The sequence below is a fragment of the Enterobacter cloacae complex sp. SHL009 genome (assembly GCF_049237205.1).
Classification (GTDB): domain Bacteria; phylum Pseudomonadota; class Gammaproteobacteria; order Enterobacterales; family Enterobacteriaceae; genus Enterobacter; species Enterobacter cloacae_M.
In genome coordinates this window covers 115344-171993 of sequence record NZ_JBMKIW010000009.1, presented here as the reverse complement: position 1 = coordinate 171993, position 56650 = coordinate 115344, and the positions used below count along the sequence as shown (strand labels likewise).

Sequence of the window (56650 nt, the reverse complement as noted above, 5' to 3'; positions counted from 1 at the left end):
GTAAAATCCAGCATTTTACGCTTCCTTCCTTTCGCGCATTCCCTATACTCGACCAGGCAAACATTTACTTACATCCGGACATAAATGTGACTAAGAGCACATCCGGGATGGAACGCAATTTCACTCAGGAAATACGTATGAGCACACAATCAAGCGGACTGTTCGCGCGCCTGGCGCAGGGCAGCCTCGTTAAACAAATTCTGGTCGGGCTGGTGCTGGGTATTCTGCTGGCGATGGTGTCAAAACCTGCGGCGGAGGCCACGGGGCTGCTCGGGACCCTTTTCGTTGGCGCGCTGAAGGCCGTAGCACCGGTACTGGTTCTGATGCTGGTCATGGCGTCGATTGCCAACCACCAGCACGGACAAAAAACCAACATTCGCCCTATTTTGTTCCTGTATCTGCTGGGAACCTTCTCGGCGGCCTTAACGGCCGTGGTGTTCAGCTTCCTGTTCCCGTCCACGCTGCACCTGACCAGCGCGGCCGGTGACATCACGCCGCCATCCGGCATTGTCGAAGTGCTGCGCGGACTGCTGATGAGCATGGTTTCTAACCCCATCACCGCGCTGATGAGCGGAAACTACATTGGCATCCTGGTCTGGGCGATTGGTCTGGGCTTCGCGCTGCGTCATGGTAACGACACCACGAAAAACCTGGTCAACGATCTGTCCAACGCCGTGACCTTTATGGTGAAGCTGGTGATTCGCTTTGCGCCAATCGGTATTTTCGGGCTGGTCTCCTCTACGCTTGCAACCACCGGTTTCGACGCGCTGTGGGGCTACGCGCAGCTGCTGGTTGTGCTGGTCGGTTGTATGCTGCTGGTGGCGCTGGTGATCAACCCGCTGCTGGTGTTCTGGCAGATCCGCCGCAACCCGTATCCGCTGGTGCTGACCTGCCTGCGCGAGAGCGGCGTGTATGCCTTCTTCACCCGCAGCTCTGCGGCGAACATTCCGGTTAACATGGCGCTGGCGGAGAAGCTGAACCTGGACCGCGATACCTACTCCGTGTCGATCCCGCTGGGCGCAACCGTGAACATGGCGGGCGCGGCAATCACCATTACCGTGCTGACCCTGGCGGCGGTGCATACGCTGGGCATTCCGGTGGATCTGCCAACCGCGCTGCTGCTGAGCGTGGTGGCATCACTGTGTGCCTGTGGCGCATCCGGCGTGGCGGGCGGTTCGCTGCTGCTGATCCCGCTGGCGTGTAATATGTTCGGCATCCCGAACGAGATTGCGATGCAGGTTGTGGCCGTCGGCTTTATCATCGGCGTGCTGCAGGACTCCTGCGAAACCGCGCTGAACTCCTCTACCGACGTGCTGTTTACCGCAGCGGCCTGCCAGGCGGAAGACGCGCGTTTAGCGAAGAATGCCCTGCGCAGTTAAAAACAAAAGCCCGGTGGCGGCTACGCCTTACCGGGCCTACAGGGTAAATGCAAAACGGCAACCAACGGTTGCCGTTTTTAGTGTTTGTACCCTCTCCCCGTGGGAGAGGGTCAGGGTGAGGGCATCAGGCCGCACCGATTAAAGCGTCACACCACTCTTAAAGATCGCCAGCTCGCGGAAGTCGTTCTTTTCGTTACAGGTCTGCTTGCCGTTAGCAAATTCCACGATAGTATCCACGAACTCCGTCAGCAGGTGCGGCATGGCTTTGCCGTGAATCAGCTGGCCCGCATCAAAGTCGATCCAGTGCTTTTTCTTTGCCGCCAGCTCGCTGTTGGTGGCGATTTTCACCGTTGGCACAAAACCGCCGTACGGCGTGCCGCGACCGGTACTGAACAGCACCATATGGCAGCCGGCACCCGCCAGCGCGCTGGTGGCGACCGCATCGTTGCCCGGCGCGCTCAGCAGATTCAGACCGTGGGTTTTCAGGCGCTCGCCGTAGCGCAGCACGTCAACCACCTGGCTCGCGCCCGCTTTCTGGGTGCAGCCGAGGGATTTCTCTTCCAGCGTGGTGATCCCACCCGCTTTGTTGCCCGGCGACGGATTCTCGTAAATAGGCTGATTGTGGGCGATGAAATACTGTTTGAAGTCGTTCACCATGGTGACGGTCTTCTCAAAGGTCTCTTCGTCGCGGCAGTGACTCATCAGAATACGCTCCGCGCCGAACATTTCCGGCACTTCGGTCAATACCGTCGTGCCGCCGTTGGCAATCACGTAATCCGAGAAGCGGCCCAGCATCGGATTGGCAGTAATACCGGAAAGGCCATCAGACCCGCCGCACTCAAGCCCAAACTTCAGCTCGCTCAGCTTGCCCGGCTCGCGCCTGTCGTGGCGCATCACCTCATAAAGCTGGTGAAGCTGCTCAACGCCCGCTTCAACTTCGTCGTCCTGATGCTGGCACACCATAAAATGCACGCGCTCAGGATCGAACTCGCCCAGCGTGTCGCGGAAGGCGTCCACCTGATTGTTCTCGCAGCCCAGGCCAATCACCAGCACCGCGCCCGCATTCGGGTGGCGCACCATGTTTTGCAGCATAGTGCGGGTATTGATGTGGTCGTCGCCGAGCTGCGAGCAGCCGTAAGTGTGGCTGAACAGATGCACGCCGTCAGTGCCTTCGGCATCGTTGGTCTCTTTCAGGAAGCGAGTCTGGATCTGACGCGCAATTCCGTTGACGCAGCCGACGGTCGGGAGGATCCACAGCTCGTTGCGGATCCCCACGTCGCCGCTGGCGCGACGGTAGATCTGCACCTCACGATCCGCCGCCTGACGTTCTTCTGCGGGTAAATCAGGTTGATAGCTGTACTCGTCCAGATCGCTCAGATTGGTGCGGGTATTGTGTGAGTGAATGTATTCACCCGGCGCAATATCCGCCAGCGCATGGCCGATGGGCAAACCGTACTTCACCACGTTCTCCCCTTTCGCAATGGGGATCAGGGCAAACTTATGTCCACGAACGATCGCCTGACGCAGGGTGACGCTCTGGTTATCCATGGTCACCACGTCGCCTTCACCGAGATCCGTCAGCGCGACGGCCACGTTATCCAGCGAATGGATTTTGATGTATTGCATATCAACCTCAAACGGCCTTAGTTCAGATCAATGGCGAAGTAGTCACGCGCATTGTTAAAGCAGATGTTTCTCACCATTTCGCCCAGCAGCTGGATATCCGCTGGCGCTTCGCCTGCGTGCACCCAGCGGCCAATCATCTGGCACAGAATGCGGCGGAAATATTCATGACGGGTATAGGACAGGAAGCTGCGGCTGTCGGTCAGCATGCCGACAAAGCGGCTCAGCAGGCCCAGCTGCGCGAGCTGCGTCATCTGACGCTCCATGCCGTCTTTCTGATCGTTGAACCACCAGCCGGAACCGAACTGCATCTTGCCCGGCATCCCTTCGCCCTGGAAGTTGCCGACCATGGTACCCAGCACTTCGTTATCGCGCGGGTTCAGGCAGTACAGGATGGTTTTTGGCAGCAGGTTTTGTTCGTTCTGTTTGCTCAGCAGTTTTGACAGCTCTTCCGCCAGCGGACGATCGTTGATGGAGTCGAAGCCCACGTCAGCGCCGATCAGTTTGAACTGGCGCTGGTTGTTATTGCGCAGCGCGCCGATGTGGTACTGCTGTACCCATCCGCGACGCGCGTATTCCGCACCGAGGAATACCAGCACCGCCGTTTTAAACTGCGCCACTTCGTGCTCGCTTAAGCCTTCGCCGGAGAGACGACGCGCCAGAATGCTGTCCAGCTCGGCTTCGTTTGATTCCGCAAACAGCACCACGTCCAGCGCGTGGTCAGACACTTTGCAGCCGTGCGCGGCGAAGTGATCCAGACGTTTGGTCAGCGCGGTTTGCAGGTCAGCGAAACGACGGATGTCGGTATCCGACACTTCCGCCAGCTTCGCCATGTAGTCGGTGAAGGTGGCCTGCTCAATGTTGAAGGCTTTGTCCGGACGCCAGCTTGGCAGCACTTTGATATCGAAAGAGGTGTCTTTGGCGACAACGGCATGATGCTCCAGAGAGTCGATCGGATCGTCGGTAGTGCCCACCATCTTCACGTTCATCTGCTTCATGATGCCGCGCGCGGAGAAGTTATCCTGCGCCAGCAGCGCGTTGCAGCGATCCCAAATTTCATCCGCGGTCGTTGGGGAAAGCAACTTGCCGGTGATGCCAAACGGACGGCGGAGCTCAAGATGGGTCCAGTGGTAAAGCGGGTTGCCGATGGTGTGCGGAACGGTCGCCGCCCAGGCGTCAAACTTCTCGCGGTCGGTCGCATCGCCGGTACACAGGCGCTCAGCCACGCCGTTGGTGCGCATGGCACGCCATTTGTAGTGGTCACCCTTCAGCCAGATGTCATACAGGTTTTTGAAGCGATAATTTTCGGCAACCTGCTGCGGCGGTAAATGGCAGTGGTAGTCGAAAATCGGCTGGTCTTTTGCGTAGTCGTGGTACAGGCGGCGGGCAAATTCGGTATCTAACAGAAAGTCTTCGGTCATAAACGGCGTCATTATCGTCTTCCTCATTACGGGAGCGCAGAAAGCGTATGTTCATATGCTGCAAAGTTATCACACCAATTTCCACCAACCGAAGCTTTTTTCGTGAGTGAGATCAATAAACGCCAACAAATAAATTACCCTCAATGAAGTAAACCCTTCTGCAACCCCCGCCAGTACTGGCTTTGCGCGCGACGATTAATGTCCCCACAAAGAATCATACATTTGTGATGTCACTCACCTTTTAAAGCTGTATGACAAGTTATCTTTTCGCCGTCGCAAACTATAAGCCGACGGAATGCATTACCGGTGTGAGAGACATCGGGTTTAACGGTACGGATACCGACTTATGCACGCTTACTTATGGCAAGGTTCGGGCCGTTCCGGGACATGCTCCTGGTTACGCCCCTCCCGTTACACAACTGCTCCCGGAAACGGTTGAGAGGTTGCCGTGCTCTGGCGCGGAAATAACATAACGATGAGGTTTTAGATGCGTAAAATTAAAGGGTTACGTTGGTATATGATCGCACTGGTGACGTTAGGCACCGTGCTGGGCTACCTGACGCGTAACACGGTGGCAGCAGCAGCGCCAACGTTGATGGAAGAGCTGCATATCTCCACGCAGCAATACTCCTACATCATTGCTGCCTATTCCGCGGCTTATACCATCATGCAGCCTGTTGCGGGCTATGTGCTGGACATTCTCGGTACCAAAATCGGTTATGCCTTCTTCGCCATCGCCTGGGCGGTGTTCTGCGGCGCAACCGCGCTGGCAGGCAGCTGGGGTGGACTGGCGCTGGCGCGCGGTGCGGTCGGTGCGGCGGAAGCCGCGATGATCCCAGCGGGTCTGAAGGCCAGCTCCGAGTGGTTCCCGGCGAAAGAGCGTTCCATTGCCGTCGGCTACTTCAACGTGGGCTCGTCCATCGGGGCGATGATAGCGCCGCCGCTGGTGGTGTGGGCGATCGTGATGCACAGCTGGCAGATGGCGTTCATTATCTCTGGCGTGCTGAGCTTTGCCTGGGCGATGGCGTGGTTGGTTTTCTATAAACACCCGCGCGATCAGAAAAAACTGTCTGAAGAAGAACGTGAATACATCATTGGCGGTCAGGAAGCGCAGCATCAGACCAACAACGGTAAAAAAATGACCGTCTGGCAGATCCTGGGCACCCGTCAGTTCTGGGGTATCGCCCTGCCGCGCTTCCTGGCTGAACCGGCCTGGGGTACCTTTAACGCGTGGATCCCCCTGTTCATGTTTAAAGTCTACGGCTTTAACCTGAAAGAGATCGCAATGTTCGCCTGGATGCCAATGCTGTTCGCTGACCTGGGCTGTATCGTGGGCGGCTACCTGCCACCGCTGTTCCAGCGCTGGTTTGGCGTGAACCTGATCGTTTCCCGTAAGATGGTGGTGACCATGGGCGCGCTGCTGATGATTGGCCCGGGTATGATCGGCCTGTTCACCAGCCCGTACGTCGCCATTGCCCTGCTGTGCATCGGTGGCTTTGCTCACCAGTCCCTGTCCGGCGCGCTGATTACGCTCTCGTCTGACGTCTTTGGTCGTAACGAAGTGGCAACCGCCAACGGCCTGACCGGGATGGCCGCCTGGACCGCGAGCACCATGTTTGCACTGGTGGTCGGCGCGCTGGCGGATACCATCGGCTTCAGCCCGCTGTTCGCGGTGCTGGCGATCTTTGACCTGATGGGTGCAGTGGTTATCTGGACGGTGCTGAAAAGCAAATCGGCAGAGGAGCTGGCGAAAGAGTCCATTGGCAAACCGGCTACGCAGAGTTAGCGAAAATACGTTTCAACTAAGCCGCCTCCGGGCGGCTTTTTTAATGGCAAAATCTGGAGAGTGGCACGCAAAAGTGGTATAACAAATCATCTGCCGTACCCTGCCTGGAGCGCATATGGAAATCACCGAACCACGTCGTTTATATCAACAACTTGCTGCGGAGCTGAAAGATCGCATCGAGCAAGGGGTCTATCTTGTCGGTGATAAACTTCCCGCCGAGCGCTTTATCGCGGATGAAAAAAGCGTCAGCCGCACCGTGGTGCGTGAAGCGATTATCATGCTGGAAGTGGAAGGCTACGTTGAGGTACGTAAAGGCTCCGGCATTCACGTGATTTCTAATCTGCCGAAACACTCTCCCATCGCGGACGAAAGTCTGGAATTCGCCAGCTATGGCCCCTTCGAGCTGCTCCAGGCTCGCCAGCTGATCGAAAGCAATATTGCTGAGTTTGCGGCGACGCAGGTGACCAAGCAGGACATCATGAAGCTGATGGAGATCCAGGAGAATGCCCGTAAGGAAAAATGTTTCCGCGATTCAGAGTGGGATCTGCAGTTCCACGTTCAGGTCGCCCTGGCAACCCAAAATACGGCGCTGGCAGCTATTGTAGAAAAAATGTGGACTCAGCGCGTTCACAACCCGTACTGGAAAAAACTGCACGACCATATCGATTCCCGTACCGTTGACAACTGATGCGACGATCACGACCAAATCCTTAAGGCGCTGATTCGTAAAGATCCGCATGCCGCTAAGCTGGCGATGTGGCAGCACCTGGAAAACACCAAGCAGATGCTGTTCAACGAAACCAGCGATGACTTCGAATTTAACGCTGACCGCTATCTTTTTGCCGATAATCCGGTTGTTCATCTCGATACGGCTTCCAGTGCCGCAAAATAGATGACCTTTCTGCTGGCAGGCGCTACGTTGCGCCTTCCGGCTTACAGGAGTAAGCAAAACATATATAGTGTCAGCCTTTGTAAATCCCCTCGCTCACTTCCTGGGCTTACGCCAAAATCAACTCACCCCTGCAAATTCTGTGACGCAGAACGTTGGGCTTTGTTACAATTGGATTCAATTCCTTATTTTGTAAGTTAGTGCTTGCTAACCAGCCAATTAACAGGGAACAGTGTTGGCCACACCGCAATGTGTCCGCGAGCGACCATAATGAAATCACAACAACGTCGCCGTGCTGTTTGTCCCGGATAACAGGCGTGACGTTAACCGATTTCCAGGAACACTGAATGGAACTTTTGACCCAACTGCTGCATGCCCTCTGGGCGCAGGATTTTGAAACGCTGGCCAACCCTTCCATGATTGGCATGCTCTATTTCGTCTTGTTTATGATCCTGTTCCTTGAGAACGGTTTGCTGCCTGCTGCCTTCCTGCCCGGTGACAGTTTGCTGGTGCTTGTCGGCGTGCTGTGTGCCAAAGGGGCGATGGCGTTTCCACACACCATTTTATTACTGACCGTGGCGGCCAGCCTCGGCTGCTGGGTGAGCTATATCCAGGGAAGATGGCTGGGCAATACCCGGATCGTCCAGAACTGGCTCTCTCATCTTCCCGCGCATTATCACCAGCGGGCGCACCACCTTTTCCACAAGCACGGGCTTTCCGCGCTGCTGATTGGCCGCTTTATCGCCTTTGTTCGCACCCTGCTGCCGACCATTGCCGGTCTGTCGGGGTTGAGCAGCGCGCGCTTCCAGTTCTTTAACTGGATGAGCGGCCTGCTATGGGTGCTTATTCTGACGACGCTGGGCTATGCACTGGGTAAAACGCCGGTCTTTATGAAATATGAAGACCAGCTGATGTCCTGCCTGATGCTGCTTCCTGTGGTTCTGCTGGTCTTCGGCCTGATTGGCTCACTGGTTGTCCTGTGGAAGAAGAAATACGGAGCCAGAGGCTAACGATGGTTATCTCACCGCTCGCCCTGCGCCGTTTTGCCGTTGCCGTGATTACGCTGATCGTCCTCAGCGCCATGCTGCTGGCATGGAGCGCGCTTTCGCATCAGGAATCGACGCTGGCCATCCGCCCGGTAAACCAGGGCGCCAGCGTGCCTGACGGTTTTTCTGTCTGGCATCATCTGGACGCGAACGGGATCCGCTTTAAGAGCATTACCCCGCAGGACGACGTTTTACTGATCAAGTTTGATTCCCGTGCGCAAAGTGCCGCCGCGAAAGTGGTTCTCGATCGTACGCTGCCGCACGGGTATATCATTGCCCAGCAGGAAGATGACAGCCAACCTGCAGCCTGGCTGTCATTGATTCGTGATACGTCGCATCGGTTTGGATAACTTCCAGGATTCCGAATCTTTTCACTCACTTTGGTGAATCCCCCGTTTACTTACTATGCTTAAGTACGCGGAGCACCCCTCAATGTACTCCGCATAACTTTGGATAGCGGCAAACGCCGCAACACAATGGAAGGTTTCGATAATGAAATTCCCCATGACTCTGGCTCTGGCCCTTTTTTCTTTAAGCACAGCATCCTTCGCAAACTCTCTCTGTCAGGAGAAAGAACAGGATATTCAGCGTGAGATCGGTTATGCCGAAAAGCATAACAATCAGCACCGTGTTGATGGTCTTAAAAAAGCGCTGAGCGAAGTGAAAGCGAACTGTTCAGACAGCAAGCTTCGTGCCGACCACAAGAAGAAAATCGCTGAACAGAAGGACGAGATAGCCGAGCGCCGTCGCGACCTGCAGGAAGCGAAAGAGAAAGGAGATGCGGAAAAAATTGCCAAGCGCGAGAAGAAGTTGAAAGAAGCGCAGGATGACCTGAAAGCGCTGGAAGCTCGCGATTATTGAGTTAACGGAAATCTCAACAGGAGAGAGAATCATGTCAAAAGATACGACGTCTGAACATCTGCGCGCTGAACTGAAATCCCTGGCCGATACCCTTGAAGAGGTGCTGAACTCCTCTGCTGACAAGTCAAAAGAAGAGGTCAGCAAGCTGCGCAGCAAGGCGGAGCAGGCGCTGAAAGAGAGCCGCTATCGCCTGGGTGAAACCGGTGATGCGCTGGCGAAACAGACCCGCGAAGCGGCTGCCCGCGCGGACGAATATGTGCGTGATAATCCATGGACGGGTGTAGGGATTGGTGCCGCAGTGGGTGTGGTACTGGGTGTCCTTCTGACGCGTCGTTGATATGGAAGATCCTCGTCACGCACAAGGGCCTGCTAACAACGTCCTCGGCATCGGCCAGCGTATTTTAACGACGCTGGTCGGGATTGCCGAAACGCGCGTCCGGCTGGCAGTGGTCGAGCTGGAAGAGGAGAAAGCGAACCTCTTCCAGATGCTGCTGATGCTCGGGCTGACCATGCTCTTCGCCGCATTTGGTCTGATGAGCCTGATGGTGTTAATCATCTGGGCCATCGATCCGCAGTATCGTCTTAACGCGATGATTGCCACCACCGTCGTTCTGCTGGTCGCCGCGTTGATAGGCGGTATCTGGACGCTGCGTAAAGCGCGCAAGTCCACTTTCCTGCGCCATACGCGTCAGGAGCTGGCGAACGATCGCGCTCTGCTGGAGGATGACAAGCCGTGAGCGATAAAGCGGAACGTCAGAAGCGAAAAGCGTACCTGTTAAGTCAGATCCAGCAGCAACGGCTGGATCTGTCTGCCAGCCGCCGCGACTGGATTGACGCGACGCGACGGTTTGACCGCGGCTGGAACACCTTCCTGAGCCTGCGCTCATGGGCGCTGGTCGGCAGCAGCGTGATGGCTATCTGGACGGTTCGTCATCCAAATATGCTCATCCGCTGGGCACGTCGTGGATTCGGCGCCTGGAGCGCCTGGCGTCTGGTGAAAGCCACTTTGCGGCAGCAGCAGCTGCGGTGATACAAAACGGTAACTCAGGTTACCGTTTTTTGTTTTTGCGCCTTCTCCCCGTGGGAGAGGGTTGGGGTGAGACACCAGCGCGCACGTCCCCTTACTCAATATCTTTGAAGAAGATTGACAGTTTTCCTTGCTAACAATTACCACCCGCCCCGTTTATTATCCTCTCCATCGACAGCAACGCCGCGGTATCTACCCGGAATTGCAGACAAATAATGTTCAGCCGCTCATGTGGTTTCCTGGAGAGTAAAATGAAAAAATTAGAAGATGTTGGTGTACTGGTAGCACGTATTCTGATGCCAATTCTGTTCATCGTGGCAGGTTGGGGAAAAATCACCGGTTATGCGGGTACCCAGCAGTATATGGAAGCCATGGGCGTTCCGGGGTTCCTGTTGCCGCTGACCATTCTTCTTGAGTTCGGCGGCGGCCTGGCGGTACTGTTCGGCTTCCTGACCCGTACCACCGCGCTGTTTACCGCAGGCTTCACCGTGCTGACAGCGTTCATCTTCCACAGCAACTTTGCGGAAGGCGTGAACTCTCTGATGTTCATGAAAAACCTGACCATCGCGGGTGGCTTCCTGCTGCTGGCCGTCACCGGCCCGGGTGCATACAGCATCGACCGCGTTCTGAATAAGAAGTGGTAAGCACGCTATACTGAATAAACACAAAGCGAGGAGACATCTCCTCGCTTTTGCTATCTGACGGAGGAGAAAAAATGGGACAACTCGTAGACGGCGTATGGCAGGATGTCTGGTATGACACCAAATCCACCGGAGGTCGCTTCAAGCGCTCAGTTTCGGCCTTCCGTAACTGGCTGACCGCCGACGGCGCGCCAGGCCCGAGCGGCGAAGGCGGCTTCGCGGCTGAGAAAGACCGTTATCATCTTTATGTTTCCCTTGCCTGCCCGTGGGCACACCGCACGCTGATTGTGCGCAAGCTTAAGGGTCTCGAATCCTTAATTCCGGTTTCGGTCGTGAACCCGCTGATGCTGGAAAACGGCTGGACGTTTGACAGTGATTTCCCCGCGGCGACCGGCGACGATCTTTACCACCACGATTTCCTTTACCAGCTCTATCTGCGCGCCGATCCTCACTACACCGGGCGCGTTACCGTGCCGGTGCTGTGGGACAAGAAAAACCAGACGATTGTCAGCAATGAGTCTGCGGAAATCATCCGCATGTTCAATACCGCGTTTGACGCGCACGGCGCCCGTGCCGGAGATTACTATCCGGCTGAGCTGCGTGAGAAAATTGACGAGCTGAACAGCTGGATTTACGACAACGTCAACAACGGTGTCTACAAGGCCGGTTTCGCCACCAGCCAGGAAGCGTATGACGAAGCGGTCGGAAAGGTGTTTGAATCACTTGAGCGTCTGGAGCAGATCCTGGGCCAGCATCGCTACCTGACGGGCGATCGCCTGACGGAAGCGGACATTCGCCTGTGGACCACGCTGGTTCGCTTCGATCCGGTCTATGTCACCCACTTTAAGTGCGACAAGCACCGCATCAGCGACTACCTGAACCTGCATGGTTTTCTGCGCGACATCTACCAGATGCCGGGTATTGCCGACACGGTCGACTTCGACCATATTCGCACCCACTATTTCCGCAGCCACAAGACCATCAACCCGACGGGTATTATCTCCATCGGCCCGTGGCAGAACCTGGAAGAACCGCACGGGCGCGACGTGCGTTTTGGATAAATATTAAGGGCATCGATGGATGCCCTTTTTTAATTCACAATCTCCATCTATCCTTACCTCGATCGCTTAGAAAACAAGTGATTGACTGACTAATGAGGCAAGGAAAAATGGACTGGTATTTAAAAGTACTGCGTAACTACATTGGATTTGGTGGCCGCGCCCGCCGCAAAGAGTACTGGATGTTCGTTCTGGTGAACTTCGTCCTGATTATGGTGCTGGGCATCGTGGATAAAATTCTTGGCTGGGAGCGGGCTGGCGGTGAAGGCGTACTGACCACCATTTATGGCCTGTTAGTCCTGCTACCATCGTGGGCGGTACTGTTCCGTCGGCTGCACGACACCGATCGTTCAGCGTGGTGGTTACTGCTGCTGCTGATCCCGCTTGTTGGCTGGATCGTGATTTTGATTTTCAACTGCCAGAGCGGCACGCCGGGCGAGAACCGCTTTGGTCCGGATCCGAAGCTCGACGCATAAATAATGGCCCGGTGGCGCACAGCGATCCGGGCCTATATCCTTATTTATTGTGGTGGGCAAAAAGCTTCGGAATTTCGCGTAGACACCAGGATTTGGCTTCGCCCATGCTGTCGCGGCGCCACGCCATAATGATATCCACTTCGCTGGTGTATTCCGGGCTGACAACGCGCAGTCGCCCTTCCGCAATATCTTTCTCCACAAACGGGTACGGCATCGTCGCCACGCCCAGACCGGCCAGCAGCGCCTGCCGTTTGTCTTCCAGCGAGGTCACCGTCAGGCGTGGCTGCTTATCCAGCAGCTGCACCGTCAGCACCGGACGCTCGCGCGCGGTATCCGCTACCGCCACGCCGCGATACTTCACGCGCGTCACTTCAGAGAGCGGCTCCGGCTCCTGGTGAATCGGGTGATTGGGTGCGGCAACATAGACGTTCATCACGCTGTAGAGCTTGCGCGAGTTGATTTCCGATGAGGAACGGAAGTGCATGTCCGGCGCAATCACAATATCCGCCCTGCCCGTCTCCAGACGTTCCCACGCGCCTGCCAGCACCTCGGTGATGATTGACAGCTGCGTATTGGCCTTCGCCGCCAGGCGGTCCACCAGCGGGAACAGCGCTTCAGTCGGCACCAGCGCTTCGGTAACTAACGTCAGATGGGTTTCCCAGCCGCGCGCCAGCGCTTCGGCGTCCGTCGTGAGCTTGTCCGCCGCTTCCAGCAGCACGCGGCCGCGCTCCAGCAGCATTCGCCCCACGTTGGTGAACTTTGTTCGATGACCGGAGCGGTCAAACAGCACCACGTCCAGCTCTTCCTCCAGCTTCTGCATGGTGTAGCTTAGCGCAGACGGAACGCGCCCCAGCTCATCTGCCGCCGCCGCAAAACTGCCGCGCCGGTCAATCGCGTCCATGACGCGAAGCGCCTCAAGCGTCAATGCTCTCTCTTTAGCCATCTCGTTCTCATTCAGGAAATTTGAACATACCGGGCAGAATATCTGGCTAACAATGCAGCGTCCATACCTTTACCATTGTTTTAGTGTAAAGAGAGGTCAAGTTTATGATTACGACAAGAACAGCTAAACAGTGCGGACAAGCCGATTTCGGTTGGCTGCAGGCCCGCTACACCTTTTCCTTTGGACACTACTTTGACCCTAAACTCCTCGGTTACGCTTCACTGCGCGTGTTGAATCAGGAAGTGCTCGCCCCTGGCGCCTCCTTCCAGCCGCGTACGTACCCGAAAGTCGATATCCTGAACCTGATCCTGGAAGGCGAGGCAGAATACCGCGATAGCGAGGGCAATCATGTCCAGGCAAAGGCTGGCGAAGCGTTGTTAATTTCCACGCAGCCGGGCATCAGCTACAGCGAGCATAACCTCAGCAAAGATAAAACGCTGACCCGTATGCAGCTGTGGCTGGACGCCTGCCCCGAGCGGGAAAATCCGCTGGTACAGAAGTTAGATTTAACGGGCGATAAGCAGCAGCTGATTGCATCGCCGGACGGCAGTAAAGGTAGCCTGCAGCTGCGCCAGCAGGTGTGGCTGCACCATATCGAAATGAAGAAAGGTGAACAGGCGAGCTTCCAGCTTCATGGTCCGCGCGCCTATTTACAGTCTATTCACGGTACGGTACATGCGGTGACGCACACGGAAGAGAAAGAAGCGCTCACCTGCGGCGACGGGGCGTTTATTCGTGATGAAGCGAATATCACCCTGGTGGCGGATACGCCGCTTCGCGCGCTGCTGATTGATTTGCCGGTTTAAAGAATGCCCCCACCCTAACCCTCTCCCAATGGGAGAGGGAACCGATCGAGCCACGGCAGAATCATCCGGCGCCGTATGCAACGTACGAAATCACTCTGCCAGCGCGTTAGCCATATCGGTTCTAATCTGCTTACGCTGTTCCGGCGTCAACACCTGGCTGACGTCGAAGTAATATTTCACGCGGTAATAGCGGGTCTGCTCTTCAATTTTGCTAAAGGCAGCAAGCTGGCTTTTCACCGTGCTTTCGTCCCATTTACCCGCCTGGAACATGTCGATCAGCGCGCCGTCCTTCACTCCCGTCATCGGGATCTTGCTGACATTTTGTTCCAGCTGCTTATGCAGATCTTCAATCTTCTTAACCTGCTCATTGCTGAGCTTCAGGTGCTGTACCAGCGGATCCTGCGAGGGAGACGGGGCAGCCTCAACGTTCGCGGCCTGTACCGTAAAACTGCACACTGCCAGCGAGGCGGCGACCAGCGCAATACGGGTCATTTTCATCATCTTACTGTCCTTACATGCTGTGATAGGGAAAAGCAGGCGTATTGTTTTTCAAGAGCGGATGAATATGTGTGAGTAATTATATAAACAATTTTGTATGTTTAGCGGGCAAAAAAATGCCCCCAGGGTTGAGGGGGCATGAGACCTAAATGTCGTCAGATTGATTGCGTAAACGTCCTCGAAATCACATCCTGCTGCTGCTCGCGCGTCAGCGCATTAAAACGCACCGCATAGCCTGAAACGCGGATCGTCAGGTTCGGGTAATTCTCGGGATGCGCAATGGCATCGAGGAGCATTTCCCGGTTCATGACGTTGACGTTCAGATGCTGCCCGCCCTCAATGGACGCTTCGTGATGGAAGTACCCGTCCAGCAGCCCCACCAGGTTGGTTTTGCGCACCAGCTCGTCCTTGCCCAGCGCCTGCGGCACGATGGAGAAGGTGTAGGAGATCCCGTCTTTCGCATAGGTGAACGGCAGCTTGGCCACCGACGTTAGCGAGGCTACCGCCCCTTTTCTGTCGCGGCCGTGCATCGGATTCGCGCCTGGCGCAAACGGCGTGCCGCCGCGGCGTCCGTCCGGCGTGTTCCCGGTCTTCTGGCCGTATACCACGTTGGAGGTGATAGTCAGGATCGACTGGGTTGGCACCGCGTTGCGGTAGGTTGGCAACGCCTGAATTTTCTTCATAAAGCGCTCCACCAGGTCGCAGGCGATGCTGTCCACGCGGTCGTCGTTGTTGCCGTACTGCGGATAGTCCCCTTCAATCACAAAATCGACCGCCAGACCGGTGTGGTCGCGCACCGGCTTCACCGTGGCGTATTTAATGGCCGACAGGGAATCCGCCGCCACCGACAGCCCGGCAATTCCGCAGGCCATGGTGCGATAGACGTCGCGGTCATGCAGCGCCATCAGCGAGGCTTCGTAGCTGTACTTATCATGCATGTAGTGAATGAGGTTCAGGGCGCTGATGTACTGCACCGCCAGCCAGTCCATAAAGTGATCGAGGCTCGCCATCACGGTGTCGTAATCCAGCACGTCGTCCAGCAGCGGCTCGGTTTTCGGGCCGACCTGGATCTTCAGCTTCTCGTCCACCCCGCCGTTGATCGCGTACAGCAGCGTTTTGGCGAGGTTGGCGCGCGCGCCAAAGAACTGCATCTGCTTGCCGATCACCATCGGGCTGACGCAGCAGGCAATGGCGTAGTCGTCGCTGTTGAAGTCCGCACGCATCAAATCGTCGTTCTCATACTGCAGCGAAGAGGTGACGATCGACACCTGAGCGGCGTATTTCTTGAACGCGATCGGCAGTTGTTCAGACCAGAGGATCGTCAGGTTCGGCTCCGGCGCAGGCCCCATGGTGTGCAGGGTATGCAGATAGCGGAAGCTGTTTTTGGTCACCAGCGTGCGCCCGTCCAGCCCCATGCCGCCGATCACTTCCGTCGCCCAGATTGGATCGCCGGAGAAGAGCGTGTCGAACTCCGGCGTGCGCAGGAAGCGCACCATGCGGATCTTCATGATGAAGTGGTCGATCAGCTCCTGCGCCTGGACTTCATTCAGGCGCCCCGCCTGCATGTCGCGTTCAATGTAGATATCGAGGAACGAGGCCGTGCGCCCCAGCGACATCGCCCCGCCGTTCTGGGATTTCACCGCTGCAAGGTAGGCAAAATAGACCCACTGCACCGCTTCCTGGGCGTTCATCGCCGGACGTGAGATATCAAAGCCGTAGTTCGCCGCCATCTGCTGGATCTGCAGCAGCGCGCGCCTGTGCTCCGCCAGCTCTTCACGCAGGCGGATCGTCGCCTCCAGATCTTCACCGCGCTCCAGCCTGCCCTGCAGATCGGCAAACTGAAGTTCGCGCTCGCGCACCAGATAAGCGATCCCGTACAGCGCCACGCGGCGATAGTCACCGATGATGCGTCCGCGCCCGTAGCCGTCCGGCAGACCGGTCAGCACGCCGGATTTACGGCAGCGCATCATCTCCGGGGAGTAGACGTCAAACACTCCCTGGTTGTGGGTTTTGCGCAGGTCGGTAAACAGGTATTCAAACTGCGGATCCATCTCCCGGCCATAGGCTTCGAACGAGCTGCGGATCATGTTGATCCCGCCATACGGATGCAGCGCGCGCTTGAGCGGCTTATCGGTTTGCAGGCCGACGATCGTCTCCAGATCCTGGTCGATATAGCCCGGCCCGTGGGCCGTAATGGTGGTGGCAATGTTGGTGTCAAAATCCACCGGGGCGTGGGTGGCATTCTCCTGGCGAATGCCGACCATTACCTTCTGCCACAGCGCCGTCGTTGCTGGCGTCGCCTGCGCGAGGAAAGCTTCATCGCCTTCATAAGGGGTGTAGTTATGCTGAATAAAATCGCGGACGTTGACGGCGTTTTTCCATTCTTCACCGCGAAACCCGGCCCATGCGTCGCTGTAGGGCGCGACGCCCGTATCGATTGTTACTTTCATGTGTTTCTCGCTTTATCAGGCGTAAGCCGCGGCCGGGGTAACCTTCCCAAGACGGAGGGCGTCCAGCGCGATCATTTTTTCTTCGTTGGTAGGGATAACCGCGCAGGCCACGCGGGACGATTCGGTGGAGATCACGCGCTCACCCGCGCTGCCCGGCAGGGCATTTTTGTCGTCGTCGAGGATGATGCCGAAGACTTTCAGATGTTCCGCCACCAGCGCGCGGACAAGCTTCGAGTTTTCGCCAATACCGCCGGTAAAGACCACCCCATCCAGGCGGTGCAGCGACGCCGCGTGCCCGGCGATATGCCGCGCAATGCGGTGAACGAAGGTATGGATAGCCAGCTGCGCCCGCTCGTTGCCTTCGTGCCAGGCTTTCTCCAGCGTACGTAAATCGGAGGAGATGCCGGAGATCCCCAGCAGCCCGGACTCTTTATTGACCACGCGCTCCAGATCCTCGAACGACTGGCCGGTCTGCTGGGCAATCCACGCCATCGCGCCGAAGTCCACGTCGCCGCAGCGCGTCCCCATTACCAGCCCTTCCAGCGGCGTCATCCCCATCGAGGTGTCGACGCTTTCGCCGTTGCGCACCGCGCAGATGGAGGCTCCGTTGCCGAGATGGGCAATCACCAGGCCGCTGTCATCGGGGGACAGCCCGAGAAGCGTATGCGCCTGCGCGGCCACGTAGCGGTGAGAGGTGCCGTGGAAGCCGTAGCGGCGCACGCCCAGCTCTTCAAAATAGCGGTACGGCAATCCGTACAGATACGCCTGCGGCGGCAGCGTCTGGTGGAAGCTGGTATCAAATACCGCCACCTGCTGCACGCCCGGGAACAGACGCTCTGCGGCTTCCACGCCGCTCAGGTTGGCGTAGTTATGCAGTGGCGCCAGCGGGGAAACCTGTCGGATCTGCGCGATCGCCTCTTCCGTGATCAGGGTCGACTCGCTGAAGAGATTTCCCCCGTGCGCAATGCGGTGGCCAATTAAGGCCACGCTGCTCATCAGGTTACGCTTCTCCAGCTCCAGGGCGATGGCAGCCAGCGCCCCTTCGTAGTCCTGGTGAGCCAGTCTGGCTGGCTCACCCCCGTTCACGGAAATAAAGGCCTTCTCGGTGTTGATCCCATCTGCAATGCCCGTCATCAGGGCATCGCAGCTGCTGGCGTCGAGCACCGAAAACTTAACAGAGGACGATCCGCAGTTAATTACCAGTACAACCGGAAACTCAATCATCATGTGACTCCGCTCTTCCTGAGCAATGGGTTAGAACAGTTTGTAAACGATATTCAGAATGGTCAGCAGCCCGACCGCGGTAACGAAAATGTTCTCGGTACGCCCTTTGTACTTCGCCAGCGCCGGTGCTTTGCGGATGGCATACATCGGCAGCAGGCACAGCAGAGAGGCGATGATTGGTGCGCCCATGGCTTCAATAAGGTCCAGAATGTTCGGGTTGGCGTAGGCCACAACCCAGGTGGAGCCCATGATGAACACCATGCTGATGGTGTTCAGCTTGCCAACGGAGACTTTCTTCTTATCGCCCTTGTAGCCGAACTTGAGGATCAGGCCGTTCAGCCCTTCCAGCGTGCCCAGGTAATGACCGAAGAAGGATTTGAAGATAGCGACCAGCGCGATGATGGAGGCACCGTATTCCAGTACCGTCGCGAACGTCGATTTGGTGCCAGACATTGACGCAAAGTGGTTCGCCAGGTAAGAGAGCACCGGAATGTTCTGCGCCTTAGCGTCCGCCATGTTCTGCGGAGAGAGCGTAAACAGGCAGCTAAAGGCGAAGAACATCACCACGGCCACCATCAGCAGGCTGGCGCGACCGATGATTTTGGAACATTTCTGCTCGGTGAACGCTTTCCCGAACTCCGGCTCGTACTCTTCGCGCTTGGAGACCACAAACGAGGAGACGATAGGCGAGAAGTTGAAGGAGAAGACCATGATGGAGATACCCAGCCACACCGTGACCAGAATGCCGTCATGACCGGTGAAGGCGATATCGCTCAGGTTGACCTGGTCAATCACCGCCGAGTTCCAGTAAGGGATCAGCGACAGGGAAATCAGCACCAGGCTGGCGATAAACGGGAACACCAGGAAGCTCATGACCTTCACCATCAGGTCTTTACCAAACCAGATAACAAAGGCCATCAGCAGCAGCAGGAACAGCGCCACCACGCCGCGGTTCAGCGCAGGTAGCTGGAGCTGGTTTTCCCAGAAGGTCATAAAGGTGTTGGTAATGGTGACGCCGTAAATCCACAGCAGCGGGCAAATAGCGAAGAAGTAGAGGAAGGTGATCACCACCCCGCCGGTTTTTCCAAAGTGCTCTTCCACCGTTTCGGTGATGTTGCCCGAGACGTTGCTGCCGGAGAGGCACAAACGCGCCAGCGCGCGGTGGCAGTAAAACGCAATCGGGAACGCGAGAACCAGCATCAGCAGGATAGGGATCAATCCACCAAAACCTGCGCGAATGGGGAAGAACAGCACGCCTGCGCCAATGGCGGTACCAAACAGGCCAAGCGTCCAGGTGGTATCAGACTTACGCCAGGAGGACGTTTTTGTCTGGCCAACGATAATGCTTTCTGTGTTGCTCATAGGTCACCTTTATGCGTCAACGAAGCCGGTAATTTGGGAAACACGGGAGAGATCGATATTGCCGCCGGAAATAATGCAGACGGTTTTACGACCCTGAATATAGCGATCGAGCTTGCCGCTTAATAACGCGGCACAGGCCAGCGCGCCGGCACCTTCCGTCACCACTTTATTACGCTGAATAAGCGCGATCATGCTGTCGCGAATGTTGTCTTCGCTGACCAGCACAATGTCATCAACCAGCTCGCGAACAATTTCGAACGGTAAATTACCGGGGCGAGAAACATCACAGCCGTCGGCCAGCGTGCCGGTAACGCGATGGCTCATTATTTCTCCGGCCTGATACGATGCCGCCATGCCGTGAACATTTTCTGACTGCACGCCGATGATATTAATGGTGGGGTTGATGGATTTAATTGCCGTCGCAATCCCGGCAATTAAACCGCCGCCGCCGATAGGCACAATAATGTTATCCACGTCGTATAAATCTTCGAGAATTTCCAGACCGATGGTGCCCTGCCCGGCGATCACTTTGGCATCATCGTATGGCGGAATAAAAATACGCCCTTCCATCTCGACGATTTCGCTGACTTTGGCAATGGTGTCGTTGAAGTTCTCGCCGTGCAGCACAACTTCCGCCGAGTAGTCGCGCGTCGCGGCCACTTTAGACTTCGGCGCGCCCATCGGCATCACCACTTTGCCGTCGATGCCGAGCATCGCGCAGGAGAGGGACACACCCTGCGCGTGGTTCCCTGCGGAGCAGGCGACAACGCCTTTGCGTTTTTCAGCGTCGGTCAGCGAGCTTAATTTGTTAAACGCGCCGCGGATCTTAAACGAGCCGGTACGCTGCATGTTCTCAAACTTCAGGAATATTTCGCCCTTGCAGCGTTCGCTAAGATAATTCGAGCGCGGCATACCGGTTTTATATATTTTTCCTGCCAGTCGTTTTCTGGCGTCCTGAATATCTTCAATCGTTACCGGGAGATCGTAGGTAATATGCATAATATCCTCGTTATAATAATTCATTCTTTTCAGGCAAAGTCAGGGTATCAGAGCGTTACAGAGATAAGCTCTGGGTGTTTTTAAAATGATTACTCATTATTCATCGTCGTCTTTCGATATTCATCGACGAATACTGTTTTGCCAGCTCAACTAATACTGACGCCGATTTTTTAATCCTGTAATTTTTTGACCACACGGCGGCATAACGCGCCACGGGTAATTCATCTTCCACGGGCAGCACAATAAACTGGTCGGAACCGAACGGGGCAATCATGTCGCGGGGAATGACCGTCAGATAATCGGCATTCAGCACGAGGTTATAAATGGTGACGACGGAATCGGTCTGGACGATGTTTTCGATGCTGATGTGGTTGTCTTGCAGAGTAGTCAGAAGTTCTTTGTAGTAGCCCATATCGGTTTGCGGCATCACCCACTGCTCGTGCGTGAGCGATGCCAGTGTCGTCGGGCCGGTGCACGTTCGCGTTTTGCTGGCGACCAGCACAAACTCGGACTCAAACAGCGGTTCGACGTGCAGATCCTGCAGCAGCATTTCATCGCTTAGCGTGCCAATAGCGAAATCCAGACGACCGTCGCGAATGGCCGGAAGGAAAGATGAGAGCTGGGCTTCATACATCGAGACGCGTGCTTTCGGGAACACTTCCTTGAATTTTTTGATCATCTCGGACAGGAAGGTAAAGCCGATCAGCGACGGGTAGCCAAAGGAGACGTCCATGACGGTGCTGAAACTCAGGCTGTTAATCTCACTCACCATGTTTTTCATTTCGCGGGTGATCGACTCTGAGTACGAGAGCAGGACCTGGCCCGCGGCAGTGAGTTTTACGCCGGTGTTTTTACGCACCATCACTTCCACGCCGAAGTAGGACTCAATATCGCTGATGATTTTGCTGACGGCGGGTTGCGTCAGGCCAAGCTGTCTTGCTGCAGAACCTATGGAGCCACTCTTAATGACTTCCTGAAATACCACGAGGTGCTGTGTTTTCGGTAGAATAATAGTGTTCATAATATTCTGCGCTTATTTCCCTATGACGGAGCGGATTCTACCTAATAGTGTTTAAGGGGGTATGTGCTGTCACTCACAATTTGCTTTTCCGCACGCTTCACAGGATCAACGAAAACCAAAAAACTCATTTATTATCAATAATATGAATAAATACGACCACGCCATTACGCTGATATCGATCAATAAAAGCAGTAGTAATAAATTTATTTTATGGCGATAACCTTGATAAATTTCTCAGCGTTAAAAAAATCAATAAAGACGATCTTTCAGGCAATTAAAGACCAATAAATAACCGCTATTTGTTTGAAACATTCTTTCAATTTATTAAATTTTTCCGATGCAAATTTTCAGGTTTGCGGAAAAGAGTGGAATTCGTCACATATTCACGGGAGAAATGTATTTGATTTCAATATATGCATATCAAACGAGAAAAGATTCGCGATCATAAAAGTAACAAACATAACAAATTATCAATACTAAAAATCGTGTGTTTTTTAGCGCGAAATTTTGTGATGGCGATCGTATACAGGTACAGTATCGATACGAAAGGCACAAAAGCAGTGAAATGTGCTTAATGTCGCAAATATGAGAATTGATGTCGTTTGTCCGGCGCTGCGCTTACCCATCCAGCATCACCTGGAAAGCAAAAACCCCGCCGAAGCGGGGTTTTTTAAGAAGTTGAAGCTGACCGATAAGCCGGGTTCTGTCGTGGACAGTCATTCATCTAGGCCAGCAATCGCTCACTGGCTCAAGCAGCCTACCCGGGTTCAGTACGGGCCGTACCATGTGAACCCCTATTTGGCCTTGCTCCGGGTGGAGTTTACCGTGCCACGGACTGTTACCAGCCGCGCGGTGCGCTCTTACCGCACCCTTTCACCCTTACCTGATCCCGCTTGCACGGGCCATCGGCGGTTTGCTCTCTGTTGCACTGGTCGTGGGTTTCCCCCCCAGGCGTTACCTGGCACCCTGCCCTATGGAGCCCGGACTTTCCTCCCCTCCGCCCGTCTCCCCCGAAAGGGACGACGACGAAGCGGCGACTGTCTGGTCAGCTTCGGCGCGCAGTATAGAGGGTTTGCGCGCCGCTGTCACCCTAAGGTGTAGGCAAGGCGTGATTAACGCGCCACTTCCACCTTCGCCAGTTTTTCGTAGTAGCACGCAATCGCGCTGTGATCGGCCGTGCCCAGGCCATCGGCACGCAGCGCCTGCATCATCTCCATGACCGCCGCGGTCAGCGGCAGCTGTGCGCCCACGCCGTGTGACGTATCCAGCGCGTTCGCCAGATCTTTGATATGCAGGTCGATGCGGAAACCGGGTTTGAAATTACGATCCATGACCATCGGCGCTTTGGCATCCAGCACGGTACTGCCCGCCAGACCACCGCGAATGGCCTGATAGACCAGATCCGGGTTGACGCCCGCTTTGGTTGCCAGCGTCAGCGCTTCGGACATGGCGGCAATGTTCAGCGCTACAATCACCTGGTTTGCCAGCTTGGTCACATTACCCGCCCCGATGTCCCCGGTATGCACCACGGAGCCCGCCATGGCTTTCATCAGGTCGTAGTATCTATCGAAAATGGCTTTATCGCCGCCGACCATCACCGACAGCGTGCCGTCGATCGCTTTCGGCTCACCGCCGCTGACCGGTGCATCCAGCATATCGACGCCCTTCGCTTTTAACGCCTCGCTGATTTCACGGCTCGCGAGCGGTGCGATAGAGCTCATATCGATCAGCACCAGGCCCGGCTTCGCACCGTCGATAATGCCGTTCTCACCCAGCGCAACTTCTTTAACATGCGGTGAGTTTGGCAGCATGGTGATGATGACATCGCACTGCTCGGCAATGGCCTTCGCGGTGGTGGCCGTTTCAGCGCCAGCCGCTATCACCTCTGCCACGGCCTGCGGATTGTGATCGGATACCACCAGCGAGTAACCCGCTTTGATGAGGTTCTTACTCATTGGTTTACCCATAATGCCCAGGCCAATAAAACCCACTTTCAGCGTCATAATCTGTTTCCTCAATGATGGTTATTTTTTAAAAGCGTCGGCTAATTTCTGCGTGGCCGAGCGGAATACGCCGAGGTCGCTGCCGACGGCTACAAACGTGGCTCCCCACTCCAGATAGCGGCGTGCGTCAGCCTCAACCGGCGCCAGAATGCCGCACGGTTTGCCGTGAGCTTTAGCGCGGGCAAAGATGTGCTGGATCGCGCGCTGCACGTCAGGGTGGCCGGCGTTACCCAGATGACCAAAGGCGGCAGCCAGATCGCTTGGACCGACGAAGATCCCGTCCACGCCGTTTGTGGCGGCAATCGCGTCGACGTTATCAACGCCCTGCTGGCTCTCGATCTGAACCAGAATGGTGATGTTGCTATTAGACTGCGCGAAATAGTCCGGCACGGTGCCAAACATATTGGCGCGATGCGAAACGGAAACGCCGCGGATCCCTTCTGGCGGATAGCGCGTTGAGGCTACGGCCAGGGCCGCTTGTTCTTCCGTCTCCACAAACGGGATCAGGAAGTTGTAGAAACCGATATCCAGCAGGCGCTTGATAATCACCGGCTCGTTGGTGGGCACGCGCACTACCGGGGCGCTGGGGCTGCCTTTCAACGCCATCAGCTGTGGAATAAAGGTGCTGATATCGTTCGGCGCATGTTCGCCGTCCAGCACCAGCCAGTCAAAACCGGCCAGGCCCAGCACTTCGGTGCTGATAGGGTTTGCCAGCGCGGACCAGCAGCCAATCTGAATCTGGTGTGCCGCGAGGGCCGCTTTAAATTTATTCGGGAAGATATCGTTATTCATCGTATTTACCTTTTTAATTCGCAGCCTATATCAGCATCATTTTATTTATTCAGACACCGCACCAGCATTATATTTATTATTCTGACGTATTTTGGCGTTATAAAACCGTCATTCAGTATAAGACGCAATCCACAACCGCACATTGTTTTAATGCTCAATTATTGCGTTATACTTCGATAAATTTTTTTGCATATGCACAAGGCGCTGGGCGCTAATGCACAGAATCAGGCATTACTGGTTCTGGAGCGATCGAGATCACATTTTCATATCCCCTATGCTGACATGCTTTATTTCTGAAAGCCGCGTATTTATTTCTACCATTTGAAAATTGGCTGAATTTATTATCAGACACTTTGCTGGAGAATACTGAACAATGGCCGACATTGAAATTCGACAGGCATCGCCGACGGCGTTTTATATAAAAGTCCACGACACCGATAATGTGGCGATTATTGTCAACGACAATGGCTTAAAAGCGGGCACCCGCTTCCCGGACGGGCTGGAACTGATTGAGCATATTCCGCAGGGACATAAAGTCGCCCTGGCGGATATCCCTGCTAACAGCGAAATCGTACGTTACGGTGAAGTCATCGGCTATGCCGTTCGCTCTATACCACAGGGGAGCTGGGTTGAGGAGTCGCTGGTGGCGCTGCCGGAAGCGCCGCCGCTAAACACGCTTCCGCTGGCGACTCGCGTACCGGAACCGCTTCCTCCGCTGGAGGGCTATACCTTCGAAGGCTACCGCAACGCGGACGGCAGCGTCGGCACCAAGAATCTGCTCGGCATTACCACCAGCGTGCACTGCGTGGCGGGCGTAGTGGATTACGTGGTGAAAATCATCGAACGCGATCTGCTGCCGAAATACCCGAACGTCGACGGCGTGGTTGGCCTGAACCACCTCTACGGCTGCGGCGTGGCGATTAACGCCCCCGCTGCCGTAGTGCATATCCGTACCATCCACAATATCGCCCTGAACCCAAACTTTGGCGGCGAGGTGATGGTCATCGGTCTGGGGTGTGAAAAATTGCAGCCAGAGCGCCTGCTGCAGGGTACCGAAGATGTGAAAGCCATTCCGGCAGACGAGGCCAGCATCGTGCGCCTGCAGGATGAACGCCACGTGGGTTTCCGCTCAATGGTCGACGATATCCTGCAGGTGGCTGAACGCCATCTGGACAAGCTCAACAAGCGCCAGCGCGAAACCTGCCCGGCGTCTGATTTGGTAGTGGGAACACAGTGCGGCGGCAGCGATGCCTTCTCCGGCGTGACGGCCAACCCGGCGGTGGGCTATGCGTCCGATCTGCTTGTGCGCTGCGGCGCCACGGTGATGTTCTCCGAGGTGACCGAAGTGCGTGACGCCATCCATCTGCTCACGCCACGCGCCGTTAATGAAGAGGTCGGCAAGCGCCTGCTCGAGGAAATGGCCTGGTACGATAGCTATCTCGATATGGGCAAAACCGACCGCAGCGCCAATCCCTCACCGGGGAACAAAAAAGGCGGCCTGGCCAACGTAGTGGAAAAAGCCCTCGGGTCGATTGCCAAATCCGGCCAGAGCGCGATTGTGGAAGTGCTCTCTCCGGGCCAGCGCCCGACGAAACGCGGCCTGATCTACGCGGCAACGCCGGCCAGCGATTTCGTCTGCGGCACGCAGCAAGTGGCATCCGGCATTACGGTGCAGGTCTTTACCACCGGGCGCGGCACGCCGTACGGCCTGATGGCGGTACCGGTGATCAAGATGGCGACCCGCACCGAGCTGGCAAACCGCTGGTACGACTTAATGGATATCAACGCGGGCACTATCGCCACCGGGGAAGAGAGCATTGAGGACGTGGGCTGGAAACTGTTCCACTTCATTCTGGATGTCGCCAGCGGGCGGAAGAAAACCTTCTCGGATCAATGGGGATTACATAATCAGCTGGCGGTGTTCAACCCGGCACCGGTGACGTGATTCATATTCCCAACCGCACCGAACGGTCCCCTCTCCCCTATGGGGAGAGGGTTAGGAAGAGGGAAAGCCCCCTTAAACCAGCACCACCTCAATCCCGCTTTTTCGCAGCCCGTCCAGGCTCTCCGCCGGAATGCCTTCATCGACAATAATCATATCAATCCTTTGCGTATCAATGATTTTATGCAGGCTTGAGCGGTTAAATTTGCTGGAGTCCGTGACAACGATAATACGCTCCGCCACCTCGCACATTTTGCGGTTAAGGCGGGCTTCGTCTTCGTTATGCGTACTTACGCCGCGGTCGAGATCGATGGCGTCAACGCCGAGGAACAGCAGGTCAAAATGGTAATTCTGTAGCGACTGTTCTGCCTGGTCACCGTAGAAGGATTGCGACTGACGGCGCAGGTGCCCGCCGGTCATCAGCAATTCCACCCCGTCCGCTTCCAGCAGCGCATTCGCCACGTTCATCCCGTTGGTCATCGCAATCACGTCCGTGTGCTGGCGCAGCATGCGGGCGATTTCATACGTCGTGGTGCCGGAGTCCAGAATAATACGGTGCCCGGGTTTAACCAGCGCGGCAGCGGCCTGCGCGATACTGCGCTTCACCGCCGTATTCAGCGAGCTTTTATCCTCCACGGAAGGCTCAGCGCCCGGCATGTTGCCTTCGCAAATCAATGCCCCGCCGTAGGCGCGAACGGCGATGCCCTGCTTCTCCAGGAACGCCAGATCGTTGCGGATCGTCACCGTCGATACGCCGTACAGATGAGACAGATCGTTAACCTGCACGCTTCCCTGCGCCCGCAACCGCTGAATGATCTGCTCTCGCCTTTCACTGGTGCCGGTGATGCGCTTTTCCGCGGATGAATCGGTGCTGCTCATACGAGCTCCTTAATAAATAGTCTTTCGTTTCATTTCGTTTTGCCTATTAAGGCCTTTCTTTTTCGGGAATGCAAGTCCCGCCTTACGTACAGACGCAAGCCAACACTGCGCTGAAACCTTTCATTATGTTTCTTTTGTGAAACAGATCGGAAAACTATTATCTTTCGTTTTATTTTTATATCACCATGATGCAGGATTAAATGAAACAAAACGAAAGACAAGTGTCATTACCATCCGAAATGGAGAGGAAAGTGAAACATCTGACAGAAATGGTGGAACAACATAAACGAGGGAATTCGAACGGGATCTATGCCGTCTGCTCCGCACATCCGCTGGTACTTGAAGCTGCCATTCGTTACGCGCATTCGCATCAGACGCCGCTGCTGATCGAGGCGACCTCCAACCAGGTGGATCAATTTGGCGGCTATACCGGCATGACGCCTGCGGATTTTCACGCGTTTGTCTGCCGGCTGGCCGAGTCGCTCGGTTTTCCGACGTCACAGCTGATCCTCGGCGGCGATCATCTGGGCCCTAACCGCTGGCAAAATCTCCCTGCGGAACAGGCGATGGCAAATGCTGACGATCTGATCAAAAGCTATGTTTCCGCCGGATTCAAAAAGATCCACCTGGACTGCAGCATGTCCTGCGAGGACGACCCGGTTCCCCTGACCGACGAGCTCGTCGCCGGACGCGCCGCACGCCTGGCGAAGATTGCCGAAGCGACCTGTCGCGAGCAGTTTGGTGAATCCGATCTGGTCTACGTTATCGGCACGGAAGTGCCGGTTCCCGGCGGCGCGCACGAGACGCTCACCGAACTTGCCGTCACCACGCCGGACGCGGCCCGCGCCACGCTTGAAGCGCACCGCCACGCGTTCGAAAAGGAAGGCTTAAGCGACATCTGGCCACGCATTATTGGCCTGGTGGTCCAGCCTGGCGTGGAGTTCGACCACGCGCACGTCTGCGACTATCAGCCGCAGAAAGCCGTGGCCCTGAGCAAAATGGTTGAAGCCTACGATACGCTGGTGTTTGAAGCGCACTCCACCGACTACCAGACGCCGCAGGCGCTGCGCCAGCTGGTTAACGATCACTTTGCCATTCTGAAAGTTGGCCCCGCCCTGACCTTCGCCCTGCGCGAGGCGCTGTTCTCGCTGGCCGCCATTGAAGAGGAGCTGCTGCCGGCAAAAGCCAGCTCCGGCCTGCGTCACGTGCTGGAAAACGTCATGCTCGACCGCCCGGAATACTGGCAAAGCCATTACCACGGTGACGGCAACGCGCGTCGCCTGGCGCGCGGCTACAGCTACTCTGACCGCGTGCGCTACTACTGGCCGGACAGCCAGATCGACGACGCCTTTGCACGGCTGGTGCGTAACCTGGCAGACGAGCCTGTTCCCCTGCCGCTGATCAGCCAGTACCTGCCGCTGCAGTACAGCAAAGTTCGCGAGGGCGCTCTCAAGTCAACGCCACGGGAACTCATCATCGACCACATTCAGGACATACTCCAGCAGTATCACGCCGCCTGCGAAGGCGTAACGACTCAAGACGCATAATTAAAAAAGAGGAAAACGCTATGCCAAACATTGTCTTATGCCGCATCGACGAACGCCTGATCCACGGTCAGGTGGGCGTGCAGTGGGTGGGGTTTGCGGGGGCAAACCTGGTGCTGGTCGCTAATGACGAGGTCGCTGAGGATCCGGTTCAACAGAACCTGATGGAAATGGTGCTCGCGGAAGGGATCGCCGTGCGCTTCTGGTCGCTGCAAAAGGTCATCGACAACATTCACCGCGCCGCTGACCGCCAGAAAATCCTGCTGGTCTGCAAATCACCTGCCGATTTTCTGAAGCTGGTCGAGGGTGGCGTACCCATCACCCGTATTAACGTCGGAAATATGCACTACGCCAGTGGCAAACAACAAATTGCCAAAACGGTCTCTGTCGACGCGAACGATATTGACGCGTTCAACGGCCTGAAAGCGGCCGGTGTGGAATGCTTCGTTCAGGGCGTTCCAACAGAAACTGCTTTGGATCTCTTTAAACTGCTCTGAGGGATTCACAATGGAAATCAGTCTGTTGCAGGCGCTGGGGTTGGGCATACTCGCCTTTATCGCCGGTCTGGATATGTTTAACGGGTTAACGCACATGCACCGCCCGGTGGTGCTCGGGCCGCTGGTCGGCCTGATTCTGGGCGATCTGCACACCGGCATTTTGACCGGCGGTACGTTAGAGCTGGTCTGGATGGGGCTGGCCCCGCTCGCCGGTGCCCAGCCGCCTAACGTCATTATCGGCACCATCGTGGGGACCGCGTTTGCCATCAGCACCGGCGTGAAGCCAGAAGTCGCGGTTGGCGTCGCCGTGCCGTTTGCCGTTGCGGTGCAGATGGGGATTACGTTCCTCTTCTCGGTGATGTCCGGCGTCATGTCGCGCTGCGATCGCATGGCGGCCAATGCAGACACCAACGGAATTGAACGGGTTAACTATCTTGCGCTGCTGGCGCTCGGCATCTTCTATTTTCTGTGCGCGTTCCTGCCAATCTACTTCGGTGCGGAACATGCGAAAACCGCCATTGACGTTCTGCCAGCGCGTCTGATTGACGGCCTCGGCGTCGCGGGCGGCATCATGCCAGCCATCGGCTTCGCCGTGCTGCTGAAGATCATGATGAAAAACGTCTACATCCCTTACTTCATTATCGGTTTTGTCGCCGCCGCCTGGCTCAAGCTTCCGGTGCTGGCGATTGCGGCGGCCGCGCTGGCCATGGCGCTGATCGACCTGATGCGTAAATCACCTGAACCGACGGTTCCCGCCGCTCAGAAAGAGGAATTCGAAGATGGCATCTAACCACACCACCCTGCCGGGCGTGACTGAAAGCGAAGAGACGCTGCTGACCGGCGTGAATGAAAACGTCTACGAAGACCAGAACATCGGTGCCGAGCTGACGAAAAAGGATATCAACCGCGTGGCCTGGCGTTCCATGCTGCTGCAGGCCTCGTTTAACTACGAACGTATGCAGGCCTCCGGCTGGCTGTACGGGCTGCTGCCCGCGTTGAAAAAGATCCACACCAACAAGCGGGACCTGGCGCGGGCGATGAAAGGGCATATGGGCTTCTTTAACACCCACCCGTTCCTGGTGACCTTTGTTATCGGCATCATTCTGGCGATGGAGCGATCCAAGCAGGATGTGAACAGCATCCAGAGCACCAAAATTGCCGTCGGCGCGCCGCTTGGCGGTATTGGCGACGCCATGTTCTGGCTGACCCTGCTGCCCATCTGCGGCGGTATTGGTGCCAGCCTGGCGCTGCAGGGTTCGATTCTGGGCGCGGTGGTCTTTATCGTGCTGTTTAACGTGGTACACCTCGGCCTGCGCTTTGGCCTGGCGCACTACGCTTACCGGATGGGCGTCGCGGCCATTCCGCTGATTAAAGCCAACACCAAAAAGGTCGGCCACGCGGCGTCTATCGTCGGGATGACGGTGATTGGCGCGCTGGTGGCAACCTACGTCCGCCTCAATACCACGCTCGAAATCAAGGCGGGTGATGCGGTCGTCAAACTGCAGGCCGACGTCATCGACAAGCTGATGCCCGCGTTCCTGCCGCTGGTCTACACCCTGACCATGTTCTGGCTGGTACGCCGCGGCTGGAGCCCGCTGCGGCTGATCGGTATCACCGTGCTGCTGGGCGTTGTCGGTAAATTCTGTCACTTCCTGTAAAAGCAAAGAGGTCGCGATGTTAGGCATTATTTTGACGGGTCACGGCGGTTTTGCCAGCGGACTTGAGCAGGCGATGAAGCAGATCCTGGGCGAACAGCCGCAGTTTATTGCCATCGATTTTCCGGAAACCTCCACCACCGCGCGGCTGACCGCTCAGCTTGAGCAGGCAGTGAGTGAACTCGATGCAGAGCACGATATTGTGTTTCTCACCGACCTGCTCGGCGGCACGCCGTTTCGCGTGGCATCGACGCTCGCCATGCAATGGCCGGGCAGTGAAGTCATCACCGGCACCAACCTGCAGCTGCTGCTGGAGATGGTGCTGGAGCGCGACGGATTAAGCAGCGAGGCGTTTCGTCTGCAGGCGCTGGAGTGCGGGCACCGCGGCCTGACGAGCCTGGTCGACGAGCTGGGGCGCTGTCGCGAGGAAGCTCCGGCTGAGGAAGGGATATGAGCCAGCTGCTGCGCGCGCGACGGATCCTTACCGAACAGGGCTGGCTGGACGACCACCAGCTACGCATTGAAAGCGGCGCGGTTGCGGCGATTGAACCCATCCCGGCGGGCGTTACGGCGCGCGATGCGGAGCTGCTTTGCCCGGCGTATATCGATACGCACGTCCACGGCGGCGCGGGCGTGGACGTCATGGATGATGCGCCTGACGTGCTGGACACTCTGGCGATGCATAAAGCGCGTGAAGGCGTGGGCGCATTTCTGCCCACCACCGTGACCGCGCCGATGGAAGCCATCCACAGCGCACTGATGCGTATCGCCCGGCGCAGTCAGTCCGGCGGCCCCGGCGCGCAGATCCTGGGCAGTTATCTGGAAGGACCGTACTTTACGCCCCAGAACAAAGGGGCGCATCCGCCCGAGCTGTTCCGGGAGCTGGATATCGCCGAGCTGGACAGGCTGATTGACGTTTCACAGGGCACGCTACGGGTGGTGGCGCTCGCGCCGGAAAAACCCGGCGCGCTGCAGGCGATTCATCATCTTAAACAGCGCGGTATCCGCGTCATGCTGGGCCACAGCGCTGCTACGTACCGGCAAACTCTCGCCGCGTTTGATGCGGGTGCCGACGGGCTGGTGCACTGCTACAACGGTATGACGGGTTTGCACCACAGAGAGCCCGGCATGGTCGGCGCAGGGCTGACGGACAAACGGGCGTGGCTGGAGCTGATTGCCGACGGCCACCACGTCCATCCGGGAGCGATGCGTTTATGCTGCTGCTGCGCTCAGGATCGCGTGGTGCTGATTACCGATGCCATGCAGGCGGCAGGTATGCCGGACGGTCGGTATACCCTGTGCGGTGAAGAGGTCACGATGCAAAACGGCGTGGTTCGAACCGGCTCCGGCGGGCTGGCGGGCAGTACGCTGTCGCTGGATGCCGCGGTCAGGAATATGGTGGTGTATGCGGGCGTAACAGCCGAAGAGGCGATCCATATGGCCTCGCTGCACCCTGCCCGGCTGCTGGACGTTGACGATCAGCTTGGATCCTTAGCCCCGGGCAAACGCGCCAATATTATTGCGCTGGACGGGGGTTTACACCTCCAGCGGATCTGGATTCAGGGCCAGGCTCTCCCCCTTTAGCCCTTTCATTGTGTCTCCTTTTGGCTTTACGGCCTGAAACCGTAAGGCCTTTCTTTTCCTTTCCTTAAATTTTCCCTTTCCTTTCACGATCACACTTTTCGTTTTATTTCTTTTCTTTCATTGAAGTTTCGATTTCTTTTCTATAGATTTTATTTAACTGCTTAAGTGAACAAGTGAAACGAAACGAAAGATAGCGACACGATTGCCAGCGTCTGATGTGGAATTCACACGACTAAGGACTGAGTTATGCAACAAACCACTACCGCCACCGCAACCGGCACCTGGACCGAGGAAGAGATCCGCCAGCAGCCTGCCAGCTGGATCCGCTCGCTCAACAACATCGATAACCTGCGTGCTTCGATCGACAGTTTCCTGACGCCGCTGCTGCGCAAGCGCGATCTGCGGATCGTCCTGACCGGCGCGGGTACGTCCGCCTTTATCGGCGATATCATTGCGCCATGGCTTTCAAGCCACACCGGGAAAAACTTCACCGCCGTCCCGACAACCGATCTGGTCACGAACCCGATGGACTACTTCAGCCCTGGGCACCCGCTGCTGCTGGTTTCGTTTGCCCGCTCCGGCAACAGTCCGGAAAGCGTCGCGGCCGTTGAGCTGGCAAACCAGTTCGTGCCGGAGTGCTACCACCTGTCCATTACCTGCAACGAGGCGGGGAGCCTGTACCAGAACGCCGTCGACAGCGATAACGCCTTTGCCCTGCTGATGCCTGCCGAAACGCACGATCGCGGGTTCGCGATGACCAGCAGCATCACCACCATGATGGCGAGCTGTCTGGCCGTGTTCGCCCCGGAAACGATCAATAGCCACACCTTCCGCGACGTCGCCGATCGCTGTCAGGCGATCCTCGCCTCGCTCGGGGATTTCAGCCACGGCGTCTTTGGCAGCGAACCGTGGAAACGGATCGTGTATCTGGGAAGCGGCGGCCTGCAGGGCGCGGCGCGCGAATCGGCGCTGAAGGTGCTGGAGCTGACGGCGGGCAAGCTGGCTGCATTTTACGACTCTCCTACGGGCTTCCGTCACGGGCCGAAGTCGCTGGTCGACAATGAAACGCTGGTGGTGGTGTTCATCTCCAGCCATCCATATACGCGTCAGTACGATCTGGATCTGCTGGCCGAACTGCGCCGCGATCGCCAGGCCCTGCGCGTCGTCGCCATCGCCGCTGAAAACGATCCGGTCATTGAAGCGGGTCCGCACATTCTGCTGCCGCCTTCACGTCCGTTTATCGATATGGAACAGGCGTTCTGCTTCCTGATGTATGCCCAGGTCTTTGCGCTCACCCAGTCGCTTAGCACAGGCATTACGCCCGATACGCCATCGGCCAGCGGGACGGTCAACCGCGTGGTGCAGGGCGTCGTTATTCATCCGTGGCAGGCTTAAGAGGATCTGATTATGAGTATTATCTCGACGAAATATCTTCTGCAGGACGCGCAGGCAAAAGGCTACGCCGTTCCGGCGTTCAACATCCACAACGCGGAGACGATCCAGGCGATCCTCGAAGCGTGCAGCGAAATGCGATCGCCGGTGATCCTCGCGGGCACGCCGGGCACCTTTAAGCATATTGCGCTGGAAGAGATCTACGCCCTGTGCAGCGCCTACTCCCACACCTACGACATGCCGCTGGCGCTGCACCTCGATCACCACGAATCGCTGGACGATATTCGCCGCAAGGTCAACGCGGGCGTGCGCAGCGCGATGATCGACGGCAGCCACTACCCGTTTGAACAAAACGTGAAGCTGGTGAAGTCGGTGGTCGATTTCTGCCACCTCAACGACTGCAGCGTCGAGGCCGAGCTGGGCCGTCTGGGCGGCATGGAAGATGACATGAGCGTGGACGCGGAAAGCGCATTCCTCACCGATCCGCAGGAGGCGAAACGCTTCGTCGAACTGACCGGCGTTGACAGCCTCGCCGTCGCCATCGGCACCGCCCACGGCCTGTATACCAAACGCCCGAAAATCGACTTCCAGCGGCTGGCGGAAATTCGCGAAGTGGTCACCGTGCCGCTGGTGCTGCACGGCGCGAGCGATGTGCCGGATGAGTTTGTTCGCCGCACCATCGAGCTGGGCGTGTGCAAAGTCAACGTGGCGACCGAGCTGAAAATTGCTTTCTCTGACGCGGTTAAGGCCTGGTTTGCCGAAAACCCGCAGGGCAACGATCCGCGCTTCTATATGCGGGTCGGCATGGACGCCATGAAAGAGGTGGTCAGAAGCAAGATCGCCGTTTGCGGCTCGGCAAACCGATTGCTGCTTCCGGCAGAAGCCTGATTAAAAAGGAGCTTACGCTGATGAAAAAAATCCTCGCACTCTCAGTGCTGGCCATGTGCGTTTCCCATAGCGCGGTGGCCGCGAACTACGCGCTCGGTAACGACAATATTGCTCTGTCATTTGATGATGCAAACTCAACGGTAGTGGTTAAGGACACCAGGGCTAACCATCCGCTCACGCCGCAGGAGCTGTTCTTTCTGACGCTGCCGGACGAGACGAAAATCCACACCGCTGATTTTAAAATCAAGCATGTCGAAAAGCAGGACAGCGGCTTGGTCATCGATTTCACCCATCCGGACTTTAACGTAACGGTGAAGCTGAACCTGGTGAAGGGGAAATACGCCAGCATCGACTACACCGTTGCCGCCGTTGGTCAGCCGCGAGACGTGGCAAAAATTACCTTCTTCCCGACCAAAAAGCAGGCTCAGGCACCTTACGTAGACGGGGCGATTAACAGCTCGCCGATCGTCGCAGACTCGTTCTTTATTCTGCCGGACAAGCCCATCGTTAACACTTACGCCTATGAAGCGACCACCAATCTCAACGTAGAGCTGAAAACGCCGATTCAGCCAGAGTCGCCGGTCAGCTTTACCACCTGGTTCGGCACCTTCCCGGAGATCAGCCAGCTGCGCCGCAGCGTAAACCAGTTTATTGATGCCGTCCGCCCGCGTCCGTATAAGCCTTATTTACACTACAACAGCTGGATGGATATCGGCTTCTTTACCCCGTACTCCGAGCAGGACGTGCTGGGGCGGATGGATGAATGGAATAAGGAATTTATCACCGGGCGCGGCGTGGCGCTGGATGCGTTCCTGCTTGACGATGGCTGGGATGACCTGACCGGACGCTGGCTGTTTGGCCCGGCATTCAGCAACGGTTTTAGCAAAGTTCGGGAAAAAGCCGACAGCATGCACAGCTCCGTTGGACTGTGGCTCTCGCCGTGGGGTGGATATAACAAACCGCGCGACACTCGCGTCTCGCATGCAAAAGAGTACGGTTTCGAAACGGTAGACGGGAAGCTGGCGCTGTCAGGCCCAAACTATTTTAAAAACTTCAATGAGCAGATCGTTAAGCTAATTAAAAACGAGCACATTACCTCGTTCAAGCTGGACGGGATGGGTAATGCCAATTCGCATATTAAGGGCAGCCCGTTCGCCTCGGATTTTGACGCCTCTATCGCTCTGCTGCACAACATGCGCAGCGCCAACCCGAATCTGTTTATTAACCTGACGACAGGTACCAACGCCAGCCCGTCCTGGCTGTTCTACGCTGATTCCATCTGGCGCCAGGGCGATGACATCAACCTGTACGGTCCCGGCACGCCGGTGCAGCAGTGGATGACCTACCGCGATGCGGAAACGTACCGCTCCATTGTTCGCAAAGGGCCGCTGTTCCCGTTGAACTCGCTGATGTACCACGGGATCGTTAGCGCGGAAAACGCCTATTACGGGCTGGAGAAGGTGCAAACGGACAGCGACTTTGCCGATCAGGTCTGGAGCTACTTCGCCACCGGAACCCAGCTGCAGGAGCTGTATATCACCCCTTCAATGCTGAATAAGGCGAAGTGGGACACCCTGGCGCGGGCCGCGAAGTGGTCGCGGGAAAACGCCGGCGTGCTGGTGGATACCCACTGGATTGGTGGCGATCCAACCGCGCTGCAGGTTTACGGCTGGGCATCCTGGAGCAAGGACAAAGCGATTCTCGGCTTGCGTAACCCGTCGGATAAGCCGCAAAGCTACTACCTGGATTTAACAAAAGATTTTGAAATCCCGACAGGGAACGCGGCGCAGTTTCGTCTGAAAGCGGTGTACGGCAGTAATTCAACCGTACCGGAGGAGTATAAAAACGCGGTGGTGATTACGCTGCAGCCGCTGGAAACGCTGGTGTTTGAGGCGGTGCCAGTTAGCTAAAAGACGCATAACGATCTGCAGGCCGGGTTAGGCGCAGCCGCCACCCGGCAAAACAGGCGGCAGGGGCTTACTCCCCCTGCTGCTCCAGCGCATGCTTATACAGCGCATTTTTCTTCACGCCGTGAATTTCCGCCGCCAGCGCAGCGGCCTTCTTCAGCGGCAGTTCCGCCTGCAGCAGCGCCAGCGTGCGCAGCGCGTCGGCTGGTAGCGCGTCTTCCTGCGCCTTATGCCCTTCGACAATCAGCACCATTTCGCCCTTGCGGCGGTTTTCGTCTTCCTTCACCCACGCCAGCAGTTCACCCACTGGGGCGCCGTGAATGGTTTCCCAGGTTTTGGTCAGCTCGCGCGCCAGCACCACGTAGCGGGCTTCTCCCCACACGGTCACCATATCTTCCAGGCTCTCCAGAAGGCGGTGCGTGGATTCGTAGAAAATCAGGGTGCGCGGTTCCGCTTCCAGATCTTTTAACACGTCACGGCGGCCTTTGGATTTAGCAGGCAGGAAGCCTTCATAGCAGAAACGGTCAGACGGCAGACCCGCCGCGCTCAGCGCAGCAATGGCAGCGCACGGCCCCGGCAGCGGCACAACGCGAATACCGGCTTCACGACAGGTACGCACCAGGTGATAGCCGGGATCGTTGATCAGCGGCGTACCGGCATCGGAGACCAGGGCAATGTTCTGCCCCTCTTTCAGCTTCGCCACCAGCGTTTCGGCTTTTTGTTGCTCATTGTGATCGTGCAGAGCAAACAAACGGGCATTAATCGCGAAATGTTGCAGCAGCAAGCCGGTGTGGCGGGTATCTTCAGCAGCAATTAAATCAACAGCTTGCAGTACGGTGAGCGCACGTTGGGTAATATCAGACAAATTCCCGATAGGAGTAGGTACAATATAAAGCTGGCCTTGAGAATTATCTGCCGTTTCGTGTTGTTTCATTGTTTCGTCCGTATTGCCGATTTAATATTGAGCATTGCGTAAAAAAAATCACTGGATACAGTATGGTACCGTTAACGTTTCTTCGAAAAAAAGCCACGCGCAGCGTGCCGCTTCTGCTGGCAGCCCTGATCTTTGCAGGCTGTGGCACCCAGGCACCTGACCAGAGCACCGCCCATCTTCAGGGTTCTGCTCAGGCTGATTCTGGCTTTTATCTGCAACAAATGTCGCAGAGTTCAAATGATACCAAGACCAACTGGCAATTACTCGCCATTCGTGCACTGCTGAAAGAGGGTAAAACCCAGCAGGCAGCCGAACTGTTTAACCAGTTGCCAAAAGATCTTAACGACGCCCAGCGTCGTGAGCAGAGCCTGCTCTCTGCCGAGCTGAAGGTCGCGCTGAAAGATTACGCCGCCGCGAAGAAGATCCTCGGGGATATTGACGTGAGCGCGCTGGATAAAAATCAGCAGGCTCGCTTCTGGCAGGCGGGCATTACCGCGGAGCAGGGGCGCCCTTCCCTGACGCTGCTCCGCGCCCTCGTCGCGCAAGAGCCGCTGCTCGGCGGTGCCGACAAGCAGAAAAATATCGATGCCACCTGGCAAGCGCTTGCCTCGATGACCCAGGAACAGGCGCAGGCGCTGGTCATCAACGCCGATGAAAACGTCCTTCAGGGCTGGCTGGATCTGCAGCAGATGTGGTTTAACAACCGCAGCGATCCAAAGATGCTGAAAGCCGGTATTACGGACTGGCAGACGCGCTACCCGCAAAACCCGGGTGCGAAAATGCTGCCAACCCAACTGGTGAACGTGCAAAACTTTAAGCCAGCGTCCACCAGCAAAATCGCTCTGCTTCTGCCGCTCAACGGCCAGGCGGCGGTGTTTGGCCGTACTATTCAGCAGGGCTTTGAAGCCGCGAAAAACGGTACCACCTCGGTAACCGGCAGCGCGGTTCCCGCGCAGGCGGCCCAGGCGGCTAACGTGAATGATGTGGTCAGCCCGTCCGCAGCGGAGACCAGCGACCTGACCACGGCGCAAGCGCCGGCGCAGGGTACGATGCAAAACCCGGTGACGGCCCCGACGACGCCTCCGACTACAGCTGCACCGGCTGCGGCAGCCCCGGCTACTACAGCACCCGCTACCCAGGTTCCGGCCGAGACGCAAGCGGCGCCAGCGCCTGACGCAACGGCAGAACAGCCTCAACCGCAGCCTGCACAACCCGCGGCCCAACCTGCTGCGCAGCCGCAGGCCGTGGCAACCACCAGCGCCAACCCGGGCGCTGAGTTGAAAATTTACGACACCAGCTCGCAGCCGCTTGATCAGGTTCTGGCGCAGGTTCAACAGGACGGGGCGAGCATCGTTGTCGGTCCGCTGCTGAAAAACAACGTGGAAGAGCTGATGAAGAGCAATACCACGCTGAACGTGCTGGCGCTCAACCAGCCTGAGCAGGTTCAGAACCGATCCAATATTTGCTACTTCGCGCTTTCCCCTGAAGATGAAGCCCGCGATGCGGCGCGCCATATTCACGAGCAGGGTAAGCAGGCTCCGCTGCTGCTCATCCCACGCAGCGCGCTGGGCGATCGCGTGGCCAATGCCTTTGCCGATGAGTGGCAGAAGCTCGGCGGCGGCGTGGTGCTGCAGCAGAAATTCGGTTCCGTCTCTGAACTGCGCGCGGGCGTCAACGGCGGGGCGGGTATCGCGCTTAACGGTAGCCCGGTCACCGCAAGCCTGCCGCAGCAGCAGAGCGTGACGATTGGCGGCCTGACGATCCCTGCCCCACCTACCGATGCGCAGATTAGCGGTGGCGGTAAAGTAGATGCGGCCTATATCGTTGCCACGCCGCAGGAGATCGCCTTTATCAAACCGATGATCGCGATGCGTAACGGCAGCCAGAGCGGCGCAACGCTCTACGCCAGCTCGCGCAGCGCGCAGGGCACCGCAGGCCCGGATTTCCGTCTGGAAATGGATGGTCTGCAGTACAGCGAAATCCCGATGCTGGCAGGCAGCAACCCGGCGCTGATGCAGCAGGCGCTGAGTACCGTACGTAACGATTATTCACTGGCGCGTCTGTATGCGATGGGTGTCGATGCCTGGGCGCTGGCGAACCACTTTACCCAGATGCGTCAGGTGCCGGGCTTTGAGCTTAACGGCAACACCGGCGATCTGACCGCGACTCAGGACTGCGTGATCAACAGGAAGTTATCATGGCTCAAATACCAGCAGGGGCAAATCGTCCCGGCCAGTTAAGCCGTAAAGAGACCGGCGATGCGTGGGAGTTAAAGGCGCGTCGCTGGCTTGAAGGCAAAGGACTGCGCTTTATCGCCGCTAACGTCCGCGGGCGCGGCGGCGAAATCGACCTGATCATGAAAGACGGTCAGGTCATCGTGTTTGTAGAAGTCCGCTTTCGACAGTCCTCCCGTTTTGGCGGTGCTGCCGCCAGCGTGACGCTCCCCAAACAACATAAATTATTACAGACTGCCCACTTGTGGCTTGCCCGCCATAATGGGAGCTTTGATACTGTGGATTGCCGGTTCGATGTGATAGCCTTCACCGGAAATGAGATCGAATGGCTTAAAAACGCTTTTGGCGAAGACGCATAATTAAGATTTAAAAGGGATAACGTGCTCGAAAGAATTAAAGTGTGCTTCACAGAAAGCATCCAGACTCAGATTGCCGCGGCGGAAGCCCTTCCGGATGCTATCTCGCGTGCCGCAATGACGCTGGTACAATCCCTGCTTAATGGCAACAAAATCCTCTGTTGTGGCAACGGCACGTCAGCCGCCAACGCACAGCATTTTGCTGCCAGCATGATCAATCGCTTTGAAACAGAACGCCCGAGTTTACCCGCCATTGCACTTAACACCGATAATGTGGTCTTAACGGCGATTGCTAACGATCGTCTGCATGACGAAATTTATGCAAAGCAGGTGCGAGCCCTGGGTCACGCCGGAGATGTGCTGCTGGCCATCTCCACGCGCGGCAATAGCCGGGATATTGTCAAAGCCGTTGAAGCCGCCGTCACCCGCGACATGACTATCGTGGCCTTAACCGGCTATGACGGGGGTGAGCTGGCGGGTCTGCTCGGGCCGCAGGATGTGGAAATCCGCATTCCTTCTCACCGGAGCGCGCGTATTCAGGAGATGCATATGCTCACGGTGAACTGCTTATGTGATTTGATCGATAACACGCTTTTCCCTCACCAGGATGATTAAGGAGTTCTTATGAAGGCTTTATCGACCCTCGCAGTCCTTATGTCTGCATTACTGCTTCAGGGATGTATCGCTGCGGCCGTTGTGGGCACCGCTGCAGTGGGTACCAAAGCAGCGACCGATCCGCGCTCTGTGGGGACGCAGGTAGATGACGGTACGCTGGAGCTGCGCGTCAACAGCGCGCTGTCGAAAGACGAACAAATCAAGAAAGAGGCGCGTATCAACGTGACGGCTTATCAGGGCAAAGTGCTGCTGGCAGGCCAGGCGCCGAATATGGAGCTCGCCTCGCGTGCGAAACAGATTGCGATGGGCGTCGAAGGGACCACAGAGGTGTTTAACGAAGTGCGCCAGGGCAAGCCAATTGGCCTGGGTGACGCCTCTTCTGATACCTGGATCACCACCAAAGTGCGTTCCCAGCTGCTGGGCTCGGACCAGGTGAAATCATCCAACGTGAAAGTGACGACTGAAAACGGCGAAGTGTTCCTGCTGGGTCTGGTGACCGAACGTGAAGGGAAAGCGGCGGCCGATATCGCCAGCCGGGTGAGCGGCGTGAAGCACGTCACCACCGCGTTTACTTACATCAAATAAAAAAATCCCCTCGCTTGAGGGGATTTTTTTGTAGGCCCGGTAAGCGCTAGCGCCACCGGGCTTTTTTTACATCAACGCAATACTGCCCACCATCACCCCGCTCAACGCCACCAGCCCTGCGGTCAGCCACAGCGCTTTGGCCGGGAACGACTTACGCAGCATGATAAGCGACGGCAGGCTGATCGCCGGCAGCGTAATCAGCAGCGCCAGCGCCGGCGCAGTGCCCATACCGGCCAGCATCATGGTCTGAACAATCGGGATCTCCGCCGCCGTTGGGATCACAAACAGACAGCCTGCAACGGCCATCGCAATGACCCACATCAGCGTGTTGTCGATAGCGCCATCCGCATGCGGGAAGAGCCAGACGCGCGCCGCCCCCAGAACCAGTACCGCCAGGATATAGACCGGGATGGTGCTCCAGAAAAGCTGCCATAGCGCCCTGCCCCAGCGCACAAAGAATTCCCCCTGCGGCTCGCTGACGTCCAGCTCAACGGCTGCGGGTTCTGCGGCAGTATCCTTCACCAGTTTTTGCACCAGCGTCGCCACCACCAGTACGGTCAGTAGCCCGGCGACCAGACGGATGAACGCAAAATGCCAGCCCAGCACAAAGCCCATAAACACCAGCGTTGCCGGGTTAAGCAGCGGGTTCCCCATCCAGAACGCCAGCGCGCCGCCCATCGACACGCGCTGACGGCGCATCCCTGCGGCCACGGGCGCGGCGCAGCAGGAACACATCATGCCCGGCAGAGAGAAAATCGTCCCCAGCAGCGTGCCCTGAAAGCGCGGCTGCCCGAGGGTTTTCACCAGCCAGTAGCGCGGGATAAGCACCTGAATCAGTGACCCCAGGATCACGCCTAAGACGGCGGCCTTCCAGACGGCAAGGAAGTAGACCATGGCGTAGTCCCACGCCGCCCGAAGCGGGCTGGATTCAGCCTGAGCGAGAATAGATTTACCGATGCTGTGCGTTTCGGCGGCGGTGAAGGCTTTGCCGTAGTACGGCTGCCATTTCACGTACCAGAGGCCAACAATGACCACGAGAAAGAAGAGTGCGGGCTTCCACCACTGAACAGGTGTTGCCGCCTGAGATGAAGACTGACCAGTCATAGCATTCCCCGGAGAGTATTAGGTTATTAGCCGGGGGAGTTTACGCCTCGCCCTGCGCGATTTCACGCAGTTTTGCCGAAGGGATAATGTTTACGCCCGCTTTCGACGGGGCCAGCCCCTCTTTTAACATCGCGCGCGCGACGTCCCGTGCCTCGATGGATTTCCAGTTGCCGGGAAGAATGCGAAACAGCGGGGCAAATATCGACTCGTTAAACCGGCGTTCGTCCCGGTGGCCGATCAGCATCGAAGGGCGCACAATCGTCAGCTGCTCCCATTTCTGCGCAATCAGCGCATCCTCCATCTTGCCCTTCACCTTGTTGTAGAAGAAAGGCGATCCGGCACTGGCGCCCAGCGCGCTGACCACCAGAAAATGTTTGGCCCCCAGCTTTTTCGCCGTGAGCGCGGTATCCACCACCAGTGTATAGTCGGCGTGGATAAATGCCTCTTTGCTGCCCGCCTCCCGCCGCGTGGTGCCCAGACAGCAAAAGGCGATATCAATGGGATCCTGCACCTGCGCCAGCGCGTCGGTCAGCTGAGGATCGTGCGGATTAAAGACGCCGGATATATCCGCCAGCGGTCGACGCGTCGGTGCGGCGATATAGTTCACGCGGCGATCCTGAATCAGCAGCCGCAGCAGATGATCGCCCACTAACCCGGTAGCACCTGTAATCAATACCTGACTCATCTTTTCCCCTTTACAGAATTGTCCGTTTGCGAACTCAGCGTCGTCGACCACACTTAGAAGTCTGTTACGGGTAAGTATTTACCACAAGCGGAGAAAAATCAGTCTGAAGCCAAAACAACGGAGGAAGCATGGGCAAGAAAATCGCAGTCTTGATTACCGACGAGTTTGAAGATTCAGAATTCACCTCTCCAGCAGAGGCGTTCCGCAAGGCGGGACATGAGGTCATCACCATTGAGAAAGAGGCGGGTAAAACGGTGACAGGCCATAAGGGCGAGGCGACCGTAACCATCGATGAGACCATCGATAACGTGAGTCCCTCAGATTTCGACGCTCTGCTGTTACCCGGCGGCCATTCCCCGGATTCCCTGCGCGGGGACGAGCGCTTCGTGACCTTCACCCGGGACTTTGTCTCCACCGGCAAACCGGTCTTTGCCATCTGCCACGGCCCGCAGCTGCTCATCAGCGCAGACGTGGTCCGCGGGCGTAAGCTTACCGCCGTGAAACCGATCGTTATCGATCTGAAAAATGCGGGGGCCGAGTTTTACGATCAGGAGGTGGTCAACGACAAAGACCAGCTGATCACCAGCCGGACCCCGGACGATCTCCCGGCGTTTAACCGCGAAGCGCTACGCCTGCTCGGCGCGTAACCAGTGCAGTTTCTTGCCAAAGCCCAGGGTGTTGTCGGTAAATTTCACCTCATCAAGGCGGATTTCCCACACCGGGGCTTTTAGCGCAGCGGCAACGGGAAAGCGTCGCGTGTAGAGCTTACGGCGCGCGTCGCTCTCTTCACCATCCAGACGACGGATCTCCCCTTTAAACTGCACGCCGCGGATCAGCGCGACCGTTTTCGGCTGGCCGTTTACCGTCCCCGCCACCTTTGCCTGCTGGCCGGTCATCTGCGCATGCCGCGTTTTGTCTTCGCTCATGACATAAAAAGCCACGCGCTCAGGATCGTAGTAGTAAAATGCATTTGCGCACCACATCTCCCCCTCGTCATAGACGCACCAGGTGACAACATGCTGCTTTGCCAGCCAGCGGTTAATGGCGGCCAGTGTTTCCATTTTCGTTCTCTCTCATGCTATGGTGCGTTCACCTTAACATACTGAATCCGTTTACCGTGTGCTGGTTTCTCTATCTTGTCCGAACCGCTGATAACGCACTCTACACCGGGATCACCACCGATGTGGCGCGGCGTTTTTTACAACATCAAACGGGAAAAGGGGCAAAAGCGCTGCGGGGGAAAGGGGAATTACAGCTCGCCTTCTCAGCGGCCGTCGGCGACCGTTCGCTGGCGCTCAGGCTGGAATACCGCATCAAGCAGCTGACGAAGCGCCAGAAAGAGCGCCTCGTGACCGGAGACGGCTCCTTTGAGGCGCTACGCGAGAGCCTGATTAAAAGCGATTGAAATGGTCGTGATACTCGACCAGGCCGTTGACGCCGTTGAGCGCGTCGTCCGCCAGACGGTGGACCTGGAAAGCGGATTCCGTACCCGGCCAGCGACAGCGCAGATCGTAATGCGCGGCCTGCTCAAAGCCTAAACGGCCATAGAACGCCGGATCGCCCAGCGTGACAACGGCGGCATAGCCAAACTCATTGAGCGAATCCAGCCCTTCATAGACCAGCTGGCGCGCCAGACCCTGCCCGCGATAGCTTTCATCTACCGCCAGCGGCGCCATGCCGACCCACTGCAGCTCTTCGCCCTGAACGATGACCGGACTGAAGGCAACATAGCCCACCACCTGACCTTCGTCATCGGTGGCAACCAGCCCCAGCGTAATCAGGCCGTCTTCGCGAAGGTCGTGGACCAGTTGGGCTTCGGCATCGCTCGCAAAGGCACGGCGTAACAACGCATCGATCCCCGGCGCATCAATCCCAATTTCGACTCGAATCAGCATGGCTCACCTACTGAAGTGTGTTTACCGTCCGGCGGGGTTTTCAGCCCGGCCTCAACGAAATCTGCCATTTGCATTAACATCACGCGCAGCCCTTTCGGCATCTGCTCCAGCTCAATGGCATCCATTAAATTCTTCACGTACAGGCCCAGCTCCGTGTCGCCTTCAATCACCAGACGGCGCTGGAAGAAGAGCGTATCCGGATCCTGCTTGCGCGCGGCGATCATCAGCAGATCGCTGGCGTTGGCGCTAAAGCTTACGTCCGCGTCGGCGGATTCGCGTACGATCAGCTGGTCATTCTCAACGGAGGTAAACCAGCGCAGCCCGATGTCACGCACCTCAATGCTTAACCAGCGGCCTTCCAGGAATTCCAGCTCGCCGTCCTGCAGCGCCTGGCGGAACTGCCAGCTCAGGACCTGCTCCAGCACCTGGCGTTTTAGCGCGAACGGCGCCAGCTTGACCGGCACGCTCAGCATTGATGGTCCAAATTGTACGAGACGTGAACGCAGTTTATCCAGCACGAGCTTTACTCCCTGATATCTATAGTCCTGCTATTTTGCCATATCCGAAGCACAACATAGCGGCGTAAATCAACAAACCGTCGTCAGCCGTACCTCATTATTGGTGTCATCAATACGCCATTAGCTGCCTTAAATCAAAAATTGTCGCGTATGGGTTAATTAAAATCCCAGCTCGTTAACAATTTTGCGATCGACTACATCAGGATAAATTATGGAGCTGCTCTGCCCTGCCGGAAACCTTCCGGCGCTTAAGGCGGCCATCGAAAATGGGGCCGATGCGGTCTATATCGGGCTGAAAGATGATACCAACGCCCGCCATTTTGCTGGCCTCAACTTTACGGAGAAAAAGCTTCAGGAAGCCGTTAACTTCGTTCACCAGCACCGCCGCAAGCTGCATATCGCCATCAATACCTTTGCTCATCCTGACGGCTACGCCCGCTGGCAGCGCGCGGTGGATATGGCGGCACAGCTGGGTGCCGATGCGCTGATCCTGGCCGATCTCGCCATGCTTGAGTATGCGGCAGAACGCTATCCCCATATTGAGCGCCACGTCTCTGTTCAGGCATCTGCCACCAACGAAGAGGCGGTGCGTTTTTATCATCAACACTTTGACGTGGCCCGCGTGGTGCTGCCGCGTGTGCTCTCTATTCATCAGGTTAAGCAACTCGCGCGCGTCACGCCAGTGCCGCTGGAGGTTTTTGCCTTTGGCAGCCTGTGCATCATGGCTGAAGGCCGTTGCTATCTTTCCTCTTATTTAACCGGTGAATCGCCGAATACCGTCGGGGCCTGCTCTCCTGCCCGCTTTGTCCGCTGGCAGCAAACCCCACAGGGGCTGGAATCCCGCCTGAATGAGGTGCTGATCGACCGCTACCAGGACGGGGAAAACGCCGGTTATCCTACCCTGTGTAAAGGCCGCTATCTGGTCGACGGCGAGCGCTATCACGCGCTGGAGGAGCCGACCAGCCTCAACACGCTGGAGCTACTGCCGGAACTGCTGGCGGCCAATATTGCCTCGGTGAAAATCGAAGGACGTCAGCGTAGCCCGGCCTACGTGAGCCAGGTAGCGAAAGTGTGGCGTCAGGCCATTGACCGCTGCATGGCGGATCCGCAGAACTACGCTCCACAGCAGGCCTGGATGGAAACGCTTGGTTCGATGTCCGAAGGCACACAAACCACGCTTGGCGCGTATCACCGTAAATGGCAGTGAGATCATCATGAAATATTCATTAGGACCGGTGCTCTACTACTGGCCAAAAGGGACGCTGGAAGATTTTTACCAACAGGCCGCGACCAGCAGCGCCGACGTGATTTACCTCGGCGAAGCGGTGTGCAGCAAGCGCCGCGCCACAAAAGTGGGCGACTGGCTGGATATGGCGAAAGGCCTGGCCGGAAGCGGCAAGCAGGTAGTGCTCTCCACGCTCGCGCTTGTGCAGGCGTCGTCCGAACTGGGCGAGCTGAAGCGCTACGTTGAAAACGGCGAGTTCCTGCTGGAAGCGAGCGATCTGGGCGTGGTGAACATGTGCGCTGAACGCAAGCTGCCGTTTGTCGCGGGCCATGCCCTGAACTGCTACAACGCCGTAACCCTGCGCCTGCTGCTCAAACAGGGAATGACGCGCTGGTGCATGCCGGTAGAGCTCTCCCGCGACTGGCTGGCAAACCTGCTTAAACAGTGCGACGAGCTGGGCATTCGCAATCAGTTTGAAGTGGAAGTGCTGAGCTACGGCCATCTGCCGCTGGCCTACTCCGCCCGCTGCTTCACCGCGCGCTCGGAAGACCGCCCGAAAGACGAATGCGAAACCTGCTGCATCAAGTACCCGAACGGACGCAGCATGCTGTCGCAGGAGAATCAGCAGGTATTTGTCCTCAACGGTATTCAGACCATGAGCGGCTATGTCTATAACCTCGGCAACGAGCTGGCGTCGATGGACGGGCTGGTGGACATGGTGCGTCTGTCACCGCTGGATACCGGCGTGTTCGCGATGCTGGACGCCTTCCGCGCCAATGAAAACGGCGCCGCTCCGCTGCCGCTGACGGCAAACAGCGACTGCAACGGCTACTGGAGACGTCTCGCCGGGCTGGAACTTCAGGCGTAAAAAAGGCTCACTTTGTTAACAACGGTTATCATTTTTTAATGCAGTATTAAAGATTGACCGTCGACAAAGTGAGCTGTTATGACTGACAAAACCATTCCGTTTTCGGTGCTGGATCTGGCGCCGATCCCTCAGGGCTCCTCGGCAAGAGAAGCCTTTTCGCACTCTCTGGATCTGGCTCAGCTGGCCGAAAAGCGTGGCTATCACCGCTACTGGCTGGCCGAGCACCACAATATGGTTGGCATAGCCAGCGCCGCCACCTCGGTTTTGATCGGCTATCTGGCGGCAAACACCACCACGCTACACCTGGGCTCCGGCGGCGTGATGCTGCCGAACCACGCCCCGCTGGTGATTGCCGAGCAGTTTGGCACCCTGAATACCCTCTATCCGGGGCGTATTGATTTGGGTCTTGGTCGTGCGCCGGGCAGCGATCAGCCAACCATGCGCGCCCTGCGTCGCCATATGAGCGGCGATATCGACAACTTCCCGCGCGATGTGGCCGAGCTGGTGGACTGGTTCGACGCGCGCGATCCGAACCCGCACGTGCGCCCGGTGCCGGGCTACGGTGAGAAGATCCCGGTGTGGCTGTTGGGATCAAGCCTCTACAGCGCACAGCTCGCCGCGCAGCTTGGGCTGCCGTTTGCGTTTGCCTCCCACTTTGCACCGGATATGCTGCATCAGGCGCTGCATCTTTACCGAACGAACTTCAAACCGTCCGAGCGTCTTGAGAAGCCGTACGCAATGGTGTGTATCAACATCGTTGCGGCCGACAGCAATCGCGACGCGGAATTCCTGTTTACCTCAATGCAGCAGGCTTTTGTGAAGCTGCGTCGCGGTGAGACGGGGCAGCTTCCGCCGCCGGTGGAGAATATGCATCAGCTGTGGTCCGCCTCCGAGCAGTATGGCGTGCAGCAGGCCCTGAGCATGTCGCTGGTTGGCGATAAGGCGAAAGTGCGTCACGGGCTGGACGCGGTGCTGCGCGAAACGCAGGCGGATGAGATTATGGTTAACGGCCAGATTTTCGATCACCAGGCGCGTTTGCATTCGTTTGAACTGGCGATGCAGGTGAAAGAGGAGTTGGTGGGGTAGTTTTTTGCTTTTCTCCCTCTCCCTATGGGAGAGGGCCGGGGTGAGGGGGTCAACCCCTCGTTTTACTGATAAACGGGCAACAGGTTAAAACTCGACAACACGTGTACCAGTGCGTTACCAACGCCGAATACCAGAATCAGCGCAATCATCGGCTTACCGCCCCAGACGCGGAATTTTGGGCTGCCGAAGCGTTTACGTGATTTGCGCGCCAACAGCGCCGGCACAATCGCCGCCCAGATAGTTGCCGCAAGCCCTGCATAACCGATGGCGTACAGGAAGCCGTTCGGCCACAGCAGGCCGCCCACAATCGGCGGCAGGAAGGTCAGCAGCGCAGTTTTTAAACGCCCCATCGCAGAATCATCAAAGCCGAACAGATCCGCCAGATAGTCAAACAGGCCCAGCGTCACGCCCAGGAAAGAACTCGCCACCGCAAAGTTAGAGAAGATAACCAGCAGCAGATCCAGGCTGCGGCTGTTCAGCACGCCGCTCAGCGCCTGCACCAGCACGTCGATGTTACCGCCCTTCTGGGCAATGCCGATAAATTCCGGACGCGGGATGTTGCCCATCGTCCCCAGCAGCCAAATAACATACAGACCCAGCGCCAGCAGCGTGCCGTAGACCAGACACTTCACAATGGTGCGGGGATCTTTGCCGTAGTACTTCATCAGGCTCGGCACGTTACCGTGGTAACCGAACGACGCCAGACAGAACGGCAGCGTCATCAGCAGGTACGGCGTGTAGGAGGTGTTCACTTCGGCAACGTTAAACAGCGTGGCGGGCGTCACGTGCCCCAGAAGGCTGCCGAAGGTCAGGAAGAAGGTGATGACCTTAGCGCCTAATACAATCGCCGTCATGCGGCTCACCGCTTTGGTACTCATCCAGACGATAAACGCCACAGCCAGCGCAAAGCACAACCCAGCCAGACGCGCCGGAACGTTCAGCGACATCTCCGAGAAGGTGTGATGCAGAATCGAGCCGCTCGCCGAAATATACGCGTAGGTCAGGATATAGAGCACAAACGCGATGGACAGCCCGTTCACCAGGTTCCAGCCTTTACCCAGCAGATCTTTGGTGATGGTGTCGAAGCTGGAGCCAATGCGGTAGTTCAGGTTTGCCTCAAGGATCATCAGCCCGGAATGGAGCATGCAGAACCAGGTAAAGACCAGCGCCGCCAGCGACCAGAAGAACCACGCACCGGACATGACCACGGGCAGGGAAAACATCCCGGCACCTATAATGGTTCCGCCGATGATCACCACGCCGCCAAGCAGCGAGGGTGACGTTTGGGTGGTGGTTAGTGTCGCCATACAGCCTTTTCTCCAGTCAATCATGCGGTTCTGCATTTTAATGTGACGCACTGTACCAGTACAAGAGTACAAAAGGAATAAAAAAAGCCCCGATAGCGTATATCGGGGCTGTATATTTTACTTTACGTCAGAAGCGAAAGGCTTACGCGTCACCGAAACGACGGCGGCTGGTGCCTTCTTCACGACGTGGGCCACGGTTTTCGCGACGCTCGCCGGAGAAACGACGACCTTCACCACCGCGACCTTCGCTGCGGCCGCCTTCACGACGCTCGCCACCGAAGCTGCGACCACCGCCACGACGTTCACCACCGCGGTCAGGGCGTGGCTGTGCATCACCCATCAGCTGCATGTTCATCGGCTTGTTCAGGATGCGGGTACGCGTAAAGTGCTGCAGCACTTCGCCCGGCATGCCTTTTGGCAGCTCGATGGTGGAGTGAGATGCGAACAGCTTGATGTTACCGATGTAACGGCTGCTGATGTCGCCTTCGTTAGCGATCGCGCCAACGATGTGACGAACTTCAACGCCATCATCACGGCCCACTTCAATGCGGTAAAGTTCCATGTCACCCGCGTCACGACGTTCACGACGTGGACGGTCTTCACCACCACGCTCTGGACGGTCACCGCGTGGACCACGGTCATTACGGTCGCCACGACGTTCGAAGCGATCGTCACGGTCACGGAATTCACGCTTAGGACGCATCGGCGCATCTGGTGGCACGATCAGGCTACGTTCGCCCTGAGCCATTTTCAGCAGTGCTGCAGCCAGGGTTTCCATGTCCAGCTCTTCGCCTTCAGCAACAGGCTGAATCTGCGACAGCAGCGCGCGGTACTGATCCAGATCGCTGCTTTCCAGCTGCTGCTGTACTTTCGCGGCGAATTTTTCCAGACGGCGTTTGCCCAGCAGCTCTGCGTTTGGCAGGTCAGCTTCTGGAATGGTCAGCTTCATGGTGCGTTCAATGTTACGCAGCAGACGACGCTCGCGGTTCTCAACGAACAGCAGCGCGCGGCCAGCACGACCCGCACGACCGGTACGGCCGATACGGTGAACGTAAGACTCGGAATCCATCGGGATGTCGTAGTTTACAACCAGGCTGATACGCTCAACGTCCAGACCACGTGCTGCCACGTCGGTTGCAATCAGGATATCCAGACGACCGTCTTTCAGACGCTCCAGAGTCTGCTCACGCAGGGCCTGGTTCATGTCGCCGTTCAGCGCTGCGCTGTTGTAGCCGCTACGCTCCAGGGCTTCAGCCACTTCCAGGGTCGCGTTTTTGGTACGAACGAAGATAATCGCCGCATCAAAATCTTCTGCTTCCAGGAAACGTACCAGCGCTTCGTTTTTGCGCATGCCGTACACAGACCAGTAGCTCTGGCTGATGTCCGGGCGAGTGGTTACGCTGGACTGAATACGCACTTCCTGAGGATCTTTCATGAAGCGCTTGGTGATACGACGAATCGCTTCAGGCATGGTGGCAGAGAACAGCGCGGTCTGATGACCGTCCGGGATCTGCGCCATGATGGTTTCGACGTCTTCGATGAAGCCCATACGCAGCATTTCATCTGCTTCATCCAGTACCAGGCCGCTCAGTTTAGAGAGGTCCAGAGTACCGCGCTTCAGGTGATCCAGCAGACGGCCCGGCGTACCGACAACAATCTGTGGGCCCTGGCGCAGGGCGCGTAACTGCACGTCATAACGCTGGCCGCCGTACAGGGCTACCACGTTTACGCCGCGCATATGTTTAGAGAATTCCGTCATGGCTTCTGCAACCTGAACAGCCAGTTCACGGGTTGGAGCCAGGACGAGGATCTGCGGTGCACGCAGGTCCGGATCAATGTTGTTCAGCAGCGGCAGCGAGAATGCTGCAGTTTTACCGCTACCAGTCTGGGCCATGCCCAGCACGTCACGACCAGAAAGCAGGTGTGGGATACACTCAGCCTGGATCGGAGATGGTTTTTCGTAACCCAGATCGTTAAGGGCTTCAAGGATAGGAGCCTTCAGGCCCAGATCTGCAAAAGTGGTTTCGAATTCAGCCATGTAGTACAAGTGCCTCGATATTAATGGCGGCCAGTCTACTTAGCTCATCGTGAAAATGATTAGCAATTTTCATTGAAAAGTGTGAACCGGCTCAAAGTAGGTGTATTGACGAACAACAACGCCCTCACCAGTTAAGGTGATGGCAATCAAAAGATTACGGGCTGATGTTTATGTCGTCAGCTATTGCTGGTCCGATTCTGCCAGGTCGTCATGCTCCTGGCCCAAGAGCGATAATTCCAACAATGCATAACGGTGCTCAACGAAGTTGTGTACGTTGTTAGCAACCGCTAATTTGAACAGTGCCGTAGCGCTGTCCATATCCCCCAGACTTAGGTAGTACTTACCTAAATAGAAGTTGGTTTCACTGAGATGCTCAGCGAGCGAGGTGTTATCCGTTGCGTCCGCCTTGAGGCGTTCCATCAGCGTTGCTTCGCTAATGTTGCCCAGGTAGAACTCGACAATGTTCCATCCCCACTGTTCCTTGTCCGATTTATCGAAGCGCTGTTTCAGTGCCTCTTTTGCCTGCTTCTCATCGAGCTTCCGCTCAACGATGTAAAGCCACAGGCTACGGAAAGGATCATTAGGATCGTCTTGATAAAACGCCAGCAGATCATCTTGCGCTAACTTATCACGACCGCCGTAATACAATGCGATACCGCGATTCAAGTGCGCGTAGTTGTAAGTTGGATCAAGCTCAAGTACAGAATCAAACGCTTCATAGGCAGCATCAAAATTGCCTGCCTGCGTTAAATAAATGCCTAAGTAATTGAATACTTCAGGCATATCAGGTCGGATAGCCAGCGCTTGTGAAAAATCATTTCGCGCCAATGCCCTCAGACCGAGACTATCATACAACACTCCGCGCTCATATAAAAGCTGTGCGCGTTCTTCATCGGTTAAAGCCCGACTGGCAAGTATTTGTTCCATGCGTGCCAGAATCACTTCCTGCTGCAAAGTCGGTTGCAATGGCACTGCGAGGACTTCGCTCTTACGCCAGGCAGAGTTGCTGCATCCTGCCAGCGTTAAAGCTGTCGCAACGAAACACCAGCGCAAAAAAGGCTTCATTTCCCACTCCCGAAGACAACTATTGGATGAACGTCCTGTCCCCCGGCGGCTTAACAAGGCGTCCTGCCTGATAATAGGCCCTCCGCAAAACGGAGGGCAAATGGCAACTTACTCGCCTTGCTGTTCTGCTGCCTGTGCTTCTGGCGCAGCAGCTGGCTGAGACTGCTCGGTTGCTTCTTTAATGCTCAGACGGATACGGCCCTGGCGATCAACTTCCAGAACTTTCACCGGTACTTCCTGACCCATCTGCAGGTAATCGGTCACTTTCTCAACGCGCTTGTCAGCGATCTGAGAGATGTGAACCAGACCTTCTTTACCGCCACCGATGGCAACGAACGCGCCAAAGTCAACGATACGGGTCACTTTACCTGCGTAGACGCGGCCCACTTCGATCTCTGCCGTGATTTCTTCGATGCGACGGATCGCGAATTTCGCTTTCTCGCCGTCGGTTGCTGCGATCTTCACAGTACCGTCATCTTCGATTTCGATCGTGGTGCCAGTCTCTTCGGTCAGCGCACGGATTACGGAACCGCCCTTACCGATAACATCTTTGATCTTATCTGGGTTGATCTTGATGGTGTGGATACGTGGAGCGAACTGAGAAATGTCGCCACGCGGCGCGTTAATCGCCTGTTCCATCACGCCCAGGATGTGCAGACGAGCACCTTTAGCCTGGTTCAGAGCAACCTGCATGATCTCTTTGGTGATACCTTCAATTTTGATATCCATCTGCAGCGCAGAGATACCTTCGCGGGAACCCGCTACTTTGAAGTCCATATCACCCAGGTGGTCTTCGTCACCCAGAATGTCAGACAGAACAACGAAGTTGTCGCCTTCTTTCACCAGGCCCATTGCGATACCCGCAACGGCGGCTTTGATTGGCACGCCTGCATCCATCAGCGCCAGAGAAGCACCACACACGGAAGCCATGGAAGAAGAACCGTTGGATTCGGTGATTTCAGAAACCACACGAACGGTGTACGGGAACTTGTCAGCTTCTGGCATTACTGCCAGCACGCCGCGCTTCGCCAGACGACCGTGACCAATTTCACGACGCTTCGGCGAGCCAACCATACCGGTTTCGCCTACGGAGTACGGAGGGAAGTTGTAGTGGAACAGGAAGCTGTCAGTGCGCTCGCCCATCAGTTCGTCGATGATCTGTGCGTCACGTGCAGTACCCAGGGTCGCGGTAACCAGCGCCTGCGTTTCGCCACGGGTGAACAGCGCGGAACCGTGAGTACGTGGCAGAACGCCAGTACGCACATCCAGACCACGGATCATGTCTTTTTCGCGGCCATCGATACGCGGCTCGCCTGCCAGTACACGGCTACGAACAACGTTTTTCTCGATAGCGTGCAGGATGTCGCTCAGTTCGTTAGCATCCAGCGCTTCGTCTTCAGCAACCAGCGTCGAGATAGTCTCAGACTTGATCACGTCAACCTGAGCGTAACGCTCCTGCTTGTCAGTGATGCGGTATGCATCGCTCAGACGAGATTCTGCCAGGGCTGCAACGCGTGCGTTCAGCGCGTCGTTTGCTGCTTCTGGCTGCCAGTCCCAACGTGGTTTACCGGCTTCTTTCACCAGGTCGTTGATGTTCTGGATAACGATCTGCTGCTGGTCGTGGCCAAATACCACAGCGCCCAGCATCTGGTCTTCGCTCAGCAGTTCAGCTTCGGATTCAACCATCAGTACAGCCGCTTCAGTACCCGCAACAACCAGGTCCAGCTTACTTTCTTTCAGCTCTTCCTGGGTTGGGTTCAGCACGTACTGGTCATTGATGTAGCCAACGCGCGCGGCACCGATTGGGCCATTGAATGGAATACCAGACAGTGACAGGGCAGCGGATGCGCCGATCATGGCAACGATGTCCGGGTTAACCTGTGGGTTAACGGAAACAACGGTCGCGATAACCTGTACTTCGTTAACGAAGCCTTCCGGGAACAGCGGACGAACCGGGCGGTCAATCAGACGCGCAATCAGCGTTTCGCCTTCGCTTGGACGGCCTTCACGACGGAAGAAACCACCCGGGATTTTACCGGCAGCGTAGGTACGCTCCTGGTAGTTAACGGTCAGCGGGAAGAAGTCCTGACCTGGTTTAGCTTTTTTCTGGCCAACAACGGTAACGAATACCGCAGTGTCATCCATGCTTACCATAACGGCAGCAGTAGCCTGACGTGCCATCATGCCGGTTTCCAGCGTGACGGTATGTTGACCATACTGGAATTTACGAACGATCGGATTCAGCAAAGTTCTGTCCTTTCTTAAATGTTTGACAGCACACCACCGGTGTGCTGTCGATTTAACCCGACCTTCTTCGCATCCTCGCGACTAATGACAACCAACACCCCCATGGGTGAAGCCTCTCATTAGCCGCGCGAACCTCTGCAATGAAGATCATTTATAGCAACAATACAATAGTTTCCAGTGAATTGCTGCCGTCTGGTTGAAAAAAGGGGCCATCAGGCCCCCTTTTCTGAAACTCGCAAGAATTAGCGACGCAGACCCAGACGCTCGATCAGCGCGGTGTAGCGTGCAACATCTTTACGTTTCAGGTAGTCGAGCAGTTTACGACGCTGAGAAACCATACGCAGCAGACCACGACGGCTGTGGTGATCTTTTTTGTGCTCTGCAAAGTGACCCTGCAGGTGGTTAATCTGTGCAGTCAGCAGTGCAACCTGAACTTCAGTAGAACCGCTGTCGTTAGTACCACGACCAAACTCAGAAACGATTTTAGCTTTAGCTTCAACGCTTAGAGACATTTTCAAACTCCAAAGTATAAAGAATGTAAGGATGCCGATCTCTAATTCAGCAATCCCATGTACGCCCCGCAGATTGTTAAACAATTTACCAGGCGTTAAGCGGCGATATTCTACTCGTCTCCCCTGCTTATCGCAAGGTGAGCCGTTACCACCGTCACGCGTCGACCGGATATTCGACGACCAGACGACGCGGCGCAACGCGCCCTTCGCCATCCATTTCGCCCATACCGATGAATTTCCCTTCGTCACCTTCGGTCACGCGTACCAGTCCCTCCAGCGGCGCTTCCGCCGTACGAACCGGGTTGCCGTTCTTAAAGTAAACGGACGATGTTAAAGGAAGATTAACAACCGGGAAGTCCGCTGCCGGACTGTCCATCGGCATCAGCAAGGGATCCAGCAAATCTGCCGGCGCGATCCCCTGCGCTTCCGCCTGTTCTACCAGCTCGCGCAGATGTTCCAGGGTCACCATCCGCTCCACCGGGTACTTGCTTACCGCCAGACGGCGCAGGTAAATCACATGCGCACCGCAGCCCAGCTTTTCACCGAGGTCGTCGATGATGGTGCGAATATAGGTCCCTTTCGAACAGTGTACTTCCAGCTCCAGCTCATCGCCTTCGTGGCGAATAAACAGCAGCTCATACACGGTTATCGGACGGGCTTCACGCGGGACATCAATGCCCTGGCGCGCATATTCGTAGAGCTTCTTGCCCTGATATTTCAGCGCCGAATACATCGACGGCACCTGCATCGTGTCTCCACGGAAGCTCTCCAGCGCAGCATCAA

General features: G+C 56.7%; 56 protein-coding genes, 1 other RNA gene and 1 pseudogene (1 of these 58 running past the window's edge). 32 read left to right on the top strand and 26 right to left on the bottom strand.

Translation table 11 applies throughout. The features are described from left to right. Positions 1–137: 137 nt before the first annotated feature. The gene (gene sstT / locus ACOTZC_RS19225; protein ID WP_029739668.1) at positions 138–1379 is read left to right on the top strand and encodes a serine/threonine transporter SstT; all 1242 of its coding nucleotides are present in this window, start codon (positions 138–140) and stop codon (positions 1377–1379) included. 138 nt (positions 1380–1517) lie between these two features. Here sstT and ACOTZC_RS19220 read toward each other — a convergent pair whose 3' ends face one another. Then, on the bottom strand, positions 1518–3005 hold the full coding sequence (locus tag ACOTZC_RS19220) for a UxaA family hydrolase (RefSeq protein WP_126303121.1): 1488 nt from the start codon (positions 3003–3005) through the stop codon (positions 1518–1520). 17 nt (positions 3006–3022) lie between these two features. After that, positions 3023–4435: a glucuronate isomerase gene (uxaC, locus tag ACOTZC_RS19215; protein WP_421635953.1), complete on the bottom strand. Its 1413-nt coding sequence runs from the start codon at positions 4433–4435 to the stop codon at positions 3023–3025. A gap of 475 nt (positions 4436–4910) precedes the next feature. Here uxaC and ACOTZC_RS19210 point away from each other — a divergent pair, with 475 nt between their 5' ends. The 11 genes and pseudogenes from ACOTZC_RS19210 (at position 4911) to ACOTZC_RS19160 (ending at position 12207) form a co-directional block, all read left to right on the top strand. Next, a complete protein-coding gene (locus ACOTZC_RS19210; protein WP_029739665.1) occupies positions 4911–6209 on the top strand; it encodes an MFS transporter in 1299 nt (432 codons plus the stop codon). 115 nt (positions 6210–6324) lie between these two features. After that, a pseudogene (gene exuR / locus ACOTZC_RS19205) lies at positions 6325–7101 on the top strand (transcriptional regulator ExuR). Positions 7102–7445: 344 nt separating this feature from the next. Next, positions 7446–8108, top strand: a complete 663-nt coding sequence (gene yqjA / locus ACOTZC_RS19200) for a DedA family general envelope maintenance protein YqjA (RefSeq protein WP_023309289.1) — start codon at positions 7446–7448, stop codon at positions 8106–8108. Positions 8109–8110: 2 nt separating this feature from the next. Continuing rightward, positions 8111–8494, top strand: coding sequence for an EnvZ/OmpR regulon moderator MzrA (gene mzrA, locus ACOTZC_RS19195; protein ID WP_023309290.1), 384 nt, complete (start codon positions 8111–8113; stop codon positions 8492–8494). A gap of 142 nt (positions 8495–8636) precedes the next feature. Beyond that, complete coding sequence (locus ACOTZC_RS19190) at positions 8637–9005, top strand: DUF1090 domain-containing protein (RefSeq protein WP_421635952.1); 369 nt, start codon at positions 8637–8639, stop codon at positions 9003–9005. Positions 9006–9036: 31 nt separating this feature from the next. Then, the gene (locus tag ACOTZC_RS19185) at positions 9037–9342 is read left to right on the top strand and encodes a DUF883 family protein (RefSeq protein WP_008503141.1); all 306 of its coding nucleotides are present in this window, start codon (positions 9037–9039) and stop codon (positions 9340–9342) included. 1 nt (position 9343) lies between these two features. After that, entirely contained in the window at positions 9344–9742 is a 399-nt protein-coding gene (locus ACOTZC_RS19180; RefSeq protein ID WP_014885329.1) for a phage holin family protein, read from the top strand. Continuing rightward, the gene (locus tag ACOTZC_RS19175) at positions 9739–10035 is read left to right on the top strand and encodes a YqjK-like family protein (RefSeq protein ID WP_014885330.1); all 297 of its coding nucleotides are present in this window, start codon (positions 9739–9741) and stop codon (positions 10033–10035) included. Before ACOTZC_RS19180 ends, ACOTZC_RS19175 begins: the two co-directional genes overlap by 4 nt. A gap of 248 nt (positions 10036–10283) precedes the next feature. Beyond that, positions 10284–10676, top strand: a complete 393-nt coding sequence (locus ACOTZC_RS19170; protein WP_023309292.1) for a DoxX family protein — start codon at positions 10284–10286, stop codon at positions 10674–10676. Between the two features lie 71 nt (positions 10677–10747). Then, positions 10748–11734, top strand: coding sequence for a glutathione S-transferase family protein (locus tag ACOTZC_RS19165; protein ID WP_023309293.1), 987 nt, complete (start codon positions 10748–10750; stop codon positions 11732–11734). A gap of 107 nt (positions 11735–11841) precedes the next feature. Next, positions 11842–12207 carry a DUF805 domain-containing protein gene (locus tag ACOTZC_RS19160; RefSeq protein ID WP_023309294.1) on the top strand — a complete coding sequence of 122 codons (366 nt, stop codon included), beginning with the start codon at positions 11842–11844 and terminating at the stop codon, positions 12205–12207. A gap of 40 nt (positions 12208–12247) precedes the next feature. Here the strand turns inward: ACOTZC_RS19160 and yhaJ are convergent, their stop codons facing one another. Next, the gene (yhaJ, locus tag ACOTZC_RS19155) at positions 12248–13150 is read right to left on the bottom strand and encodes a DNA-binding transcriptional regulator YhaJ (protein WP_008503135.1); all 903 of its coding nucleotides are present in this window, start codon (positions 13148–13150) and stop codon (positions 12248–12250) included. 104 nt (positions 13151–13254) lie between these two features. On the opposite strand from yhaJ, the gene ACOTZC_RS19150 reads away from it, so the two are divergent. Continuing rightward, positions 13255–13956 carry a pirin family protein gene (locus ACOTZC_RS19150; RefSeq protein ID WP_126303123.1) on the top strand — a complete coding sequence of 234 codons (702 nt, stop codon included), beginning with the start codon at positions 13255–13257 and terminating at the stop codon, positions 13954–13956. Between the two features lie 90 nt (positions 13957–14046). Here ACOTZC_RS19150 and ACOTZC_RS19145 read toward each other — a convergent pair whose 3' ends face one another. The 9 genes from ACOTZC_RS19145 to garL form a co-directional block, all read right to left on the bottom strand. Continuing rightward, positions 14047–14457: a Spy/CpxP family protein refolding chaperone gene (locus ACOTZC_RS19145; protein WP_023309296.1), complete on the bottom strand. Its 411-nt coding sequence runs from the start codon at positions 14455–14457 to the stop codon at positions 14047–14049. 152 nt (positions 14458–14609) lie between these two features. Further along, positions 14610–16904 (bottom strand): formate C-acetyltransferase, encoded by a 2295-nt coding sequence (pflB, locus tag ACOTZC_RS19140; protein WP_023309297.1) that lies wholly within the window; start codon positions 16902–16904, stop codon positions 14610–14612. Between the two features lie 15 nt (positions 16905–16919). After that, positions 16920–18128, bottom strand: a complete 1209-nt coding sequence (gene tdcD / locus ACOTZC_RS19135) for a propionate kinase (RefSeq protein WP_045403590.1) — start codon at positions 18126–18128, stop codon at positions 16920–16922. A 30-nt stretch (positions 18129–18158) separates the two neighbouring features. Continuing rightward, positions 18159–19490 (bottom strand): threonine/serine transporter TdcC, encoded by a 1332-nt coding sequence (tdcC, locus tag ACOTZC_RS19130; protein WP_029739656.1) that lies wholly within the window; start codon positions 19488–19490, stop codon positions 18159–18161. A gap of 9 nt (positions 19491–19499) precedes the next feature. Beyond that, positions 19500–20489: a bifunctional threonine ammonia-lyase/L-serine ammonia-lyase TdcB gene (tdcB, locus tag ACOTZC_RS19125; protein ID WP_213751828.1), complete on the bottom strand. Its 990-nt coding sequence runs from the start codon at positions 20487–20489 to the stop codon at positions 19500–19502. Between the two features lie 100 nt (positions 20490–20589). Beyond that, positions 20590–21510 (bottom strand): transcriptional regulator TdcA, encoded by a 921-nt coding sequence (gene tdcA / locus ACOTZC_RS19120; protein ID WP_008501504.1) that lies wholly within the window; start codon positions 21508–21510, stop codon positions 20590–20592. A gap of 676 nt (positions 21511–22186) precedes the next feature. Next, an RNA gene (gene rnpB / locus ACOTZC_RS19115) (RNase P RNA component class A) lies at positions 22187–22563 on the bottom strand. Between the two features lie 59 nt (positions 22564–22622). Beyond that, a complete protein-coding gene (gene garR / locus ACOTZC_RS19110) occupies positions 22623–23513 on the bottom strand; it encodes a 2-hydroxy-3-oxopropionate reductase (RefSeq protein ID WP_023309302.1) in 891 nt (296 codons plus the stop codon). A gap of 21 nt (positions 23514–23534) precedes the next feature. Continuing rightward, positions 23535–24305 carry a 2-dehydro-3-deoxyglucarate aldolase gene (gene garL, locus ACOTZC_RS19105; protein ID WP_023309303.1) on the bottom strand — a complete coding sequence of 257 codons (771 nt, stop codon included), beginning with the start codon at positions 24303–24305 and terminating at the stop codon, positions 23535–23537. 373 nt (positions 24306–24678) lie between these two features. On the opposite strand from garL, the gene garD reads away from it, so the two are divergent. Further along, a complete protein-coding gene (gene garD, locus ACOTZC_RS19100) occupies positions 24679–26250 on the top strand; it encodes a galactarate dehydratase (protein WP_421635951.1) in 1572 nt (523 codons plus the stop codon). Between the two features lie 72 nt (positions 26251–26322). On the opposite strand, the gene ACOTZC_RS19095 is transcribed toward garD, so the two are convergent. Next, the gene (locus ACOTZC_RS19095) at positions 26323–27126 is read right to left on the bottom strand and encodes a DeoR family transcriptional regulator (RefSeq protein ID WP_045403479.1); all 804 of its coding nucleotides are present in this window, start codon (positions 27124–27126) and stop codon (positions 26323–26325) included. A gap of 251 nt (positions 27127–27377) precedes the next feature. On the opposite strand from ACOTZC_RS19095, the gene kbaZ reads away from it, so the two are divergent. The 9 genes from kbaZ to ACOTZC_RS19050 all read left to right on the top strand — a co-directional run bounded on the left by kbaZ (position 27378) and on the right by ACOTZC_RS19050 (position 36596). Then, on the top strand, positions 27378–28673 hold the full coding sequence (gene kbaZ / locus ACOTZC_RS19090) for a tagatose-bisphosphate aldolase subunit KbaZ (protein WP_231106844.1): 1296 nt from the start codon (positions 27378–27380) through the stop codon (positions 28671–28673). A 20-nt stretch (positions 28674–28693) separates the two neighbouring features. Next, positions 28694–29167 carry a PTS N-acetylgalactosamine transporter subunit IIB gene (gene agaV, locus ACOTZC_RS19085; RefSeq protein ID WP_023309307.1) on the top strand — a complete coding sequence of 158 codons (474 nt, stop codon included), beginning with the start codon at positions 28694–28696 and terminating at the stop codon, positions 29165–29167. A gap of 10 nt (positions 29168–29177) precedes the next feature. Then, entirely contained in the window at positions 29178–29957 is a 780-nt protein-coding gene (agaW, locus tag ACOTZC_RS19080) for a PTS N-acetylgalactosamine transporter subunit IIC (RefSeq protein ID WP_045403485.1), read from the top strand. Continuing rightward, entirely contained in the window at positions 29947–30825 is an 879-nt protein-coding gene (agaE, locus tag ACOTZC_RS19075) for a PTS N-acetylgalactosamine transporter subunit IID (RefSeq protein WP_047743582.1), read from the top strand. Before agaW ends, agaE begins: the two co-directional genes overlap by 11 nt. Positions 30826–30841: 16 nt before the next feature. Further along, the gene (agaF, locus tag ACOTZC_RS19070) at positions 30842–31276 is read left to right on the top strand and encodes a PTS galactosamine/N-acetylgalactosamine transporter subunit IIA (protein WP_421635950.1); all 435 of its coding nucleotides are present in this window, start codon (positions 30842–30844) and stop codon (positions 31274–31276) included. Further along, positions 31273–32406: an N-acetylglucosamine-6-phosphate deacetylase gene (gene nagA, locus ACOTZC_RS19065; RefSeq protein WP_248162912.1), complete on the top strand. Its 1134-nt coding sequence runs from the start codon at positions 31273–31275 to the stop codon at positions 32404–32406. The genes agaF and nagA overlap by 4 nt, the downstream gene beginning before the upstream one ends. Positions 32407–32652: 246 nt before the next feature. Then, complete coding sequence (locus ACOTZC_RS19060; protein WP_045403491.1) at positions 32653–33801, top strand: SIS domain-containing protein; 1149 nt, start codon at positions 32653–32655, stop codon at positions 33799–33801. 12 nt (positions 33802–33813) lie between these two features. Beyond that, positions 33814–34686 carry a tagatose-bisphosphate aldolase subunit KbaY gene (gene kbaY, locus ACOTZC_RS19055; protein WP_023309313.1) on the top strand — a complete coding sequence of 291 codons (873 nt, stop codon included), beginning with the start codon at positions 33814–33816 and terminating at the stop codon, positions 34684–34686. Between the two features lie 20 nt (positions 34687–34706). Next, the gene (locus ACOTZC_RS19050; RefSeq protein WP_196350415.1) at positions 34707–36596 is read left to right on the top strand and encodes an enterotoxin; all 1890 of its coding nucleotides are present in this window, start codon (positions 34707–34709) and stop codon (positions 36594–36596) included. A 67-nt stretch (positions 36597–36663) separates the two neighbouring features. Here ACOTZC_RS19050 and rsmI read toward each other — a convergent pair whose 3' ends face one another. Continuing rightward, positions 36664–37527 carry a 16S rRNA (cytidine(1402)-2'-O)-methyltransferase gene (rsmI, locus tag ACOTZC_RS19045; RefSeq protein ID WP_023309315.1) on the bottom strand — a complete coding sequence of 288 codons (864 nt, stop codon included), beginning with the start codon at positions 37525–37527 and terminating at the stop codon, positions 36664–36666. 62 nt (positions 37528–37589) lie between these two features. On the opposite strand from rsmI, the gene ACOTZC_RS19040 reads away from it, so the two are divergent. Genes ACOTZC_RS19040 through dolP form a run of 4 tightly spaced genes read left to right on the top strand, consistent with a single transcriptional unit; the run spans position 37590 to position 41317 of the window. Next, entirely contained in the window at positions 37590–39767 is a 2178-nt protein-coding gene (locus ACOTZC_RS19040; protein ID WP_421635949.1) for a penicillin-binding protein activator, read from the top strand. Further along, positions 39725–40120, top strand: coding sequence for a YraN family protein (locus tag ACOTZC_RS19035; protein ID WP_126303129.1), 396 nt, complete (start codon positions 39725–39727; stop codon positions 40118–40120). Before ACOTZC_RS19040 ends, ACOTZC_RS19035 begins: the two co-directional genes overlap by 43 nt. Before the next feature lie 21 nt (positions 40121–40141). Continuing rightward, positions 40142–40732 (top strand): DnaA initiator-associating protein DiaA, encoded by a 591-nt coding sequence (gene diaA, locus ACOTZC_RS19030; protein ID WP_003861754.1) that lies wholly within the window; start codon positions 40142–40144, stop codon positions 40730–40732. Between the two features lie 9 nt (positions 40733–40741). Next, positions 40742–41317, top strand: a complete 576-nt coding sequence (gene dolP / locus ACOTZC_RS19025) for a division/outer membrane stress-associated lipid-binding lipoprotein (RefSeq protein ID WP_023616279.1) — start codon at positions 40742–40744, stop codon at positions 41315–41317. Positions 41318–41383: 66 nt separating this feature from the next. On the opposite strand, the gene ACOTZC_RS19020 is transcribed toward dolP, so the two are convergent. Then, a complete protein-coding gene (locus ACOTZC_RS19020) occupies positions 41384–42421 on the bottom strand; it encodes a permease (RefSeq protein WP_126303130.1) in 1038 nt (345 codons plus the stop codon). A gap of 40 nt (positions 42422–42461) precedes the next feature. Next, a complete protein-coding gene (locus ACOTZC_RS19015; protein WP_023309320.1) occupies positions 42462–43106 on the bottom strand; it encodes an NAD(P)H-binding protein in 645 nt (214 codons plus the stop codon). A gap of 128 nt (positions 43107–43234) precedes the next feature. Here ACOTZC_RS19015 and ACOTZC_RS19010 point away from each other — a divergent pair, with 128 nt between their 5' ends. Continuing rightward, positions 43235–43753 (top strand): type 1 glutamine amidotransferase domain-containing protein, encoded by a 519-nt coding sequence (locus tag ACOTZC_RS19010; RefSeq protein WP_023309321.1) that lies wholly within the window; start codon positions 43235–43237, stop codon positions 43751–43753. Here ACOTZC_RS19010 and ACOTZC_RS19005 read toward each other — a convergent pair. Further along, complete coding sequence (locus ACOTZC_RS19005) at positions 43733–44167, bottom strand: YhbP family protein (protein ID WP_126303131.1); 435 nt, start codon at positions 44165–44167, stop codon at positions 43733–43735. The genes ACOTZC_RS19010 and ACOTZC_RS19005 overlap by 21 nt on opposite strands. A 14-nt stretch (positions 44168–44181) precedes the next feature. Between ACOTZC_RS19005 and ACOTZC_RS19000 the strand changes: the two genes are divergently transcribed. Continuing rightward, entirely contained in the window at positions 44182–44511 is a 330-nt protein-coding gene (locus tag ACOTZC_RS19000; RefSeq protein ID WP_023309323.1) for a GIY-YIG nuclease family protein, read from the top strand. On the opposite strand, the gene ACOTZC_RS18995 is transcribed toward ACOTZC_RS19000, so the two are convergent. Then, on the bottom strand, positions 44498–45001 hold the full coding sequence (locus ACOTZC_RS18995) for a GNAT family N-acetyltransferase (protein ID WP_023309324.1): 504 nt from the start codon (positions 44999–45001) through the stop codon (positions 44498–44500). The genes ACOTZC_RS19000 and ACOTZC_RS18995 overlap by 14 nt on opposite strands. After that, positions 44995–45519, bottom strand: coding sequence for a ubiquinone anaerobic biosynthesis accessory factor UbiT (gene ubiT / locus ACOTZC_RS18990; protein ID WP_126303132.1), 525 nt, complete (start codon positions 45517–45519; stop codon positions 44995–44997). The genes ACOTZC_RS18995 and ubiT overlap by 7 nt, the downstream gene beginning before the upstream one ends. A 211-nt stretch (positions 45520–45730) precedes the next feature. Between ubiT and ubiU the strand changes: the two genes are divergently transcribed. The 3 genes from ubiU to ACOTZC_RS18975 all read left to right on the top strand — a co-directional run bounded on the left by ubiU (position 45731) and on the right by ACOTZC_RS18975 (position 48698). Next, positions 45731–46726, top strand: a complete 996-nt coding sequence (gene ubiU, locus ACOTZC_RS18985) for a ubiquinone anaerobic biosynthesis protein UbiU (RefSeq protein ID WP_023309326.1) — start codon at positions 45731–45733, stop codon at positions 46724–46726. Between the two features lie 7 nt (positions 46727–46733). Next, positions 46734–47612 (top strand): U32 family peptidase, encoded by an 879-nt coding sequence (locus tag ACOTZC_RS18980; RefSeq protein ID WP_045403510.1) that lies wholly within the window; start codon positions 46734–46736, stop codon positions 47610–47612. A gap of 78 nt (positions 47613–47690) precedes the next feature. After that, the gene (locus ACOTZC_RS18975; RefSeq protein WP_045355411.1) at positions 47691–48698 is read left to right on the top strand and encodes a luciferase-like monooxygenase; all 1008 of its coding nucleotides are present in this window, start codon (positions 47691–47693) and stop codon (positions 48696–48698) included. 62 nt (positions 48699–48760) lie between these two features. Here ACOTZC_RS18975 and mtr read toward each other — a convergent pair whose 3' ends face one another. The 7 genes from mtr to truB all read right to left on the bottom strand — a co-directional run. Then, positions 48761–50005 carry a tryptophan permease gene (mtr, locus tag ACOTZC_RS18970; RefSeq protein WP_045355428.1) on the bottom strand — a complete coding sequence of 415 codons (1245 nt, stop codon included), beginning with the start codon at positions 50003–50005 and terminating at the stop codon, positions 48761–48763. Between the two features lie 142 nt (positions 50006–50147). After that, on the bottom strand, positions 50148–52043 hold the full coding sequence (locus ACOTZC_RS18965; protein ID WP_023309330.1) for a DEAD/DEAH family ATP-dependent RNA helicase: 1896 nt from the start codon (positions 52041–52043) through the stop codon (positions 50148–50150). After that, entirely contained in the window at positions 52036–52116 is an 81-nt protein-coding gene (yrbN, locus tag ACOTZC_RS18960) for a protein YrbN (RefSeq protein WP_097397692.1), read from the bottom strand. Before yrbN ends, ACOTZC_RS18965 begins: the two co-directional genes overlap by 8 nt. A gap of 107 nt (positions 52117–52223) precedes the next feature. After that, complete coding sequence (gene nlpI / locus ACOTZC_RS18955) at positions 52224–53108, bottom strand: lipoprotein NlpI (RefSeq protein WP_023309331.1); 885 nt, start codon at positions 53106–53108, stop codon at positions 52224–52226. Between the two features lie 108 nt (positions 53109–53216). Further along, a complete protein-coding gene (pnp, locus tag ACOTZC_RS18950) occupies positions 53217–55355 on the bottom strand; it encodes a polyribonucleotide nucleotidyltransferase (RefSeq protein ID WP_126303133.1) in 2139 nt (712 codons plus the stop codon). Positions 55356–55597: 242 nt separating this feature from the next. Next, on the bottom strand, positions 55598–55867 hold the full coding sequence (gene rpsO, locus ACOTZC_RS18945) for a 30S ribosomal protein S15 (protein WP_003861789.1): 270 nt from the start codon (positions 55865–55867) through the stop codon (positions 55598–55600). A 154-nt stretch (positions 55868–56021) separates the two neighbouring features. Continuing rightward, positions 56022–56650 carry the 3' portion of a tRNA pseudouridine(55) synthase TruB gene (gene truB, locus ACOTZC_RS18940; protein ID WP_045355410.1) on the bottom strand. Its footprint extends 322 nt past the window's final position, so the window shows 629 of its 951 coding nt (coding positions 323–951); its start codon lies beyond the right edge, outside the window; it ends in the stop codon at positions 56022–56024.

Bases quoted from the DNA above. Each gene is read 5' to 3' on its own strand.
- ACOTZC_RS19035 (WP_126303129.1), top strand. From the start codon at position 39,725: ATGGCTCAAATACCAGCAGGGGCAAATCGTCCCGGCCAGTTAAGCCGT.
- sstT (WP_029739668.1), top strand. From the start codon at position 138: ATGAGCACACAATCAAGCGGACTGTTCGCGCGCCTGGCGCAGGGCAGC.
- yhaJ (WP_008503135.1), bottom strand. From the start codon at position 13,150: ATGGCTAAAGAGAGAGCATTGACGCTTGAGGCGCTTCGCGTCATGGAC.
- tdcD (WP_045403590.1), bottom strand. From the start codon at position 18,128: ATGATTGAGTTTCCGGTTGTACTGGTAATTAACTGCGGATCGTCCTCT.
- ACOTZC_RS19220 (WP_126303121.1), bottom strand. From the start codon at position 3,005: ATGCAATACATCAAAATCCATTCGCTGGATAACGTGGCCGTCGCGCTG.
- ACOTZC_RS19185 (WP_008503141.1), top strand. From the start codon at position 9,037: ATGTCAAAAGATACGACGTCTGAACATCTGCGCGCTGAACTGAAATCC.
- yqjA (WP_023309289.1), top strand. From the start codon at position 7,446: ATGGAACTTTTGACCCAACTGCTGCATGCCCTCTGGGCGCAGGATTTT.
- rpsO (WP_003861789.1), bottom strand. From the start codon at position 55,867: ATGTCTCTAAGCGTTGAAGCTAAAGCTAAAATCGTTTCTGAGTTTGGT.
- ACOTZC_RS19005 (WP_126303131.1), bottom strand. From the start codon at position 44,167: ATGGAAACACTGGCCGCCATTAACCGCTGGCTGGCAAAGCAGCATGTT.
- ACOTZC_RS19020 (WP_126303130.1), bottom strand. From the start codon at position 42,421: ATGACTGGTCAGTCTTCATCTCAGGCGGCAACACCTGTTCAGTGGTGG.
- nlpI (WP_023309331.1), bottom strand. From the start codon at position 53,108: ATGAAGCCTTTTTTGCGCTGGTGTTTCGTTGCGACAGCTTTAACGCTG.
- ACOTZC_RS19050 (WP_196350415.1), top strand. From the start codon at position 34,707: ATGAAAAAAATCCTCGCACTCTCAGTGCTGGCCATGTGCGTTTCCCAT.
- agaW (WP_045403485.1), top strand. From the start codon at position 29,178: ATGGAAATCAGTCTGTTGCAGGCGCTGGGGTTGGGCATACTCGCCTTT.
- agaE (WP_047743582.1), top strand. From the start codon at position 29,947: ATGGCATCTAACCACACCACCCTGCCGGGCGTGACTGAAAGCGAAGAG.
- ACOTZC_RS19095 (WP_045403479.1), bottom strand. From the start codon at position 27,126: ATGAGCAGCACCGATTCATCCGCGGAAAAGCGCATCACCGGCACCAGT.
- ubiU (WP_023309326.1), top strand. From the start codon at position 45,731: ATGGAGCTGCTCTGCCCTGCCGGAAACCTTCCGGCGCTTAAGGCGGCC.
- ACOTZC_RS19060 (WP_045403491.1), top strand. From the start codon at position 32,653: ATGCAACAAACCACTACCGCCACCGCAACCGGCACCTGGACCGAGGAA.
- ACOTZC_RS19160 (WP_023309294.1), top strand. From the start codon at position 11,842: ATGGACTGGTATTTAAAAGTACTGCGTAACTACATTGGATTTGGTGGC.
- rsmI (WP_023309315.1), bottom strand. From the start codon at position 37,527: ATGAAACAACACGAAACGGCAGATAATTCTCAAGGCCAGCTTTATATT.
- ACOTZC_RS19010 (WP_023309321.1), top strand. From the start codon at position 43,235: ATGGGCAAGAAAATCGCAGTCTTGATTACCGACGAGTTTGAAGATTCA.
- ACOTZC_RS19000 (WP_023309323.1), top strand. From the start codon at position 44,182: ATGCTATGGTGCGTTCACCTTAACATACTGAATCCGTTTACCGTGTGC.
- mzrA (WP_023309290.1), top strand. From the start codon at position 8,111: ATGGTTATCTCACCGCTCGCCCTGCGCCGTTTTGCCGTTGCCGTGATT.
- ACOTZC_RS18975 (WP_045355411.1), top strand. From the start codon at position 47,691: ATGACTGACAAAACCATTCCGTTTTCGGTGCTGGATCTGGCGCCGATC.
- dolP (WP_023616279.1), top strand. From the start codon at position 40,742: ATGAAGGCTTTATCGACCCTCGCAGTCCTTATGTCTGCATTACTGCTT.
- yrbN (WP_097397692.1), bottom strand. From the start codon at position 52,116: ATGAAAATTGCTAATCATTTTCACGATGAGCTAAGTAGACTGGCCGCC.
- ACOTZC_RS18965 (WP_023309330.1), bottom strand. From the start codon at position 52,043: ATGGCTGAATTCGAAACCACTTTTGCAGATCTGGGCCTGAAGGCTCCT.
- ACOTZC_RS19180 (WP_014885329.1), top strand. From the start codon at position 9,344: ATGGAAGATCCTCGTCACGCACAAGGGCCTGCTAACAACGTCCTCGGC.
- ACOTZC_RS19165 (WP_023309293.1), top strand. From the start codon at position 10,748: ATGGGACAACTCGTAGACGGCGTATGGCAGGATGTCTGGTATGACACC.
- pflB (WP_023309297.1), bottom strand. From the start codon at position 16,904: ATGAAAGTAACAATCGATACGGGCGTCGCGCCCTACAGCGACGCATGG.
- tdcA (WP_008501504.1), bottom strand. From the start codon at position 21,510: ATGAACACTATTATTCTACCGAAAACACAGCACCTCGTGGTATTTCAG.
- ACOTZC_RS19015 (WP_023309320.1), bottom strand. From the start codon at position 43,106: ATGAGTCAGGTATTGATTACAGGTGCTACCGGGTTAGTGGGCGATCAT.
- nagA (WP_248162912.1), top strand. From the start codon at position 31,273: ATGAGCCAGCTGCTGCGCGCGCGACGGATCCTTACCGAACAGGGCTGG.
- tdcB (WP_213751828.1), bottom strand. From the start codon at position 20,489: ATGCATATTACCTACGATCTCCCGGTAACGATTGAAGATATTCAGGAC.
- ACOTZC_RS19145 (WP_023309296.1), bottom strand. From the start codon at position 14,457: ATGATGAAAATGACCCGTATTGCGCTGGTCGCCGCCTCGCTGGCAGTG.
- garD (WP_421635951.1), top strand. From the start codon at position 24,679: ATGGCCGACATTGAAATTCGACAGGCATCGCCGACGGCGTTTTATATA.
- kbaY (WP_023309313.1), top strand. From the start codon at position 33,814: ATGAGTATTATCTCGACGAAATATCTTCTGCAGGACGCGCAGGCAAAA.
- ACOTZC_RS19210 (WP_029739665.1), top strand. From the start codon at position 4,911: ATGCGTAAAATTAAAGGGTTACGTTGGTATATGATCGCACTGGTGACG.
- mtr (WP_045355428.1), bottom strand. From the start codon at position 50,005: ATGGCGACACTAACCACCACCCAAACGTCACCCTCGCTGCTTGGCGGC.
- garL (WP_023309303.1), bottom strand. From the start codon at position 24,305: ATGAATAACGATATCTTCCCGAATAAATTTAAAGCGGCCCTCGCGGCA.
- ACOTZC_RS19170 (WP_023309292.1), top strand. From the start codon at position 10,284: ATGAAAAAATTAGAAGATGTTGGTGTACTGGTAGCACGTATTCTGATG.
- ACOTZC_RS19150 (WP_126303123.1), top strand. From the start codon at position 13,255: ATGATTACGACAAGAACAGCTAAACAGTGCGGACAAGCCGATTTCGGT.
- agaV (WP_023309307.1), top strand. From the start codon at position 28,694: ATGCCAAACATTGTCTTATGCCGCATCGACGAACGCCTGATCCACGGT.
- uxaC (WP_421635953.1), bottom strand. From the start codon at position 4,435: ATGACGCCGTTTATGACCGAAGACTTTCTGTTAGATACCGAATTTGCC.
- tdcC (WP_029739656.1), bottom strand. From the start codon at position 19,490: ATGAGCAACACAGAAAGCATTATCGTTGGCCAGACAAAAACGTCCTCC.
- ACOTZC_RS18980 (WP_045403510.1), top strand. From the start codon at position 46,734: ATGAAATATTCATTAGGACCGGTGCTCTACTACTGGCCAAAAGGGACG.
- ACOTZC_RS19040 (WP_421635949.1), top strand. From the start codon at position 37,590: ATGGTACCGTTAACGTTTCTTCGAAAAAAAGCCACGCGCAGCGTGCCG.
- ACOTZC_RS18995 (WP_023309324.1), bottom strand. From the start codon at position 45,001: ATGCTGATTCGAGTCGAAATTGGGATTGATGCGCCGGGGATCGATGCG.
- ACOTZC_RS19190 (WP_421635952.1), top strand. From the start codon at position 8,637: ATGAAATTCCCCATGACTCTGGCTCTGGCCCTTTTTTCTTTAAGCACA.
- agaF (WP_421635950.1), top strand. From the start codon at position 30,842: ATGTTAGGCATTATTTTGACGGGTCACGGCGGTTTTGCCAGCGGACTT.
- garR (WP_023309302.1), bottom strand. From the start codon at position 23,513: ATGACGCTGAAAGTGGGTTTTATTGGCCTGGGCATTATGGGTAAACCA.